This is a genomic window from Sphingobacterium chuzhouense, assembly GCF_014692525.1.
GTDB classification, from domain to species: Bacteria; Bacteroidota; Bacteroidia; order Sphingobacteriales; family Sphingobacteriaceae; genus Sphingobacterium; species Sphingobacterium chuzhouense.
The window spans coordinates 1-57,671 of sequence record NZ_JACNYL010000001.1; the positions used below are offsets into that span (position 1 = coordinate 1).

The 57,671-nt window shown below is 40.0% G+C and carries 46 protein-coding genes, 1 tRNA gene and 1 rRNA gene (1 of these 48 running past the window's edge); 29 read left to right on the forward strand and 19 right to left on the reverse strand.

Going from position 1 to position 57,671, the window contains the following annotated elements:
• From H8B21_RS00005 to ettA, 8 genes are all read right to left on the reverse strand, one after another.
• Positions 1-94, reverse strand: a 16S ribosomal RNA gene (locus H8B21_RS00005); the annotation flags it as partial.
• 607 nt (positions 95-701) lie between these two features.
• Positions 702-869: a cbb3-type cytochrome oxidase assembly protein CcoS gene (ccoS, locus tag H8B21_RS00010; RefSeq protein ID WP_190311753.1), complete on the reverse strand. Its 168-nt coding sequence runs from the start codon at positions 867-869 to the stop codon at positions 702-704.
• A gap of 85 nt (positions 870-954) precedes the next feature.
• Positions 955-3,363 (reverse strand): heavy metal translocating P-type ATPase, encoded by a 2,409-nt coding sequence (locus H8B21_RS00015; protein ID WP_190311754.1) that lies wholly within the window; start codon positions 3,361-3,363, stop codon positions 955-957.
• A gap of 27 nt (positions 3,364-3,390) precedes the next feature.
• The gene (hemN, locus tag H8B21_RS00020) at positions 3,391-4,749 is read right to left on the reverse strand and encodes an oxygen-independent coproporphyrinogen III oxidase (RefSeq protein ID WP_190311755.1); all 1,359 of its coding nucleotides are present in this window, start codon (positions 4,747-4,749) and stop codon (positions 3,391-3,393) included.
• Positions 4,733-5,176: a Rossmann-fold NAD(P)-binding domain-containing protein gene (locus H8B21_RS00025; RefSeq protein WP_190311756.1), complete on the reverse strand. Its 444-nt coding sequence runs from the start codon at positions 5,174-5,176 to the stop codon at positions 4,733-4,735. Before H8B21_RS00025 ends, hemN begins: the two co-directional genes overlap by 17 nt.
• Positions 5,177-5,275: 99 nt before the next feature.
• Positions 5,276-6,346 (reverse strand): response regulator, encoded by a 1,071-nt coding sequence (locus tag H8B21_RS00030; protein ID WP_190311757.1) that lies wholly within the window; start codon positions 6,344-6,346, stop codon positions 5,276-5,278.
• A 12-nt stretch (positions 6,347-6,358) separates the two neighbouring features.
• A complete protein-coding gene (locus tag H8B21_RS00035) occupies positions 6,359-7,543 on the reverse strand; it encodes a PAS domain-containing sensor histidine kinase (protein ID WP_190312893.1) in 1,185 nt (394 codons plus the stop codon).
• A gap of 5 nt (positions 7,544-7,548) precedes the next feature.
• Entirely contained in the window at positions 7,549-9,231 is a 1,683-nt protein-coding gene (gene ettA, locus H8B21_RS00040) for an energy-dependent translational throttle protein EttA (RefSeq protein WP_190311758.1), read from the reverse strand.
• A gap of 180 nt (positions 9,232-9,411) precedes the next feature.
• Here ettA and H8B21_RS00045 point away from each other — a divergent pair, with 180 nt between their 5' ends.
• From H8B21_RS00045 to H8B21_RS00065, 5 genes are all read left to right on the forward strand, one after another.
• Entirely contained in the window at positions 9,412-11,976 is a 2,565-nt protein-coding gene (locus tag H8B21_RS00045) for an ATP-dependent Clp protease ATP-binding subunit (RefSeq protein WP_190311759.1), read from the forward strand.
• A 120-nt stretch (positions 11,977-12,096) separates the two neighbouring features.
• Positions 12,097-12,528, forward strand: coding sequence for a hypothetical protein (locus H8B21_RS00050; protein ID WP_190311760.1), 432 nt, complete (start codon positions 12,097-12,099; stop codon positions 12,526-12,528).
• A 215-nt stretch (positions 12,529-12,743) separates the two neighbouring features.
• The gene (locus tag H8B21_RS00055; protein WP_190311761.1) at positions 12,744-13,952 is read left to right on the forward strand and encodes a phosphoadenosine phosphosulfate reductase; all 1,209 of its coding nucleotides are present in this window, start codon (positions 12,744-12,746) and stop codon (positions 13,950-13,952) included.
• Positions 13,945-14,547, forward strand: a complete 603-nt coding sequence (locus tag H8B21_RS00060) for an IbrB-like domain-containing protein (RefSeq protein ID WP_190311762.1) — start codon at positions 13,945-13,947, stop codon at positions 14,545-14,547. The genes H8B21_RS00055 and H8B21_RS00060 overlap by 8 nt, the downstream gene beginning before the upstream one ends.
• A 123-nt stretch (positions 14,548-14,670) precedes the next feature.
• Positions 14,671-14,744 (forward strand) — tRNA-Pro (locus H8B21_RS00065).
• A 190-nt stretch (positions 14,745-14,934) separates the two neighbouring features.
• Here H8B21_RS00065 and H8B21_RS00070 read toward each other — a convergent pair.
• Positions 14,935-16,578 carry a recombinase family protein gene (locus H8B21_RS00070; protein ID WP_190311763.1) on the reverse strand — a complete coding sequence of 548 codons (1,644 nt, stop codon included), beginning with the start codon at positions 16,576-16,578 and terminating at the stop codon, positions 14,935-14,937.
• Between the two features lie 367 nt (positions 16,579-16,945).
• Between H8B21_RS00070 and H8B21_RS00075 the strand changes: the two genes are divergently transcribed.
• From H8B21_RS00075 to H8B21_RS00105, 7 genes are read left to right on the forward strand one after another with little or no spacing between them, the layout of a single operon-like run.
• Positions 16,946-17,746: a type IV toxin-antitoxin system AbiEi family antitoxin domain-containing protein gene (locus tag H8B21_RS00075; protein WP_190311764.1), complete on the forward strand. Its 801-nt coding sequence runs from the start codon at positions 16,946-16,948 to the stop codon at positions 17,744-17,746.
• Entirely contained in the window at positions 17,747-18,613 is an 867-nt protein-coding gene (locus H8B21_RS00080) for a nucleotidyl transferase AbiEii/AbiGii toxin family protein (RefSeq protein ID WP_190311765.1), read from the forward strand.
• Positions 18,613-21,681 carry a type I restriction endonuclease subunit R gene (locus tag H8B21_RS00085; protein ID WP_190311766.1) on the forward strand — a complete coding sequence of 1,023 codons (3,069 nt, stop codon included), beginning with the start codon at positions 18,613-18,615 and terminating at the stop codon, positions 21,679-21,681. The genes H8B21_RS00080 and H8B21_RS00085 overlap by 1 nt, the downstream gene beginning before the upstream one ends.
• A gap of 3 nt (positions 21,682-21,684) precedes the next feature.
• Entirely contained in the window at positions 21,685-23,325 is a 1,641-nt protein-coding gene (locus tag H8B21_RS00090; protein ID WP_190311767.1) for an HsdM family class I SAM-dependent methyltransferase, read from the forward strand.
• A complete protein-coding gene (locus H8B21_RS00095) occupies positions 23,318-25,279 on the forward strand; it encodes a restriction endonuclease subunit S (protein ID WP_190311768.1) in 1,962 nt (653 codons plus the stop codon). The genes H8B21_RS00090 and H8B21_RS00095 overlap by 8 nt, the downstream gene beginning before the upstream one ends.
• On the forward strand, positions 25,276-26,778 hold the full coding sequence (locus tag H8B21_RS00100) for a hypothetical protein (RefSeq protein ID WP_190311769.1): 1,503 nt from the start codon (positions 25,276-25,278) through the stop codon (positions 26,776-26,778). The genes H8B21_RS00095 and H8B21_RS00100 overlap by 4 nt, the downstream gene beginning before the upstream one ends.
• A 45-nt stretch (positions 26,779-26,823) precedes the next feature.
• Positions 26,824-28,884: a DUF262 and DUF1524 domain-containing protein gene (locus tag H8B21_RS00105; RefSeq protein WP_190311770.1), complete on the forward strand. Its 2,061-nt coding sequence runs from the start codon at positions 26,824-26,826 to the stop codon at positions 28,882-28,884.
• An 8-nt stretch (positions 28,885-28,892) separates the two neighbouring features.
• Here the strand turns inward: H8B21_RS00105 and H8B21_RS00110 are convergent, their stop codons facing one another.
• Positions 28,893-29,684 carry a MerR family transcriptional regulator gene (locus H8B21_RS00110; protein ID WP_190311771.1) on the reverse strand — a complete coding sequence of 264 codons (792 nt, stop codon included), beginning with the start codon at positions 29,682-29,684 and terminating at the stop codon, positions 28,893-28,895.
• Positions 29,685-29,863: 179 nt separating this feature from the next.
• On the opposite strand from H8B21_RS00110, the gene H8B21_RS00115 reads away from it, so the two are divergent.
• From H8B21_RS00115 to H8B21_RS00160, 10 genes are all read left to right on the forward strand, one after another.
• Positions 29,864-30,019 (forward strand): hypothetical protein, encoded by a 156-nt coding sequence (locus H8B21_RS00115; RefSeq protein ID WP_190311772.1) that lies wholly within the window; start codon positions 29,864-29,866, stop codon positions 30,017-30,019.
• A 151-nt stretch (positions 30,020-30,170) separates the two neighbouring features.
• Complete coding sequence (locus tag H8B21_RS00120) at positions 30,171-30,473, forward strand: hypothetical protein (RefSeq protein WP_223814752.1); 303 nt, start codon at positions 30,171-30,173, stop codon at positions 30,471-30,473.
• Between the two features lie 213 nt (positions 30,474-30,686).
• Positions 30,687-31,613, forward strand: a complete 927-nt coding sequence (locus H8B21_RS00125) for a hypothetical protein (protein ID WP_190311774.1) — start codon at positions 30,687-30,689, stop codon at positions 31,611-31,613.
• A gap of 1 nt (position 31,614) precedes the next feature.
• On the forward strand, positions 31,615-33,606 hold the full coding sequence (locus H8B21_RS00130; protein ID WP_223814753.1) for a TonB-dependent receptor plug domain-containing protein: 1,992 nt from the start codon (positions 31,615-31,617) through the stop codon (positions 33,604-33,606).
• Between the two features lie 57 nt (positions 33,607-33,663).
• Positions 33,664-34,533 carry an MbnP family protein gene (locus tag H8B21_RS00135; RefSeq protein WP_190311775.1) on the forward strand — a complete coding sequence of 290 codons (870 nt, stop codon included), beginning with the start codon at positions 33,664-33,666 and terminating at the stop codon, positions 34,531-34,533.
• A gap of 10 nt (positions 34,534-34,543) precedes the next feature.
• Positions 34,544-35,566 carry a cytochrome-c peroxidase gene (locus tag H8B21_RS00140; RefSeq protein ID WP_190311776.1) on the forward strand — a complete coding sequence of 341 codons (1,023 nt, stop codon included), beginning with the start codon at positions 34,544-34,546 and terminating at the stop codon, positions 35,564-35,566.
• A gap of 102 nt (positions 35,567-35,668) precedes the next feature.
• Positions 35,669-36,658: a PLP-dependent cysteine synthase family protein gene (locus tag H8B21_RS00145; RefSeq protein ID WP_190311777.1), complete on the forward strand. Its 990-nt coding sequence runs from the start codon at positions 35,669-35,671 to the stop codon at positions 36,656-36,658.
• A gap of 2 nt (positions 36,659-36,660) precedes the next feature.
• The gene (locus tag H8B21_RS00150; protein ID WP_190311778.1) at positions 36,661-37,731 is read left to right on the forward strand and encodes a DUF6695 family protein; all 1,071 of its coding nucleotides are present in this window, start codon (positions 36,661-36,663) and stop codon (positions 37,729-37,731) included.
• On the forward strand, positions 37,731-38,099 hold the full coding sequence (panD, locus tag H8B21_RS00155; protein ID WP_190311779.1) for an aspartate 1-decarboxylase: 369 nt from the start codon (positions 37,731-37,733) through the stop codon (positions 38,097-38,099). The genes H8B21_RS00150 and panD overlap by 1 nt, the downstream gene beginning before the upstream one ends.
• A 113-nt stretch (positions 38,100-38,212) precedes the next feature.
• On the forward strand, positions 38,213-38,605 hold the full coding sequence (locus tag H8B21_RS00160; protein ID WP_190311780.1) for a group III truncated hemoglobin: 393 nt from the start codon (positions 38,213-38,215) through the stop codon (positions 38,603-38,605).
• A 15-nt stretch (positions 38,606-38,620) separates the two neighbouring features.
• Here the strand turns inward: H8B21_RS00160 and H8B21_RS00165 are convergent, their stop codons facing one another.
• Positions 38,621-40,003, reverse strand: a complete 1,383-nt coding sequence (locus H8B21_RS00165) for a M20/M25/M40 family metallo-hydrolase (protein WP_190311781.1) — start codon at positions 40,001-40,003, stop codon at positions 38,621-38,623.
• A gap of 45 nt (positions 40,004-40,048) precedes the next feature.
• On the opposite strand from H8B21_RS00165, the gene H8B21_RS00170 reads away from it, so the two are divergent.
• Positions 40,049-40,354: a Smr/MutS family protein gene (locus H8B21_RS00170; protein WP_190311782.1), complete on the forward strand. Its 306-nt coding sequence runs from the start codon at positions 40,049-40,051 to the stop codon at positions 40,352-40,354.
• On the opposite strand, the gene H8B21_RS00175 is transcribed toward H8B21_RS00170, so the two are convergent.
• Positions 40,349-41,449: an L-dopachrome tautomerase-related protein gene (locus tag H8B21_RS00175; RefSeq protein ID WP_190311783.1), complete on the reverse strand. Its 1,101-nt coding sequence runs from the start codon at positions 41,447-41,449 to the stop codon at positions 40,349-40,351. The two genes, H8B21_RS00170 and H8B21_RS00175, sit on opposite strands and share 6 nt — an antisense overlap.
• 146 nt (positions 41,450-41,595) lie before the next feature.
• Between H8B21_RS00175 and hutH the strand changes: the two genes are divergently transcribed.
• Genes hutH through hutG form a run of 4 tightly spaced genes read left to right on the forward strand, consistent with a single transcriptional unit; the run spans position 41,596 to position 47,381 of the window.
• A complete protein-coding gene (gene hutH, locus H8B21_RS00180; protein ID WP_190311784.1) occupies positions 41,596-43,164 on the forward strand; it encodes a histidine ammonia-lyase in 1,569 nt (522 codons plus the stop codon).
• Between the two features lie 2 nt (positions 43,165-43,166).
• Positions 43,167-44,420, forward strand: a complete 1,254-nt coding sequence (gene hutI / locus H8B21_RS00185) for an imidazolonepropionase (RefSeq protein ID WP_190311785.1) — start codon at positions 43,167-43,169, stop codon at positions 44,418-44,420.
• Positions 44,417-46,420 carry a urocanate hydratase gene (locus H8B21_RS00190; RefSeq protein ID WP_190311786.1) on the forward strand — a complete coding sequence of 668 codons (2,004 nt, stop codon included), beginning with the start codon at positions 44,417-44,419 and terminating at the stop codon, positions 46,418-46,420. The genes hutI and H8B21_RS00190 overlap by 4 nt, the downstream gene beginning before the upstream one ends.
• Before the next feature lie 7 nt (positions 46,421-46,427).
• Complete coding sequence (gene hutG / locus H8B21_RS00195) at positions 46,428-47,381, forward strand: formimidoylglutamase (RefSeq protein ID WP_190311787.1); 954 nt, start codon at positions 46,428-46,430, stop codon at positions 47,379-47,381.
• Between the two features lie 9 nt (positions 47,382-47,390).
• Here the strand turns inward: hutG and H8B21_RS00200 are convergent, their stop codons facing one another.
• The 6 genes from H8B21_RS00200 to H8B21_RS00225 form a co-directional block, all read right to left on the reverse strand.
• Entirely contained in the window at positions 47,391-48,332 is a 942-nt protein-coding gene (locus tag H8B21_RS00200) for a siderophore ABC transporter substrate-binding protein (protein WP_190311788.1), read from the reverse strand.
• A gap of 1 nt (position 48,333) precedes the next feature.
• A complete protein-coding gene (locus H8B21_RS00205; protein WP_190311789.1) occupies positions 48,334-49,116 on the reverse strand; it encodes an iron ABC transporter ATP-binding protein in 783 nt (260 codons plus the stop codon).
• Positions 49,089-49,967: an iron chelate uptake ABC transporter family permease subunit gene (locus H8B21_RS00210; protein WP_223814754.1), complete on the reverse strand. Its 879-nt coding sequence runs from the start codon at positions 49,965-49,967 to the stop codon at positions 49,089-49,091. Before H8B21_RS00210 ends, H8B21_RS00205 begins: the two co-directional genes overlap by 28 nt.
• Before the next feature lie 71 nt (positions 49,968-50,038).
• Positions 50,039-51,004, reverse strand: a complete 966-nt coding sequence (locus tag H8B21_RS00215; RefSeq protein ID WP_223814755.1) for an ABC transporter permease — start codon at positions 51,002-51,004, stop codon at positions 50,039-50,041.
• Between the two features lie 73 nt (positions 51,005-51,077).
• Positions 51,078-52,121, reverse strand: a complete 1,044-nt coding sequence (locus H8B21_RS00220) for a YncE family protein (protein WP_223814756.1) — start codon at positions 52,119-52,121, stop codon at positions 51,078-51,080.
• Between the two features lie 31 nt (positions 52,122-52,152).
• Positions 52,153-53,292: an alpha/beta hydrolase gene (locus tag H8B21_RS00225; protein ID WP_190311792.1), complete on the reverse strand. Its 1,140-nt coding sequence runs from the start codon at positions 53,290-53,292 to the stop codon at positions 52,153-52,155.
• Positions 53,293-53,431: 139 nt separating this feature from the next.
• On the opposite strand from H8B21_RS00225, the gene H8B21_RS00230 reads away from it, so the two are divergent.
• Both H8B21_RS00230 and H8B21_RS00235 read left to right on the forward strand, forming a co-directional pair.
• Positions 53,432-55,825 carry a TonB-dependent receptor gene (locus tag H8B21_RS00230; RefSeq protein WP_190311793.1) on the forward strand — a complete coding sequence of 798 codons (2,394 nt, stop codon included), beginning with the start codon at positions 53,432-53,434 and terminating at the stop codon, positions 55,823-55,825.
• Positions 55,822-57,129, forward strand: a complete 1,308-nt coding sequence (locus H8B21_RS00235; protein ID WP_190311794.1) for a hypothetical protein — start codon at positions 55,822-55,824, stop codon at positions 57,127-57,129. The genes H8B21_RS00230 and H8B21_RS00235 overlap by 4 nt, the downstream gene beginning before the upstream one ends.
• Positions 57,130-57,165: 36 nt before the next feature.
• On the opposite strand, the gene H8B21_RS00240 is transcribed toward H8B21_RS00235, so the two are convergent.
• Positions 57,166-57,671, reverse strand: the 3' portion of a protein-coding gene (locus H8B21_RS00240) for a 3-keto-disaccharide hydrolase (protein ID WP_190311795.1). 496 nt of this gene lie beyond the right edge of the window; the window shows 506 of its 1,002 coding nt (coding positions 497-1,002); its start codon lies off the right edge, out of view — the gene reads right to left on this strand; it ends in the stop codon at positions 57,166-57,168.

The window sequence follows — 57,671 nt, forward strand, 5'->3', positions numbered from 1 at the left end:
CGGCGTAGCAAGCTACACCGGAATCCCGTCCGACTTGCATGTATTAGGCCTGCCGCTAGCGTTCATCCTGAGCCAGGATCAAACTCTCCATTGTAAAAATGAAAAATGACCCCGGTCATCTTCTTCTGTGACCGGATCGTCAGTATAATTGTACTGTACGGCCCGGACCGGAAAAATTGTAATTCTTTACAGCTTCCCCACTAAGGGGGCATGCTGCGCTACATGATCATCTATCTTAAAGAACTTCTCTCGCCCCCGCTTCGCGCTTCGGCATCTATCTTCCTGCCGTCATAAACGGCCCGAATTTCTGTCTTGTTTTTACCCTTTCGGGATGGCAAAGGTAAGGAAGTTTTTCAGAAAACAAAAAATATTTTTTCTAAAATTTCCGCCCCGATACCGGGTTACCGTGCCCTCCCTCGCGGAGTGGTGCAAAGGTAGAAACTTTAACCTTACACTCCAACAGTTTTCTCCCTTTTTCCACCAAACAGAACGCAAAACACTGGAAACCTGAATGATATTTTTTTATTTAAAATCGAGCACCGTTGATCGGCACTATTTTGGAGCGGCTTCGGGATTGATTCGAAACTACTTCAGAACAACTTCGGCTATTGTTCGTCATGTTACCACGAAGTTAATACAAAGGATATACGGACTTTGACGGACTTAAATGGACTTCGATGGACTTTATCAGATTTTTTTAATTATGTTTTAGGTTTACTTTCCTCCTCTACTTCATCGTCGAAAAGAATCCGCACAGAAGGTGTATAGGTATCTTCATGTTGTCCGGTCTTATTTGCCCAGAAAAACGCTCCTAAGAATATTAACGCGATGAAAACACTGCAACCGATTAAAAAGAATATAATGCTCATTCTTAATAGTATTGAAAAATGGTATTTAAATAGCTATCTATATTTATATCTTTAAAGATACGAATTTAAAATCGCTTTATGTAGCTTAACTCACTTTGGACAACAATCTCCTTCGTCTAGCAAACCAACGCGTCGTCAGACTGGTAAATGAAATAATGGTTACCGTACTGATCGGCATCAAAATCGCCGCAAACAATGGAGACATCGTACCCTGTACCGCGAAGCTCAGTCCTACCACGTTATACGTCAACGATATGGCAAAACTCATGTGTATAACTTTAACGGCATCTTTCGCAAAAGCAAAAAATGATGGTAATTTGGCAAACGAATCACCATCCAAAATCGCGTCGCAACCGGGTGAAAAGTTGTTGATATCGTCAGACACCGCTATCCCCAAATCCGCTTTCCGCAAAGCTCCGGCATCGTTAAGTCCATCACCCAACATACACACCTGTTTTCCCTGGTCTTGCCAAAAATCTATCTTGTGCAGTTTATCCGATGGACTCTGATTAAATAGTAAACGAGCGTTGTTTGGGAAAATGAGCTTTAAGGCATCAGCGCGTCTTTCATTATCGCCGGAAATCAAGTGCAGGTCATACCCTCCTCTGCTTAATTTTCCTACCACCTCTGACAATCCCTGCCGCCATGATTGCTCCAATGTGAAATGTCCCTTTACCATTTCATTTATCGCCACATACACCACAGAACCATCTTGAAATTCATTTTTAATACCTAGAAAAGATGCAGAACCTATTTTTACCTCGATTGTGTCAAATAGAGCCTCCATACCTTTACCTGTTATCTCTTTAAAGACGTCCGCTGTCTGAATAACCGTATGACCAATCCATTTGACAATCTCTCTGCTTAAAGGATGATTAGAATTTCGGCATACCGAAGAAACCAAAGAACGTTCATCTTCATCCAATTCGCCTTCAAATAGCATCAAGGAAGATTTCGGAGAAGAAATTGTTCCTGTTTTATCAAACACCACGCAATCTATCGCCGATAATTGCTCAATAGCAGCTGTATTTTTTATATAGAACTTATTCCGATCGAAAATACTTAGTGCAGCGGAAAGCGTAAAAGGCGAACTTAAAGCTAGTGCACAAGGACAAGCAATAATCAACACCGCTGTAAACGCACCCCATGCTTTTGACGAATCGCCACCGATGAGCCAAAAAATACAAGCGACAACAGCTACGCTGACCAGCGCAACGGTAAAATATTTACTTATAAAATCAATAAAGGTATCAAACTTTTTCTCTTGCGTTTTAAAGCTCTCGTTGTTCCACAATTTCGTCAAGTAGCTTTGTGATACGGGTTTGACAACCTCTAATTCAATCGCCTCCCCAATTTGTCTACCTCCTGCATAAATAATCTCTCCCAATGTTTTATCAACGGCTTTCGATTCGCCTGTTACAAAACTAAAATCAACCGAAGCGCTCCCCTTGAGTAAAATGGCATCTGCTGGGATGATTTCGTTATTACGCACCAAGATGCGTTGACCTACTTTCAAATCAGCGATCTGTATAGGTTTTTCGCTTTCCTCTTCTATTACGGTTACCGCAACGGGAAAATACGAACGATAATCCCGCTCAAACGAGATATGGTAGTATGTCCGTTGTTGCACCCATTTACCAATTAAGATAAAAAACACTAAGCTGCATAAGGTGTCCATAAAGCCAGGACCTGTTTGCGTGAGGATTTCAAATGCTGAACGAAAAAACAAAACAAAAATCCCCAATGCCAAAGGCACATCCAAATTCAGTCGCTTCTGTTTTAAGCTTAACCACGCCGATTTAAAATAATCCGAGGCGCTATAAAGTAGAACTGGAATACCAAATGCTAAGTTCATATAACCGAAGAAACTAGCATATTGTTGCTCAAATGCAGCCATCCCAAAGTATTCTGGGAAACTAATCATCATGGAATTTCCAAAACAAAATCCTGCTACGGTAATTTTAGCTATCAATCCCTGTTGATTGAGTTTCTTACCTTCTTTTACCACATCCTGCAATGTGATTTTAGGTTCGTAACCAATCTGAGCCAGTAACTCCACCAATTCGCGCAAAGAAATCTCCTGATGCCTAAACGTAATACTTGCCTGCTTCTTCATAAAATCGACTTGCGAACTTTTAACGCCCGTATGCAATTTATAGAGATGCTCCAAAAGCCAAATACACGAACTACAATGAATGACCGGAACATAGAACGTAATCATGGTCATGTCTTCATCTTTGTAGTCGACAAGCTTAGCAACGATATTCGGTTCATCCAGATAGCTTAAATCGGCCTTTGGCTCTTTTTGTGATTTTCCCGGATGTTGATTGTAACGATAATAATTATGTAGATTACTTTCGTGCAATACCTGATATACGGTTTGACATCCCAGGCAACAAAAACTATGGTTATCCAACATGTAAGGCATTGTGTCCACTTTATCTCCGCAGTGGAAGCACTTTTTTTCCCTAACAATTTGTTCTGATTCCGGCATTTTTTGTTATTTGTTGTAAAGTCGTGATTAAATCGCTTGGCTAAATAACTGTTCTTGTTCTTTTGATAATTGCAATCGCTGGTCAAATACCATACATATATTCCTCAAAAATGATTTCCCAACTTCAGTCGCTATAACATCACCATCCACGTACTCCACGAGGCCATCCCTTTCTAAAGGACGTAACCGGCCGACAATAACGTCATTAAGCGAAAAGCCGGTCTTCAGTTCTACTTTACCTCTACACATCATATCCAGAATATAACGGCGCAACACCTTATCTTCTTCATGTAATAAATGTCCTTTTATTACGGGTAAACGTCCCTCATCCAACAGCTTATAATAATCTTCTACTTTCTTTACGTTTTGTGCGAAACTACTCCAAGCATCGCTAATAGATGAAACTCCCAATCCAATTAAAACAGGCGTATACCGATCCGCGTAACCCATAAAATTACGATGCAGATTTCCAGATAAAGCAGCTTTGAAAAGCTCATCTTTGGGTTTTGCGAAATGATCCATGCCTACATCCTTATAACCTTGCTCCTCGATCATTTGTTTGCCTAATATATAAAGTGCGAGCTTCTCTTCTCCCACAGGCAGATCGTGTTCTGTGAACCGCCGCTGTCCGGGCTTTATCCACGGTACATGTGCGTAGCTATAAAAAGATATACGATCAGGTGACATACGTAACGATCTTTCTATCGTATCGCGTACCGTCGTTTGTGTCTGTAACGGTAATCCGTATATCAAATCAAAGTTAATAGAGGTATATCCTATTTCACGAGCCTCATCCATAACACGTTGTACATCCTCCACCGTTTGGCGCCGATTAATGAGATATTGCACATGTGGATCAAAATCTTGGATGCCCAAGCTTAATCTTCGGAAACCTAGACTATACAGTGTTCGCAGATGTTCTTTTGTGGTGTTTGCCGGATGGGCTTCAAATGAAAAAGAGGCTCCTTCTTTCACAACGGCGCCATCTAATAAACCCAAGATCAGGCGTTGCAGATTGGTTGGTTCAAAAAAAGTAGGGGTTCCTCCGCCCAGATGTATTTCACTGATAACAATCTCGCCGTCAATAGCGGCTTTATACATTTCCCATTCCCGGAGTATATAATTAATATAAGGGGTTTCTACACCATGATTTTTGGTAATCCGGGTATTGCATCCGCAATACGTACATAAGCTTTCGCAAAACGGAAGATGGACATATAAACTTATTCCGTCATTTTTTGACTTGCTATAAGTTGCTTTTAAACGGCTCAGCCATTCTTCTGGATTAAAAATAGTATTCTCCCAGAACGGAACCGTCGGATAGCTGGTGTAGCGCGGTGCAGCTACATTGTATTTGGCAATCAGGCTATTATTTGGTTGCTTCATTTTTTATCTGGTTTGCATTCACTACATTACATTCTTTCATGCAACAACAAGCCTGACCCACACATTTTCCACTACCCCATAAGTTTAGGTTTCGGATGGTCTGTTCTGCAATTCCTTTTGGAGTACGGTCCTCATATGGGGTATTTGCGATTTGGATTCCCAGATCATATGCTCGATGCAAATCGATATGATCTGTAGTTATGGAGCGGGTAACTATTTTCTGTACGCCTGCCCGCTGTAATTCTTCCAGTAATTTACCGTCCAAAAAATCATCTTCCGAAACAATAACCACTTCCTTGCCATGTGCGTAGTGTATTGTACTAAGATTTAACGAATTGGAAATCAAGGTCAAATCATGAACTTTCCCGTTCGCAATCGCCAACGATTCCTTCTCATAGTCCTTAATATTATATGCGACAGCTTTCATGGGGTCGAATTTCTGTAAAGTAAACGATACAAAAATAATAAGACCTCTGGAAGATTAGGATGCAAAGCATCAAGTTAGAAAATGATATTGGTCACTTAATTACCTAACTGCTTTTAATTTAGCTACAGATGGGATAATAATCGCATTACCCGTTTTCGTGATCAACCTCTCATCTTTGAAATCTGCCAGCATACGACTAATAGTTTCATTTGCTGTACCTGCTAGGGCAGCGAGGTCATCTCTAGAAATACGAATCATAATTTCGCCATCCTTACTGGATAGTGCGGATTTTTCTGCCACGTTCACTAATGCATTTGCTACACGTTTACGCACCGTATCGTAAGCAAAACCCAACATTTGTTCTTCTTTTTCCCGAATATTGCCAGAAAGCAACGTGATAAACTTACTCGCGATAGCTGGTTTGTTGTAAAGCAATTCGAAAAAACGTTCTTTCGGGATCAATGCGATTTCACAGTCTTCAAGAGCTTCAGCATTATCGCTATATTGTTCATTAAGCAGCAGTGCTCCATAACCAAAAAAGCTGTCATCTACGTAAATACCCGTTGATAATTCACGCCCATCCTGGTACAATAAAAAACTACGTATTTTACCTTTAAGCAAGTAATAGATAAAAAGTGGCGTATCTCCTGCTTCATAAATATGCTGTTTCTTCTTTAAAGCCTTCACACGTGCCTCTTTTACCAAACCCTGTAACAGATAATTTTGCTCTTCCTCACTCAGCTGTAAAGTTGTTCCTTTCGACGAATCAGTAATTAATTGGTTAACGATACGCTTCTCTCGCTTACGAAAACGGCTTTCTATCGCATTGAGCAGCTCAATATCGTCAAATGGCTTTGTTAAATAGTCATCAGCCCCCATTTCCATTGCCTTGCGGATGTCTGTTCTCTCTGACTTGGCCGTTAGGAAAATAAATGGGATATCAGCAGTCGTTTCGTTTTTGCTCAACATATATAATACACCGTATCCGTCAAGTTCCGGCATCATAATATCACATAAGATAAGATCCGGGTGATGCTTAAAAGCCATATCTACACCCTCTTTTCCATCGACTGCTGTCAATACCTTATATTCGCCAGTCAATGATAGTATTTCTGCCGTTCCTTCCCGGATTTCGAAATTATCTTCAATTATCAGTATGGTTTTAGACATTTTCCAATATACTTATTGTTGAAAACTCATTTTGAACATTGCTCCTTCATTTATCGCAGAATGGTATTCCAAACTACCGTCCATCAACTCGACATAGCGCCTAACGATGTTAAGACCTAAACCTGTTCCGGGTATATTTCCGGTATTGTGCGCTCTGAAAAATGGCTCGAATAAACTTTTCTGATCTTCTATCGGAATTCCGATACCGTTATCCTTAATGCAGATGATGCAAACATCGTCTTTTATCTCTGTAGAAAACTCGATAAAGGTATTTTCTCCGGAATATTTTATAGCATTCGATATCAAATTGATAACGCTGCTTTTAATCAAATGCGCATCGAGGTAAAACATACCCACTGCACCAGTATGTTGATAAACGATGTGCTGATTCTTTTTACAGATCATCTGCATCTCTTCCGTTATCTCTTCGGCCAACTGCACTAGATTAATATCTGCTTTATTGACCACTACCCTACCCGCTTCTAATTTTTCCAAGGACAGAAAATCATTCAGAATATTATTTAGTAATTGAACAGCACCACGAATACGGTTTGTATGTTTCATGATATTAGGAAGATCAGGGCGCTCAGCATATTTTTCTATTAACGAGGCGGACAATTGCACAGAGCTCAACGGAGTACGAAACTCATGTGATGCCATCGAGACAAAACGGGATTTCATTTGGTTAAGCTCTTTCTCTTTTTCCAATGACAGACTAACATCTGATTTTGCTTTCTCCAATTCTGAAACTAGCTTGATCAAATCTTTTGTCCGTTCTCTCACCTTTTCCTCCAACTCATCGGCATGTTTCCTCAGCTCATCTTCAGCAGCGCGTTCTTTGGTTAGATCATGGATAAAACCAGTAAAGATATTTTTGTCTTTGTAATGCACTTCGCTGACCGCCAATCGAAACGGGAAGGTAGTGCCATCTTTCTTTAACCCACGAACTTCTCGACCAATTCCAATTATTTTTTTTATCCCTGTTTTCTGATAACGCTCAATATATTCGTCATGCCGGCTGTGATCGGGTTCAGGCATTAGCATGGAAATATTATTCCCAATTACCTCTTCAGGACTGTAACCGAAAAGCATGGACGCCGCTGGATTAATAGATTCCACAATACCACGATCATCAATGGTGATAATCCCATCAATCGCATTTTCAATAATAGCTTCAAGAAGTCTAGCAGAATCAATCATTTTTATTTCACCAACTTTTTATACTTGATGCGTTTCGGTCCCGTGTCGCCCAAACGTTTCTTACGATTTTCTTCATATTCGCTATAGTTCCCTTCGAAGAAATAAACCTGAGAATCACCTTCAAATGCCAGAATATGGGTACAGATACGATCTAAAAACCAACGGTCGTGAGAAATGATAACAGCACATCCACCAAAATTCTCCAATCCTTCTTCTAGCGCACGCAGGGTATTAACATCAATATCATTTGTAGGTTCATCGAGTAACAACACATTGGATGCTTTTTTTAATGTAATGGCTAGGTGGACGCGATTTCGCTCTCCTCCAGACAATACACCAACTTTCTTCTGTTGGTCAGCTCCATTAAAATTAAACTTTGACACATATGCCCGCGAGTTTATTGATCTATTCCCGAGCATAATATTATCATTACCTTCGGTGATATTTTCCCATACCGTTTTATTCGGATCAAGGTCGTCATGGTTTTGATCTACATAACCTAATACCACCGTTTCCCCTACCTTAAAAGTTCCGGCATCGGGTTGCTCCTGTCCTGTAATCAACCTGAACAAGGTTGTTTTACCGGCACCATTTGGACCAATAATACCCACAATACCTGCTGGCGGCAAGGAAAAGCTGAGGTTTTCAAACAAAAGTCTGTCATCATACGCCTTTGAAATATTATTAACTTCGATAACCGTATTTCCCAACCGTGGTCCCGGTGGAATAAACAGTTCTAGCTTTTCTTCCCGATCTTTTGTCTCTTCCGAGGCTAGTTTTTCGTAGTTATGCAAACGAGCCTTAGATTTTGCATGCCTTGCTTTCGGTGCCATACGCACCCATTCTAGCTCGCGTTCAAGTGTTTTCTGACGTTTAGTCTCTTGTTTCTCTTCTTGTGCTAAACGTTTTGCTTTTTGGTCTAACCAAGACGAATAATTTCCTTTCCAGGGGATTCCCTCTCCTCTATCCAACTCTAGAATCCATCCAGCAACATTATCTAAGAAATATCGGTCGTGGGTAACGGCGATAACCGTGCCTTTATATTGTTGTAGGTGCTGTTCCAACCAATCAATGGATTCCGCGTCCAAGTGATTGGTCGGCTCATCCAAGAGTAAAACATCCGGTTCTTGAAGCAACAACCGACAAAGTGCCACCCTTCTTCGCTCTCCACCCGACAAATTGGCAATTTTGGCATCTGGTTCCGGACAACGTAAGGCATCCATTGCACGTTCCAATTTTGTATCCAATTCCCAGGCATTCGTAGCGTCAATCTTATCTTGCAGTTCGCCTTGGCGCGTAAGTAACTTATCCATTTCATCTGGATTTTCGTATACCTCGGGCAAGCCAAATTTCTCGTTTATTTCTTCATATTCTTTTAGGATTGCCGTCGTCTCAGCCACTCCCTCTTCCACAATTTCTTTTACAGTTTTTTCATCGTCCAGCTGGGGTTCCTGCGCCAGATAACCCACGGTATAACCTGGCGAAAAAACTACTTCTCCCTGATAAGATTTATCTAGACCGGCAATAATTTTCAGTAAGGAGGATTTACCGGATCCATTTAAACCAATGACACCAATTTTCGCTCCGTAGAAAAAAGATAAATAAATGTTTTTAAGAACTTGTTTTTGCGGCGGGTATATCTTGTTTACACCGGCCATTGAAAAAATAATTTTCTCGTCAGACATAAGATTTGTATTCCTATTTTTGTACAAATATAGTCATTTTTAGTTCGGGAGGACTGCCATTTTGATAGTTTCGGGGCTATGGCGTAATTATTGATAAATCTGATAGAACATAGCATAGGATTTATAATTTATTTTTATACATTTATATCATCCTATCATTAAAATAAGGAAAGGTAAATAATGGAAGCAAAATTTTCACCACGCGTAAAAGATGTTATTTCTTACAGTCGAGAAGAAGCGCTACGACTTCGCCATGATTATATTGGCACAGAACATCTTTTGCTCGGCTTGATTCGTGAAGGCGATGGAGTGGCGATAAAGATTTTGAAAAATATTGGAGTCGATATAGGATCAATCCGTCAGTCTACCGAAGATGCCGTAAAAGGGTCGTCCATGTCCCGGGCACCTATCGGAAATATGCCATTGACTAAACAGGCTGAAAAAGTACTAAAAATAACATATTTGGAGGCTAAGATTTTCAAAAGTGATGTAATTGGTACAGAACACTTATTGTTGGCGATTTTACGGGACGAGGAGAATATCGCGTCTCAGGTCTTACAGCAATACAGCATTACGTATGATTTATTTAAGAGCGAAGTTGAGCAAAATAAAACAACCATTACCGACGAGGCGTCGAGTTCGCCTACCGGAGATGATGATTTTGCAGACGACGATCAACAATTTACAGCACCAAAGAAAGTTTCGGACATTAAGTCAAAAACCCCTGTACTAGACAATTTCGGACGGGATTTAACCAAAGCGGCAGAAGAAGGCCGATTGGATCCTATTGTAGGACGTGAGAAAGAAATTGAACGTGTTTCACAGATTCTTTCTCGTCGTAAGAAAAACAACCCGATTCTAATTGGGGAACCTGGCGTTGGTAAGTCGGCTATTGCCGAAGGCTTAGCTTTACGCATTGTGCAACGCAAGGTATCTCGGGTATTATTCAACAAACGGGTTGTCACGCTTGATTTAGCTTCTTTAGTAGCTGGAACAAAATATCGTGGTCAGTTTGAAGAGCGTATGAAAGCCGTGATGAACGAGTTGGAAAAATCGCCCGATGTGATTTTATTTATTGATGAGATCCATACCATTGTGGGAGCAGGCGGTGCTTCGGGTTCGTTGGACGCTTCGAATATGTTCAAACCTGCTTTGGCTCGAGGCGAAATCCAATGTATCGGTGCTACCACATTAGATGAATACCGTCAGTATATCGAAAAAGATGGTGCATTGGATCGTCGTTTTCAGAAAGTCGTTGTCGAGCCCGCTTCGCATGACGAAACGATAGAGATTTTGAATCGTATCAAAGATAAATACGAAGAGCATCACAACGTTACGTATACACCGGATGCAGTAGAAGCTTGTGTATCATTGACAACGCGGTATATCACCGATCGTTTCTTACCTGACAAGGCTATTGATGCTTTGGATGAAGCAGGATCGCGTGTACACTTGAACAATATCCATGTTCCACAATCTATTTTAGATATCGAAGAAAAAATCGAAGAGGTTAAGGTAGAAAAAAATAAAGTCGTTCGCAGCCAGAAATACGAGGAAGCAGCAAAGCTCCGGGATACGGAGAAGAAACTACTTGATCAACTCGAAAAGGAAAAAGCGGCTTGGGAAGCGGAAACGAAATCCAAACGCTATACGGTATCCGAAGATAATGTAGCGGAAGTAGTGTCCATGATGACGGGTATTCCGGTACAACGCGTAAGCCAATCAGATAGCCAGAAACTATTGAATATGGGGGAAGCGGTTAAGGGTCGTATTATCGGTCAAGATGACGCTGTACAAAAATTAGTGAAAGCTATACAACGGACTCGCGCCGGATTGAAAGATCCGAAGAAACCTATCGGTTCCTTTATTTTCTTGGGTCCTACGGGTGTAGGTAAAACTGAATTAGCGAAAGAGTTGGCTCGTTTCATGTTTGATTCGGAAGATGCACTGATCCAAATTGACATGAGTGAATATATGGAAAAATTCGCGGTGTCACGCTTGGTCGGAGCGCCTCCGGGATATGTAGGCTATGAAGAAGGTGGCCAGTTGACCGAAAAAGTACGTCGCAAACCGTATGCGGTCGTTTTACTGGATGAAATCGAGAAAGCGCACCCGGATGTATTCAACTTATTGCTACAGGTATTGGATGAAGGTCAATTAACGGATAGCTTGGGTCGGAAAGTGGATTTCCGCAATACGATTATCATCATGACCTCGAATATCGGTGCACGTCAGCTGAAAGAGTTCGGACAAGGTGTAGGGTTTACCACAGCTGCAAAAGCAACACAAGCGGATTCACATTCCAGAGGAGTTATTGAAACAGCGCTCAAACGTGCTTTTGCACCGGAGTTCTTGAACCGTATCGATGATGTTATTGTATTCAACTCGTTAAGTAAAGAGCATATCTTTAAGATTATCGACATCGAATTGAAATCATTATTTTATCGTATTGAGGGACTGGGCTACCATATTACGCTCACAGATCAAGCAAAAGATTATATCGCGGAGAAAGGATACGACAGTAATTTTGGTGCACGTCCGTTGAAACGGGCTATCCAAAAATATCTCGAGGATCCGATCGCTGAAGAAATATTGAAAGGCGAAGTAAAAAATGGTTCTCAATTGAATATTGACTATGACGATGATAAAAAAGAAATCACCGTTAATAGTGTCAATCCGAAAGAAGTACCCGGTGATTCCATTGAATCGGATGTTTCGGAATCTAACGATAAAGAAAAGGAATAGTTTTTCAATCAAAATAAAAAAAGCGCTATGCCAAAAGACATAGCGCTTTTTATTTGGCTTATTTTTTGCTTTATTTAAACTATTAACGTTTTTTAACGTCTTATTGAATATAAACAAAATTTGACAACCCTTAATACGATACACATGAAAAAATTTCTATTAGCCTTTTTAGTCGGCACCGCCACCTTGGCTGTGACGAGTAGTTGTACAAAAGAATATATAACAAACTATTTGCCGGGGATTTCTTACTCTCCTACAGTTCAATCAAGTAGTTGGGAAGAAATAGGTGTGGGAGTTTATCAAGCAGATTTAGACTTTCCCGAATTGGACGAAACCTATTACCAAAGTGGCACTGTACAGGTTGCTATTCGCCTTCCTGGTTCAGATTCTTATGATATTATTCCTGCGACGATTAATGGAGTACATTATTCGGTTAATTATACTGTTGGATGGGTGACTCTTTTTGCTGAAGACAGAAACGATGACTACCATGCTCCTCCAACAATGTCGGTAAAGATTACCTTAACAGACGCTGACGCTGGAGGCAATTAATACCTCCTTATTAGCCCTTTAATATAAAACACAGCCATGTCTTTGTACATGGCTGTGTTTGTTTTTACACTGGTGGTTGCTTTATAGAGGCCGGGGATTGTTGTTAAGAATCAATCAATTAAAATTGTTTTTTGAAGAAAAATTCGTAAATTGTTTCCTTCATTAAGGAAATATTTTTCTCTTTTTAAGAGGCTAGACAATATAAAACCTCGACCATGTATAAAAAGTACAATGATGTATCGGTTTACGATGCGGCAGAAAAGCGTTTTGATTTTATATATGAGAACTTCGACAAAGTTTACATCTCTTTCAGTGGAGGTAAAGACAGTGGGGTTATGCTAAACATGGCCATTGAAGCTGCTCGACGCCATAATAAGTTACCCATAGATGTCCTGATTGTCGACTTAGAAGCACAATATAACCATACCGTTGAATACATCACTCGCACTGTCTCCCGTGAAGAAGTAAAAGCTTATTGGGTCTGTCTACCCATCCATCTACGAAATGCTGTCAGCCAGTACCAGACACATTGGGTTTGTTGGGATGAAGAAAAACGCGATGCTTGGGTACGGGAGTATCCAGATCATCCATCTGTTATCAAAGACATCAATTATTTCCCTTTCTTCCGAAAAGGAATGGAGTTTGAAGAGTTCGTAAGAGCATTTGGAGAATGGTTCTCACAAGGGGTAGAAACGGCATGCCTGGTAGGCATCCGAACGGACGAAAGCTTTAACCGGTATCTTACAATTGCCAACCTCACCAAGGGGCGCTATAAACGTCGGCAATGGAGCACACTTATGGCGCCTCAGCTATACAGTTTTTATCCATTATACGACTGGAAAGCAAGGGATATATGGATAGCCAATGGTAAATATGGATACGATTATAACAAAGCATACGATTTGATGCATCTCGCCGGCGTTTCTTTGTCTCAAATGAGATTATGCCAACCTTTCGGCGACGATCAACGGAAAGGCTTGTATCTATATAAAATACTAGAACCGGAGACCTGGGCAAAGGTAGTCAATCGTGTAGAGGGGGCCAATTTCGGTAATCGGTACTCGGTAAACAATCGAACAGCTTTCGGCAACTTTCGCATGAACCTTCCAGAAAACCACACGTATAAAAGCTACGCGAAGTTCTTACTCGATACCATGCCTCCTTATCTCCAAGCACACTATCAAAGAAAAATTGATAAGTTTCTCGCATATTGGAAAAAAAACGGTTTTGAAGAAGACATCCCCGAAATCGCTGACCCAAAGCTGGAGTCACAACGAAAAGCTCCTTCTTGGAGAAGAATCTGTAAGGTTTTGTTAAAAAACGATTACTGGTGTAGAGGATTGTCTTTCTCGCAAACAAAAGGAGAAATGCAAAAGCAATTAAACATATTTTTAAAAATACCACACTACCATCAAGATGATTAGCCAGCTATTAGAAAAACACAAAACAGCGCCGTTTGAAAAAAAAGTAGAGTTATATAATCAAATTTCACAACAGCTTTATGAATTCATCGGTATCGAGCATCCGTCATTGAACGTGCAGCTTGTACCTATTGACCGGGTGGAAGGAAATGATTATAATCCAAACAAAGTTGCGCCACCTGAAATGAAATTGTTGGCACTGTCCATTAAGAAAGATGGGCTGACCATGCCGGTGGTTGTTGCAAGTGAGAAAAAAGGGAACAACTGGGTGGTTGTTGACGGCTTTCACCGGACGGCCGTATGCAAAGAGGTACAAGAGATTAGGGATGACTTAAAAGGTTATCTTCCCGTTACACGCCTAGATAAGACACTGGAAAACCGGGTAGCTTCTACGGTTAGGCATAATATGGCCCGCGGTACTCATCAAGTGGAATTATCGGCGAAGCTTGTCGCTTTCCTAAAACGGAACGATTGGACAAACAAACGCATTGGTGATGAATTAGGAATGGATCCCGATGAGGTATTAAGACTAAAGCAAATAACAGGACTTGCGGAAGCTTTTCAAGACAAGGAATTTTCCAAGTCTTGGGGGATATAGGAAATTACATATGTAAGAATATCGCCCATATTATCAATTATTTAAGTCTGAAGAAGAAAAAATATCTTGACAACAATCAAATTTGCCGTATATTTGTGCCACACAAAAAAGGTGATACCTTTTCGGGGTGTAGCGTAGCCCGGTATCGCGCCACATTTGGGATGTGGAGGTCGTAGGTTCGAATCCTGCCACCCCGACTAAAACGACAAATGGTGCCATTGGAAGACAAATGGTGCCATTTTTCATTTTAATCCCTTTTTTATTGCTATAGCAAGGCTCTTCCGGTAAAAATTCTAACTAATTAAAGAAGCACTAGATCCATATCTTTAGTTTTTTTGAGCTAAAAGATGAAAATTTGGAAATATTGTTAACAGGTTTCGAACCGCTTCAATCCAATTTCATTTTCGTAGAAATGCAAATTTCCGTCAGTCTTGTTAGGAAAGATGAAATTTTGATAGCTTTTCGAATCGATATTTTATTTCCTTTATCAAGTTCAATTTTAATAATGCTTGTGATTAATTCTTGTTGTTCTTTGCTAAAATTACACGTTGTTGTTTCTTCAAAACTCTCTTCACTATTTAGATATTGGAATCCATAGACTATCTTAACCTCATCTTTGAGATAATTTATAATATCATTATCATTATAGACTAAATTCTCGTTTAGAAAAAGAGAAGCCACTTTTAATATGATAGAATTGTCGATATCTTGAAAAAGACAGGCAGGTTTTAAAAAGCATGATGTGAGCTTTTCTAAACCCTGCTTCTGTTGTACATCAAGTTTATAAGCATCATTGATTTGTGCACCTAAAATGTCAATTCTATTCTCACAATCTGATTTTATTGTAAGATAGTCTTCTTCGTCAATAGTACCTTTAACTAAAAGCTCCCTTGCATTAGCAACTCGTTCTATCATTTTATGTAGAGATCTGTTGATATTGGTTTTGTCAATAGATTTTTGTTCGTACAATTTGTCGTAAATCTTTCTGATAAGATCTTCGAAAATTGGAGTATATTCCACATTTGGTTTTAGCAGACTAATCCCTGATAATAAGTTTTCATTTACTTTATCGGCTCTTATACGGTAGCCGCAAGAAGAAGAGCAGTGATAATAAAAGTACTTTTTAGACCTTCCCTTTGAGCCACTGCCCGACATTTTTTTTAAACAAAGTGGGCAATTGAGCATTCCTTTAAACATAAGCTCACTATTGGCGCTTTGTTTAACGTATTTTTTGTCGCGTCGTTTAATTCTTGATTGTACTTCATCAAAAAGTTCTATCGAAATTAAAGGATTATGGATTCTGTGAACCTCTACTATATTTTTTCCATCTAAAGATGGAACTCTTATTTTACCACAATAGACCGGATTTTGAAGTATATTGAAGAAAGCATTTAAACTACATTTTAACCCTGTTTTGAGAACTCTTTTATAGTAAGAGCGAACAGACACATTTTCATCGAATCCTTCGAACATTTTTTTGATTAATGTTGCTTCTGGCTCACGGGGAACGATTGTTTTTGTGCCGTCTGGTAACGATATATTGAGATAACCTATAGGTGCTCGACCCATATACCGCCCTTCTTTTTTTGCTTTGTGTATACCTTGTTTGATATTTAAAGATCTTCGGTCGTTCTCTACTTCCGCTGTGACGATGTACATCGCCAATAATACTTTGTTTTCAGGTATCGACATATCCAAAGGTTGATCTATAGCCTGAGGTTCAATGCCCAGCTTTTGGAGTTGGTTGATTGTATAATATGCATTTGCTGTATTCCGACTAAATCGATCCCAACGTGTAAATAGAATAAGGTTTGGTCTTGCAGTTCTGTTAATATTTAATTGTTTCATCATGGTAATCCAAGCCGGCCGTTCGAAGTTTTTTGCTGAATGGTCTTCAAATATGGTCAGGACAATTTCAATATGATTATCTTTACAATATTTATTTAATTTTTCTTCCTGGCTACGCTGTGAGTATCCTTTCTGTGCTTGTTCGTCTGTGCTGACTCTGATGTAAATGATTGCTGTTTGCATGATTCTAAAGTTGTTTTGTGTTAATGTGCAAAAGATAACAGCTTGCAGAAGATTTATTGATTTCTTGCTTTGTCTTATCAGGAGTGTCCTTTTGAATTTATTCGGTTTCTTTAATATGAATGTCATTAAAAGCTTTTTACATACTTAGATACACAGCTTTAACCTGCAGTACATACATTCATTTAGCTAGTAGATTTGATCCATCAACCTACGCCTCTCGTAGTCGTATATTAGGAAAAATAGTGCTGATAAGCATTACGGAGGCTGTCGTGGAAAAATTGAATCTGTATTGATTATTTTTATATCTTTACCAATCGTCTTATGATAAGACCCAATTTTTAGGTCTTATCGTAAAACAAAAGGTAATATGGCAGACAGCGTTTATATATCAGAACATCTTACGAAGCCCCAACTTGAGTTCTTAAAGTTGCTGGATGACTATGAAATACAGCTGTTCAAATTCTCCGAAATCGAACAATTATTGGAACAAAAGTTTGACAACTTAAGTGAAATTCTAGAGAATCTGGTTAATAAAGAACTCCTTGTACGGATCGAGAAAGGTAAATTTTGCAGGCAAAGTTTTAGAGATGAATATGTAATAGGAACTTTCATCGTAGAGAATAGTGCCGTGGCTTATTGGTCAGCGCTAAATTTACACGGGTTGACAGAACAGTTCTCCAATACCGTCTTTATTCAGACGACTCATCAAAAAAACGATAAGTCAATCTTAGGCACTTCTTATAAATTCGTTAGGATAGCACCTAATAAAAAAACAGGAGTCATACACAATGGTTACGGTAACCTTCAGTACCCGATAACCGATGTAGAGAAAACAATAGTCGATTGCTTTGACCTACCTCAACATTCTGGTGGTTATGCGGAATTGATCAGAGCCGTTGGCCAAGCGCAATTGCAACCCAATAAATTAATCGAGTACTGCCAGGCAGTGAATAATATAGCTGTCACCAAACGTATTGGCTATTTGGTTGAACTTCTCCAGATTATAGACATGGATCCTTTTATAGATTTTGCCAAGAAACAGGTAAATAATAGATATAACTTGTTTGATCCCCAGGGATTGGAAGAAGGTGAATTTGTAGCTGAATGGCGATTGAGGTTAAATATCAGCCGGGAAGAATTGTTAGACATATCCAATAAGCAATACTAAATGATACTGAAAAAGGAAATAGAGAAGAACGCGTTGGAACACGAAGTGTCCAGAAGTACCATTGACAAGGATTGGGTATTGGGTCATTTTGTCGATGCTATATTTTCGATAGATTCTTGCAGAGAAGCACTAATCTTCAAAGGAGGAACATGTTTACGGAAATGTTATATCCCAGATTATCGTTTTTCAGAAGATTTAGATTTTACATCCATCGATCCGGATTTTCAATTGGATGAAGATCTATTGAGGCAAATCATGTTGTTAGTACAAGATCGTACGGGTATGCCACTACATTTGGAAAAGCTTACGCCCCTTCGTCATAATGATATGCCTATGGGGTTCGCTGCCATTGTTAAATTTTGGGGAGCCGATCATTCCAGGGACCAAATTCCGCCAGATCCTTCCAGGTGGACCACTTCGATTAAGATTGAAATTATTCTGCACGAGAAGATGCTGTTCGAACCAACTTTGAAAACGGTGTATCACGATTATTCTGATCAGCTAACCTATGCAGTAAATGAAATTGCCTGTTACGATGTAAGAGAAGTGTTGTCTGAAAAGTTAAGAGCCTTAATACAACGCTCCTATACAGCACCACGCGACTATTATGATATATGGTATTTATCCAAGCATGTCAGCGATCTCGATTGGACGGAGATCAAGCAGGCATTTTTAGCAAAAATGGCATTTAAAGGACTTGAATTTACAGGAGTAGAACAGCTTCTGAATGCTAAAAGTGAAAACACGGTGAAACGAGCATGGAAAAATAGTTTAGGGCATCAGATCGCGACTAGAAAGCTACCTGCTTTTGATGAAGTTAAAAAGGACTTGGAACTATTGTTTAATAAAATCTTCGAAAAGATATAATGGCATTCAATGAAAACTCACGAGTAAAGATTCCTGCCCTTCTCAATTTAATGAAGTTGGGCTATACCTATATTCCATTAAGAGAACATATTCGAAGAGAAGATACCAATATTTTCGATTCGATATTTTTAGAAAGCTTACAAAAAATCAATCCGAGCGCTCAACTGGAAGAGTTAAAAAGAGTATTGGATGAAGTTAGTTTGGAGCTTGATTACGAAGATATTGGTGAAAAATTCTACCAGCGCTTAACAGCGACTTCGGGCATTAAGCTGATTGACTTTAAAAATTTCAATAACAATAGTTTTCATGTTACCACTGAATTGATCTGCAAGAATGGAGACGAAGAATTTCGACCAGACATCACCCTGCTCATCAACGGAATGCCACTCGCATTCGTAGAGGTAAAGAAACCGCACAACAAGGAAGGTGTTTTGGCAGAACGACGCCGTATCAACACACGTTTCAAACAGAAGCACTTTAGGAAATTTGCCAATGCGACACAGTTGATGGTGTTTTCCAATAATATGGAATATGAAGATGGTATTGTAGAACCTGTATTTGGGGCTTTTTATGCTACTTCGGCCTATTCCGATTTGCATTTCAATTATTTTCGTGAAGATGCAGACTATCCGGTAAAGCAGGAATTACTTGCGCTATCTGACGAACAAGAAAATTTTGTTTTGAAAGATAACAATCTGCTAGTTATCAAACATAGCCCAGAGTTTAAAACCAACAAGGAGCCGTATACTCCTACGCACCGTATGCTTATATCTTTGTTCAGCAGAGAGCGATTGGCATTCCTCTTACGTTATTCCATCGCTTATGTTCGTGAAGAAAACGGATTGCAAAAACATATTATGCGGTACCCTCAGGTATTTGCAACCATGGCGATAGCTGCAAAATTGGAAGAAGGAAAGACGAAGGGGATCATATGGCATACGCAAGGTTCTGGAAAAACTGCTTTGGCGTTTTACAATGTAAAGCATCTTACCGACTATTATCAGAAAAAGCAAATTATCCCTAAGTTCTATTTTATTGTTGACCGATTGGATTTATTAATTCAAGCCTCCAATGAATTTGCCAAACGTGGGTTGAAAGTCAATAAGGTTAATTCCCGCCAAGAGTTTATTGCAGATTTAAAGGTGGTTGGTGCCATTCATAACGATAGCGGACAGGCTGAAATCACGGTTGTTAATATTCAAAAATTCAGCGAAGACTCCACTGTTCCCGAAGATATCGGGTACGATATCAATACGCAGCGTATTTTCTTTTTGGACGAGGCGCACAGAAGCTACAATCCAAAGGGTAACTATTTAGCCAATCTGATTAATTCCGATAAAAATGCGGTAAAAATTGCGCTTACCGGCACACCGCTATTAAAGGAAGTAGCTAAGGAATATGACTCTAAATTACTCTTTGGTAACTATATTCATAAATACTATTACAATCGTTCTATCGCCGACGGATATACCCTAAGACTGATCCGTGAAGAAATTGAAGGCAGCTTCAAAATGGAGATGAAGGAAGTCATAGAGCAAATTAAAGTGCTCAGAGGTGATATCAAGGCGTCTGATGTCTATGCTGACCGGAGGTTTGCGCAAGGATTGTTGGATTATATTGCTAAAGACATTGAGGATTTCAGGGATTATTGGAGGGATGAAACACTTGGCGGAATGGTGGTTTGTGATTCGTCCAAGCAGGCTAAAATGCTCTTCCAGTTATTTGAAGAAAGGTATGGGCAACAAGAGATACATGTACAGAATTTGTCCATAGCTGCTGATCCCGGAGTTCCCTATGGCGATAGGCGAAAAGAAAAGCTGACTGCAGCTTTGATATTACATGACGAGAATGATAAACAAATCCGCAAAGATTTGATCGAGGCTTTCAAAAGCGGAAAGATTGACATTCTATTCGTTTACAATATGCTATTGACTGGGTTTGACGCCAAACGATTGAAAAAGTTGTATTTGGCCCGGGTTATCCAGGATCATAATTTATTGCAGACGTTGACGCGTGTGAATCGTCCTTATAAAAATTATCAATATGGCTACGTCGTGGATTTTGCAGATATTTCAAAGGCCTTCGACCGCACCAACCAATTGTATTTTCAGGAGTTGCAGGAACAATTGGGCGATGAGATGGAAATGTATTCACATTTATTCAAATCCGAGGCCGAGATTCGCACCGAAATAAATGAAATTCAAGGAACATTATTTCATTACGACACGCAAAATCGGGAAATTTTCTCCCAACAAATTGCAGCGATACACGATAAGCATGAGTTGATACGATTGGTCAAAGCATTACGTACGGCCAAGGAGCTGAAAAACATTATTTCGATTAATGGCTACGAAGGTCTAGGAGAATTAGTGGACTTTGCCGTGCTGAACCGCTTACTCTTGGAAGCGCAATGCCGATTGGATAATCTAAACTTTGTAGAAAGCCTAGAGAACAGTGATGAAACCCGTAACCTGTTAGACGCCGCACTGGAAGATATCGTTTTCCAATTTATTAAAGTAGGTGAAGAAGAATTGCGCTTAGCAGATGAGTACAAAGACCAACTTCGTAAAACAAGGGAAGCTCTACAGCAGAATTTTGACACCGGTGACCCCGCTTTTATCAGTTTAAAAGAAGAGCTGGAAAGAATCTTTCGAAAGAAAAACCTGTCGGAAACCAATCAGGAGGATATGGTGGAAAACATGCAATTGCTTCGCCAGATCTACGATCAAGCCAAAGAGCTCAACCGTAAAAATGCTTTGTTACGAGCAAAGTACAATCATGATGAAAAATATGCACGTATCCACAAACGTTTGACCGAAAAAGGAAGTTTATCGGCTAAAGAAATGCAGTTGCACCGTGCGCTGATGCAAGTGAAGCTCGAAGTGGATGAAAAACTGGAAGGACAAGAGGACATCTTAGAGAACCAAGCATGGTTCGACCGTTATGTCGTAAAATTAGTCGCCCAACAGTTTGTAGTGAAAGAAAAAATGGAACTGGACGCTACCACGCGTCAAAACATAAGTAATTTGATTGGGAAAGAATATTACCAATTACGCGGAAATATATAAAACATGACACACGATATTACCTATACCACAAAAACCAAACAGCTCATTGACAGCCTAAAAAGCGTATGTGCCAATTATGGTTTGGGCAACGATGGTAACGAATTTAAAATTATAACACAAGTTTTCCTGTATAAGTTCTTAAACGATAAATTCCGGTTCGAAGTCAAAAGACTGAGACCCGAATTGGCGGATAACAAAGAGTTCTATCAGAGTCTAAAAAATCTATACGATACACAAAGTGATCAGTACGAGCTATTGATGGACTTACTGGATGAAAATGTACCTCGTCTGAAACCTCACCAACTGATCTCACACTTGTACAATATCCAAAACTCCGAAGACTTCGCCAAAACATTTGATGATACGTTACGGGATATCAGTATCGAGAATGCCGATGTATTTTCTATCAAATCGTTTTCTGGAGCAAAAGATAAATTGTTCGATGAGTTGAGCAATTACATCACGGATTCTTCGCAGCGGGATGACTTCTGTAAGGCACTAATCAACAAATTGTTTGAGTTTAGTTTTGAGGAGAGTTTTGAAGACTATTTTACAGAGAAATACGACTTCTTTAAGGATATTTTTGAGTATCTTATTAAGGACTACAACTCCGACTCCGGTGGCAAATATGCTGAATATTATACACCCAATGCCGTGGCCCGTATCATTGCCAATATCTTGGTAGAAGGTGATGTTAAGAAAGCCCGGTGTTATGACCCTAGTGTGGGATCAGGTTCCCTATTGATGTCCTTGGCACACAATATTGGCGAAGACAGATGCACCATTTATTCGGAAGATATTTCGCAGAAGTCAAGTACCATGTTGCGATTGAATTTGATCTTAAACAATTTGACACACAGCATTCCGAATGTTATCAAGACCAATACTATTGCGCAGCCGTACTATTTGGGAAAGCAAAAGTTTGATTATATCGTCTCTAACCCACCATTTAATTTGGACTTTTCCGACTTTAGAGAAGATTTAGATACGGATCGATTTAAGGAGCGTTTTTTTGCAGGCATACCAAATGTGCCTAAATCCAAAAAAGAATCGATGGCGATTTACTTGCTCTTTATACAACATATTATGTATAGTCTGAGTGATACTGGAAAAGCAGCGATTGTCGTCCCGACAGGATTTATCACCGCACAAAGTGGGATTGGAAAGAAAATTCGCGAAAAACTCGTTGACAAAGGATGGTTACGTGGTGTCGTCAGCATGCCTAGCAATATTTTTGCTAGTACGGGTACCAATGTTTCTGTGATTTTTATAGATAAACAAGCGGGCAAAGAACAGATCGTGTTGATGGATGCGAGTAAATTGGGCGAAACGGTCAAGGAAGGCAAAAATCAACGTACGGTACTCACCCGGGGAGAAGAAGCAAAGATTGTTAACACGTTCCATAGAAAAGAAGTAGTAGAAGACCTGAGTGTGGTAGTGAATGCTGACGAGGTAAAAGCGAAAAACTATAGCTTCTCTGCAGGTCAATATTTTGAGGTGAAGATAGAGTACGTGGACATCACGTCCGAAGAATTTGCTAACAAAATCAATGGTTTTGAAAACCGTTTGGCGAATCTTTTTAAAAAAGGAAATGAGTTGGATGCTAAAATTCAGAAACAATTAAAAGGATTGAAGTATGAATAAAGTCAAGTTAAAGGATATTGCCATTTCTCAAACAGGACCTTTTGGAAGTCAGCTACACGAAAGTGATTATGTTGAAGAAGGAACACCAATTGTAACTGTTGAACATCTAGGAGAAACAAGCTTCACACATCAAAATCTCCCTTATGTTTCCGAAAAAGATCGAGATAGACTTTCAAAGTATATTTTAAGAGAGGGCGATATTGTTTTCAGCCGGGTAGGATCTGTAGATAGGAATACTTACGTGAGTTTAGAAGAAGATGGTTGGTTGTTTTCAGGTCGATGCATTAGAGTTAGAGTCGATAAAAGCAAGGCTGTTCCGAAGTATATTAGTTTTTACTTTAGACAAAAGGTATTTAAAGAAATGATGCTCAATATTTCTGTGGGTGCAACAATGCCCTCTTTAAATACTAAGCTCATGGATGATATACCGTTAACTTTACCTAATCTTCTTATTCAGGAAAAAGTAGCATCTGTTCTTTCCGCATTAGACGATAAGATTGAACTAAACAATAGAATCAATGCGGAACTGGAGCAAATGAGTAAAACTCTGTATGACTACTGGTTTGTACAGTTTGATTTTCCGAATGAGACCGGTAAACCTTATAAATCTTCCGGTGGTAAGATGGTGTATAATCAAGTGGTGAAAAGAGAGATACCGGAGGGATGGGAAGTTCAAGTGTTTAGTGATTGGATCAAGGAGACCAAGGCTGGAGATTGGGGAAAAGGCATAGAAGAAGGAAACTATACCGAAAGAGTCTATTGTGTTAGAGGAGCGGATATCAATGGGCTTAATGGAAAAGGAGAAGTAAAAGCGCCACAACGCTTTATCTTGAAAAATAATTTGTCAAAAGCGCTAAAACCAAATGATTTCATTATAGAGATATCAGGAGGTAGTCCGACACAATCTACAGGAAGAATTGCTTTATTGACAAATAAGACCTTCGAAAGATTTGATACGGATGTTATTTGTTCAAATTTTTGTAAAGCGATATCACTAAAAGACGAAAAATATATCTTCAATTTTCAGCAAGAATGGCAACGCCTATATAATGCTGGTGTTTTCTTTGGATATGAAGGTAAAACAAGCGGTATTAAAAATTTCTTATTTGATTCGTTCGTAAATTCCTGTAAAGTAGTTTTACCTCCAAAGGATATCGTTGAGCAATACTATAACATTGCTCAGCATTTGGATGAAAAGAAGCAAATCAATCTCCAACAAAATCAAGAACTTGCTCAACTTCGTGATTGGCTATTACCTATGTTAATGAATGGGCAGGTAAAAGTTAGTGACAATTACAATATAGAAAGTGATGATATTTTAATTGCTGCAGAACCGGACGTATGCTATGGTGACACAGAACATTTAGATATTCCGTCCAACAGAAAAGGTTTTGCCCGGCAAGTTTTGGCTGGAAAAGTCGTGTCAGTATTTAAGGACGATCCGAACTTTTCCAATATCAAATTTCAAAAAATACAATTCTTGGCCGAGCATATCATCGAGGCAGATTTGAACCAAAATTATTACTACCAAGCCGCTGGTCCATATGATAACGCTTTTATGAAATCGATATATGGTCATTTCAAAACACAGAAATGGTTTGACTCGCAAAATCAACGCTTCGTACCTTTAACAAAAGAGGAAAAAATCGAGGGATATTATCAAGGTTATTTTGCCCCGGCACAGGTGCGATTGGATAGATTATTTAATTTGCTTTATCAAACAACTGAAGCAGAAGCAGAGATAATTGCAACTATCTACGCCGTATGGAACAACAGAATTATTCAAGGAAAGTCGATATCAGACAATGAGCTGATTGAGGACTTTTATAAGTGGAGTGATCGGAAACAGCAATATACTAGGGATCAAATATTGGTTGGATTAAAGTGGTTAAGAGATAATAACTTGGAGCCAAAAGGGTTTGGAAAATTAATTAAGAAAGCGAAGGGGAAATGAGTCGTATAGAAATCGTACCTTATTCGACAATCGAAGATCATAGCTATGTACCCGATACTGTTATATCAATTAGTGCTGGCCCGTTCGCAGGAGTTCCATTTGAGGATGGGAAAATCACTTTCAATTTTATTGGTTGTAGATTCCGAAAAGTTTTTATTGAAAATTCAGAGGATATAAATTTCGAAAATATTAGTATCCAATTTGTAGCTTGTTATTTAGAAGATTTGCAGGTTGAGAATATTTTATCTCAAAATATCTCCATCCATTTTTTCAACTCTATTTTGACTGGGCGAATAAGTAGCCCTAACCTCAAATCAGTAAGTATAAATAATTGCGTTGGCCGCGGTGTATTCTTCTTAGATCAGAATAGAGTAGATGTCTCATACACAGAAGAAAATGTATTTCCAAAATATTGGCGTAAATTACTGAGAGATATCAATACCGATTTTTTTACAGTTATTAACGAAAAGCAGTCTTTTTATATATACGACACAAAAATTGTTTCTTTTAAAACTAACGAAGCAAACGAAATAAGAAAGGAATTATACAAAAGAAGTTATGAGTCTTATCCGCCTTATAAAGTAGGTTACTACTTCACTGAAGAAGAGAAAGCTCTTTTGAACATCAATCTATTGATACAATATTCGAAGCCGGTTGAGGAACAAACTACAATAATTTCTGGATCCAATTTAAATTCGCTTTCGCTATCGGGAATGACAGAAGGTCCGCTATTGATTGAAAGCACAAAAATCAACAGTTGGTATATTTCTGATTTTCTCCCAAAAGGAGAAGTTAGCTTACATAACATCTATCCAATAGATGATCAAGCTGATAGTAAAATAGGAATACACAAGAGTAATCTTGATGGCGTTTGGTTTGATAACATAGATTTCGATAAATATAAGCGAATTTCTCTTTATAGATCCAAAGTTGCCAAAGCAACATTTACTTCCTGCAATTTTCCCGATCAATATTCGAGTTTTGAGAAATTTATGCCTATTGAGAACGTACATTATCCGGAACGGAAAACGCAAAATCATCACAAAGATCAATATGAGATATTTTTACAATTGAAAAGATCGTTGGAAAATACCGGAAATTACTATGAGGCGCAAAAGTTACAATCAATTGCCCATGATGCTTTGCACAAAATCAATTCGATTTCTTGCGGAGACCGTATCATTCTTAAAGTAAATAGCTTGTCAAATAAACATGGACTTTCGATTATTAGACCTTTTTTATGGTTCATAGGAGTTTCAGTACTTTTATACATACTCTATTTATTAAGTCTTGGGAGAATATTCAATTCTAACCAATTTGACCACAAACTAATCGGTTATTACTTTTCATTTATTGATCTCACGCATCGAAATGACTTTTTAGTTAATAAAGAAGAGTTTACGAACTGGTCATTAGCGATAGATTATATCAGCAAGGTAATTTTTGGATTTATTATTTACCAATTTATTGCTGCGTTTAGAAAATATGGAAAAAAGTAGACTAAGTTTATCTGTAAATCGATAATCTAATTAACTCTTAATATCATGAAAGCAACCTCTACAAACCTTTTAACTGTTCTCAAAGGACCAAAGCAATTTGTAATCCCGATTTATCAGCGAACGTATAGCTGGCAATTATCACAATGTAAACAATTATTATATGATATCTTAAGAGCAGGAAACGACAAAAGCATTTCGGGCCACTTTGTAGGATCTGTTGTTTATTTCCAAGAAAGCATTTATAATACCACGGATGTGCCACAGTTGCTTATTATTGATGGACAACAGCGAGTAACCACCGTTAGTTTAATTATTTTAGGATTATCGGAGTTCCTAAAGAATAATGAAATAGAGATAGAAACCAATGCTTCAAAGCTAAAAAACTATTACCTTTTGAATGCGGACGAAGATAATGAGTTAAGATATAAGCTTTTATTGACTAGAAAGGATAAAGAGACTTATTTAAGTCTTCTGAACGATCTTCCATTGCCGGAGAAATATTCTCAACGGGTTTTTGAAAACTATCAATTTTTTAGGGAAAACATTAACAGAGAAAACGTCAATGCATTATATAATGGCATCATGAAGTTGTTTGCTGTAGATGTTACGCTCGAAAAGGGTAAAGATAACCCGCAACTTATCTTCGAGAGTATGAATTCCACCGGTTTAGATTTGTCTCAAGCTGACCTTATTCGTAATTATATCTTAATGGGACAAGAGATCCAGACCCAAACAAGATTGTATGAAAAGTATTGGTACCCGATGGAACAAAACTATGGAAACGATTATGTAGCATTTTTCGATCGATTTATGCGTGATTACCTTTCTACGAAGACGGGAGTCATACCAAATATTAATCTTGTTTACAATGCGTTCAAATCCTATGCTAACGGATTGCTGATAGAAGATATTGTAGCTGATATTACGGAGTATGCCTCTTATTATGCCAACATGGTATTGCTGAAGGAAAAGGATCCGGACTTATTGAAAGCATTTAAAAACTTGAAAGAACTACGCGTAGATGTGTCTTATCCCTTCTTGCTGGCTGTATATAATGATTACAGCAAACAAATGATCGACAAAGGGAAGTTTTTAGAAGTATTGCAATTAGTGGAAAATTATGTTTTTCGAAGAGCGATTTGTGGAATTGCTACTAACAGTCTGAACAAAACTTTTCTCACACTATATAAATCCGTCAATAAGTTGGATTATTTGGGTAGCCTTTCTGCTACGATGCAACTCTTTAACGGTTACAAGAGGTTTCCGAACGACGGTGAATTTATCCGTGAAATTAAAGTGAAAGATCTATATAATTTCCGATCAAAAACTTACTTCCTCAGCAGATTGGAAAATTACCGACGCAAAGAATGGGTATCTATCATTGATTATACCATAGAACATATACTTCCGCAGAACGAAAACCTCAATATAGAATGGCAGCAGATGCTGGGTGAGAACTGGAAAGAAATACAAAATACTTGGTTGCATACATTGGGCAATCTGACATTGACAGGCTACAATTCGGAACTAAGTGATCGTCCATTTCAAAAAAAGAAAACTATTGAAGGCGGATTTAATCAGTCGCCACTTAACTTGAATAATTACCTACGAACAGTGGAAGAATGGAATGAAATCCATATTCAGGAAAGAGCTGGTCAATTAGCTGAAATCGCAGCTAACGTTTGGAAATACCCTAACCTGTCAGAAGATATGTTAACAAGATATGTTGAACAAGAAAGGCGAATTGCTAATGAATATACTACAAGTGATTACGAGTACCTGTCTGGGGAAATGCTTGTCGTCTTTTACGAGTTGAGAAAGCGGATTCTGGAATTGGATGATTCCGTTAAAGAAGAATTCAAAAAGCTTTATATCGCTTATAAAACATCTACAAATTTTGTTGACATTGTTCCGCAAAAATCTCGTCTTCGATTATCCTTAAATATGCCTTTCAGTGAATTGATAGATCCTGAAAATATATGTAAGGATGTTACAGATCTTGGACGTTGGGGTAATGGAGACGTTGAATTAGGAGTAGCCTCAATTGAAGAAATATCTAAAGCTATGGGATTCATCCAGCAGGCTTTAGATTATCAGGACCAATAATATCTATCTCAAACATCCGGAAGATCTTGGTGTCTCCGGATGTTTCGAAAGGAATCCGCCATCCATCCCATGGCAGTCTTCATCTGTATAAAATCAACGAATACTTCACTTGAATTTATATCTCCGCCATAACGGAAAGTTGTACCATAGGGATCAAACGTATCGAAAGTTAAAATAATATTTGTAAACCAATCGGGACAGTCCTGATCGTATTTTTCTTTGATACTTTTCTTAAATTTTTCGAAGAGTGTTTTTAGATTATGAGTTTGCTTAGCCGAGCCAAACACAGACTTTAAATATAACTCTGTTGCATGTCGGTAATTGTATACAGCTGGACAAAACAGATCCCATGGCGCTTCATTCTTAAGTGCAATATCTATTAATTGATCTCCTGCAAGTTTATAAGAGTTTGCAAGGTAAAATGTATCACTAAATTCGGACAATCCGCTAAATAATACACCGTGCTTCCATGATTCGTCAACTTTATCGTGGTAATAGAATATAAATGGACTTATTTTTAAAATTAGGTCATCTATCAACTCATGATCATAATGGCTATTAGAATTTAATCCTATTTTGATATGTTCTAAATCAGGTTGGTCTTCCCAATAGTAATAAATGTATGCCATTACTCTAACATCATCTAAATTAAAGTAACGTTGATTACCTTTTACTGGATTTGCACCATTACTCAGGTATTCTGCGAAAGTCTTAGCCCACGTTTTGACTGTAGAAGTATCTACCTTAAAAAGCTTGGCAACATAGCAGACCGAAAAGTTATTACTGTATCTATTACTCATTTCTAAAATAAAACGACGTTAAAAGTAATGAATGAAGTAGAGCTCGCAAAATGAGCAAAAATTCGAACCACTATTAACTTTTTTATAATGCTATATTACTATTTTTTTCAATAAATGATTGGATATTAGATTGTTAAATGACTATCTTCCTGTGTTAATTTTATCAAATCCTCCAAAAAATGATTCGAAAATTGTCCCGACAGGACGACAAAAAGCTCGATGAAAGTCGGGCTTTTTTCGTTATGCGCTGGTGGGAACCACGGCTCAATCCAGTGGAGGTTCCAGTTAGTTCCCGGACTACGGGTTTAGCCGATTCAGCCATAATTATGATCTAAATAATTGGCAAAAATGATATTGGTCATTTCCAGGAGAAATTCTTTCCGTATATTTGACGAGGATCGATTAAGATAAGAAACAGGTTTGATACGTTTTTGCACATATATTCTATTAATTGCTTTGACGCTGCAGTCATTCTATCGCAGTATTATGGCCGTAGAGTATCAGATACACCTCCCCGATTATCTAGCAAAATGTATAAACAAAGATCGACCTCAACTCCACTGTGATGGACAGTGTGTACTGATGCAGAAAATAAAGGAAAAAGAGAAAGAGGAAACAAAAAAGAATTTAGTGGTATATGAATACAATTCTCTTTATGTCCATAAAGAGCACATTCCTTATATCGTATACCAGCCGAAAGAAGGAATTAATCCATACCATTTTTCACCTTATCGGATTGACTATATATTTAACTACAATACCGATATATTTCACCCCCCAATTAGCTAATTCACATCAGTTGAGCTTAGCTTGTCCCCTATTTGATGCTACCTATCATTTGGATACGACTCATTTTTTAGCATAGCATATCTTTTCTGAAGTTCCTTGCTATAAATGCGTAGCTAACCCTATATAACGGCGTCAGCAACAATTCTTGGTATGTTAGTCTGTTAACAGGCTGCGTGCGGGACTTAATCATTTTCACAATATTCATCAATAATAATGAACAAAATAATATTTCTTCTCACCGCAATTTGTTTTGTGGTGTTATCCTGTACGAAAGAAAAAACGGATTACGAAGCAGAAATAAACACAGTAGTTCCTGAGCATCTTGATTTCGAAGAAGTTGCTAATATCCATAGCGATGGTTATGATATCCGCATTGAAGCATTGAATGGAACTTTCTATAAAGGCTACAACGAAGTCCGATTGAAGATAATGGATAGCCAAACCCATAAAGAAATAAATGCAACGGACGTAACATTTCTACCCATCATGAGTGAAGCGGATGGCAACAAGAACTCCTGTCCTCATCGGTACAATCTGGTATACAAAACGGATAGTGACTATCTTTCGGGATACGCTGTATTTACAAGAGAAAGCAATACGGATCGAAGTTGGGAAATCTACATAAACTTCACTGTTGACAATAAAGCTTATATAGCGAAGCAAGCCATCCCTGTTCACGAGCAGATTAACAAAAACTTGAATATGACAGCATTTACGGGGAAGGACGATGAGCAGTATTTTATCGCTTTAGTGTCACCACAAAAACCAAAGGTCGGTGAAAATGATCTGGTTGCCGGAATTTACAAATTCAATAAACCCACCAATTCACCTGCTGGAGATTTCCCGGATCCTTCACAATTTTCATACACCGAGGTAAGTGGTTATACCTTACAGCTGGATCCACGGATGCCCGAACCCTCCATGGGAAATCATTCTTCGCCTAACAACGAGGATTTAACACAGCAAAGTGGTGGTCTGTATAGCGGCGTGGTCAATTACACCATGACAGGAAACTGGACACTGAATTTCATCATGCTAGACCAAAATGGAAAAATCCTCAAAGGAACGGAAGTACCTACTGATTTTACACCGGGAGTCGAAGGTGTGAAAAGTGAATTACATATTGATATTTTATTCTAAGATGATGATGAAGCTACATATTATTTTGGGGATTCTTTTTCTTGGAGTAAATGCAAAGGCCCAAAATGCGCCGATCCTAAATGACAGTACACGTCGAATCGAGGAGGTCAAGGTCATCGCTAAAGCAAAGAAAAAAATAGAGACGGAAATGAAAATGGCTGTTTCAGTAGATGAATTTTTAGCTTCTTCCGATAACATCAGCTTTATAAAGCGAGGTGCTTATGCATGGGAACCGTTACTTAATAATATGAGTACAGAGCGCTCTACCATTACCATCGACGGCATGCATGTCTTTGGTGCTTGTACAGATAAGATGGATCCGGTCACGTCATATGTAGAAAGCAATAACCTTTCAACTATTGATATCACATCGGGTCAAGAAGGAAGTATGCACGGTGCAACGGTTGCAGGCAGCATCGACCTAAAAAGGAAAAGTACACCGTTCGGTTTGGAAAAGACGTGGAGCGGTGGCTACCAGACAGGTTTTGAAACCAATAACAAACAGTTTTTCAACCTCGGAAATCTGTCTTATTCAAACGATAAGCTTGCAGCAGACGGAAGTATCGCTCTTCGGAAAGCTGGCAATTATTATGATGGAAATAACGATGAAGTAAACCATTCGCAATACAACAAATTTAACGCGTCCTTAGGTCTGGCATACAAAACAAGTCCGCTTTCCTCCATACGGGTGGATGCTATCTATGATAAGGCAAAAGATGTCGGTTTTCCTGCACTTCCAATGGATTTATGGCTTTCCCGTGCGATTATTACTTCAGCTGCATACAAACAACTGTTTGAAAAGGGGATGTTACGCGTTTGGGATACTAAACTGTATTTCAATGCAGTAGAACATTATATGGATGACACCAAACGCCCTGAAAATTTAGTGCATATGGATATGCCGGGTTGGAGTACTACGTATGGGTTGGTTTCGCGTGCAAATTTGAAACGTGGTCATTACAGTTCCGAGATCCAGTTAAATGTATACGATAATCTATCCATTGCGGAAATGACAATGTATCCACAAGACCGGAGTAATAAAACGATGTTTGCATATACTTGGCCTTGGGTGACAACGCGTTTTGCAGGACTTTCCGTAAACAACTCTTGGGACTTTTCGGAAATGAGTCGACTGAATTTTGGTGGCTCTCTCGGCTGGAATTACAATCGTTCCAAATACGTGGAATTCAACTGGATTTTCTATCCCGGTACACCACAAGAAAAAAACAGGATATTACCAGCTTTACAAGCCAGTTATCAGCTACATATCAATCAGTTTGACTTTTCTGTCGGGACTGGGTATGGTCATAGAGCTCCTTCCGTTTCGGAGGGGTATGGATATTATATTTATAACAGCTTTGACCGATACGATTATATCGGAAACCCCGACCTGAAAAACGAAATTTCTTATGAGGCTAATGCAAGTGCAGGGTTTAAAAATGAAAAGATGGGGATAGAAGCTAAGGTAAACTATTTCCATCTCCAAAATTATATTGTTGGAAGAATTTTGAGTTTGGGAAGCCCAATGAATTATCAATCGGTTGGTGTAAAAGGCTACACTTCATTAGACTATTCCAAACTTTTCAATACGGCGATAAATGCTAACTACGATATTTTGCAACATTTGCATTGGAAAGGAACGGTTACCTATGCACGGGCGGTAGACGATAAAAATGGGAATCTACCATTCATCCGCCCTTTAACTTATCAGACGTCTCTTCATTTTATGCACAAGAAATTCGGTATTCAGACGTCTTTGCACGGCGATCTCGCACAAGAGAACTACAGTCCGGAATATGGTGAAGATTATACACCCGCATATAAAATTTGGAATATCTCCGCAGACTATACCTTCAACTTCAAAAATTATAGAACGATGTTGCAGGTTGGTGCGGAAAATCTATTCAATGAATATTACCGTACATATGCCGATTGGGGAAATATTCCACGAATGGGACGCAATATTTTCACTTCATTAAAATTCAATTTCTGACACACAACGAAGGTTTAAAAACAACTATAATTTTAAATACAAATCAAATATCAAAAAATGAAAACAATTAAAAATTATCTTTTGGCATCAGTATGTTCGCTGGCACTGATCTCCTGTAGCGATAACGATGACAATCCTGTTGCAAACAATATTACGTTACATTTTAATAACACATTCAAAGACAAAACGATTGCGCTTGGAAACGCCGCATCCAATACAGCTACCGTAAACACATCTGCCAAAGGACAGATACACCGCTTTTCTGAATTAAAATACGTCATCAGCAATATCCGTTTGATAAAAGCGGACGGCGGTGAATTCCCTTACAATATCAATGATCTAGATAAGGGGGCAACAGTGGTCAACCAAGCGAAACCTCAGACACTAGATTATGTGTTGAGCAATGTTCCTGCGGGTGAATATAAGCAGATCAAATTTGGATTGGGGGTTAAACATGAATTAAATAACCTCGATCAGGCAAGATTCCCGAAGTTTTATGACGAAGCGGGTGCCAACGACACCGAAATGCATTGGCAATGGGCAACCGGATATCGATTTGCTAAACTTGAAGGTTTCTATGATACAGACAATAAAGAGTTTTCCATTCATACAGGAAGCACTTTAAACGGCGACCCAGATGATTCCTCGTCTTGGGTACAAGGCGTTGATGCTTATCGGGATATTACGTTAACACTTCCGAACAATGCTATCGTCGGGAGCAAAGCTTCTAAAGTCACAATCGAAGCAGACTTCGATAAATTACTAAGCGGAAACACTGAAATAACATTGGAACCAGGGAACGCTACCACACCAAATGTTCACAGCGGCAATAAAATGGAAAATATGGTATTATTTGTTGATAATTTAGGTGGCAATGGCTCAAGCGATCTTCAAGGTATGTTTTCAGTTGAAAGGGTAGAGAATTGACGTGAAGTATATGAAAAACGTATTTGTTTTATTGTCCACTTTACTGCTGTTGCTATCCTGTAACCGGGATGATGTCATCGAACCAATGCCACATGACAACCCCGAGATTCCGCTGGAAATCCCACAAGGATTTCCGGCGTTGAATAACGCAATAACCAAGAATAAGCCCACAAAATACGGAGTGGAGTTAGGCGAAAAATTATTCCACGAGAAAAAGTTCAGTGGGAATAATACCATTTCATGTGCAAGTTGTCACAATCAGTCGAGTGCTTTTGCCGATAATAACGTTCAGGCAATAGGGATTTACGATAGAGTAGGTCTTCGCAATACACCGCCCATTCAAAATCTAGCGTTTATGAAGTTTTATAATTGGGATGGTAACAAGCTCACGTTGGAAAGCCAGCCATTAGTCCCTATCATTACACATGAAGAAATGAATTCTTCTATTTTAGAAGTGATTGAAAAAATAAAGGATGATCATGATTATAAGGATATGTTTCTAAAAGCATTCGGTGATGAAGGTATCACCCCGGATCGGATTTACCAAAGTATCGCACAATATGAATATACGTTAATCTCCGCCAATAGTAAGTACGACAAAGTAAAACGAAACGGCGGAGAGACGTTTACGGAAAGTGAAGCAAGGGGGTATCAAGCGTTTAAAATTAAATGTGCGAGTTGCCACAGTACAGAACTATTTACAGATCAAAGTTTCAGAAATGTTGGCTTTCCCTTAAACCCCAACCCAGAGGAGGGAGGACGTGGTAGAGTAACCGGCATTCCGGCAGATTATATGCGTTTTCGGGTTCCGTCTTTAAGAAATGCCGAATACACCGCACCTTATGGTAGTTTTGGGCAGTTTCCAACTTTAGAGGCTGTTTTGGATTATTTTGATAGCGGCGTTTTAGATGCAGACAACCTCGATCCTATTTTAAAAGAAAATGGCAATAGGATACCACTAAGCGACCAAGAAAAGAACGATATTATCTCCTTTATTAAAACGTTAAGCGATCCTACGTTTGTTGGAAAATAAATTCCCAATTCTTTCCCAAATTAAGGTTAATATTTGTTTTAAGATATGCTATAACACTAAATTCTTCGTTATAGATATGGCATAATTAAAAACGACGATATTTTGATTCGCGAATTTATAGGCAATACCCCACTTCGGCACTGTGATGCTCTCTCCACTCGATATCACACCAACATTTTTATTAAAGAGGAATTTCATAATCCTGGAATGTCGGCAAAAGATCGACCCGCCTTATTTATGATTGAGGATGCTATAGCTAAAAAGAAAATTAAACCGGGAGGAATTTTTGTCGAAGCTAGCAGCGGTAATACAGGGCTCGGAATTACGTTAATAGCCAAAAAATTAGGGTATCGTGCTAAGATATTCGTATCGCAAAGCTGTTCAACAGAAAAAATAGATCTTCTGATAAAAGCTGGTGCAGACATAGAAATCTGTGAGAACTCCAACGGTTTGCATGACTTCAATTCCACACAATTTCGGGCACAGTCCTTTGCATCCACTCATCCTAATGCCTACTTTACCAATCAATACTATAATACACAAAACATTAGAGCCCATTATAAAACAACAGGTCCCGAAATTTGGAAACAAACGGAAGGTAGTATCACTCATTTTATAGCGGGCGTAGGCACAGGTGGAACGATATCGGGGGCCGGACGTTTTCTAAAAGAGCAACGTCCCAATATTAAAATATGGGGAATAGAACCAAATGGATCTATTCTCGGTCATTTTCTCAAACAGCGCACCCTACCTAATGACACGACTGCTTTTGATCCAATTGAAGGAATCGGAAGAAACTTCATTCCCGGATCATTTGATGCAGCTTATGTAGATCATATCTTTCAAGTGAACTGTCATGAAACAAAACGTATGGCAAACGAATATTATTCCCAAACTGGCATTATGACCGGATTTTCCAGTGCGGCCGTGATCGCGGCTTTAGATAGATATGCCGATAAGATGGGCTTTTCTAAGACAGATATCGTTGTCCTATTTTTTCCAGATCATGGTGACCGATATATAAGCAAACTTTATAACGAGCATATCCACCGGCCAACACCTTTACAAACATCACGTCACTTTAACTTTTGAATATGTATACTTTCAACGATATAGCTATTCCTATTTCTTGGCCGGACAAAACCGCCCTGGGGGATGAAAAATGGATGGCATTTTTAAAACAAATAGGCATCGTAAAAAATCTCCATTTTAAAGTGGGCCATGCAGCAATATTACTTATTGAAAGAAATAGTGGAAGAGTACTTTATTTTGATTTCGGCCGTTATCTATCACCACGCGGTTACGGACGGGCAAGATCTGCTCTCTTTGATCCACGTTTAGAAATTTCCACAAAAGCCCAAATTACACCACAGGGCGAAATACAGAATGTTATAGAAATATTGGAAGAGCTTTGTGAAAAAGAAGAGGCTACACATGGAGGCGGACGGACATTTTTTTCGATTTGCAAACAAGTTTCTTTTTCAAAATGCGTCGCGTATGCCGAAAAATTGGTAGCAGAAGGACCTATTTTATATGGTGCTCTTGCTAAAGGCAACAACAGTTGCTCCCGTTTTGTGGCACAGATACTAGCGGAAGGCATGGACTTAGATGATAAAAGACGTCGCAAAATACTGTATCCAGAATGTCTCAAGGCAAGCCCAACGAGTAATGTTGTTAATGCAGCCCCTAACGAAGAAGTTTTTTGTTATGAACAAGGATTACTCAAACCGTGGAAGATGGGACGCAAAGATTCGCTATTATTCCAATTCGGCTTATTAAAAGATAATTTCACTAAAAAGGGTTCACAAGATTTAGCTTGTGACCAAACACCCGGAATGATAGACGCCCCGTTACGTCCATCCAACGTTCCGGAGCATGCCCAATGGATAGGCGGTATTGGAGAAGGTGCTTGGCTACAATTGAAACAACAGCAAGATGAAAACATATTTGTCATTTGTAAATATGCAGCCTCGGGAAAATTGGAATACGAGATACAAACAACCTGTATCCAAAATTTTGATATAAAGCGACCTTATACTTTTACACCCAACTTCCTGTATCACAGTTATTCGATCGTCCAGGACGATAATTTATACCTATTTTTGGCAACGACAACAATTGACAACGTAGACAATAATCAAGAAAACATAAAAGCTATTTTATAATGACTTTAACAATTTTAAAAGCAAAAATTCACACAGTTAAGGTGACAGAGGCAAATGTAGAATATAATGGTTCTATCACGATAGATGCCGATTTACTTGACGCAGCTGGCATCAAGAAATATGAACAAGTCTATATTAACAACGCCATTAGTGGCAGCCGTATCATGACCTATGTATTGCCAGGAAAACGAGGTAGCGGCGAAGTCTGCATGAACGGGGGCGCAGCACTTCATGCCAAAGTTGGCGATACAGTTCATATTCTTTCCTTTATCCAACTATCCCCAGATGAGGCGGATACGTACCAACCAACGCTTGTTTTTACAGCGGGGGAAAACAAAATAAAATCAATCGAAAAATACGATTATTAGCGATAAGATCCGAAAAAAGGTTGCACTATACAGACAAATAGTGTAACCTTTTATGCGTTTCATCATGTTTTTTCCGTTATTTCTTGTTTAACTTTGCATTTCGGAGACAAGTCATGGCAAAAGCAGATATAAAAACGTTGGACGATATTAAGTTGATGGTCAATACCTTTTACGGTCGTGTACAAGAAGATGATCTTATTGGCCCTATCTTCAACGCCAAATTAGAGGGACAGTGGCCGGTACATTTAGAAAAGATGTATACGTTCTGGCAAACCATCTTATTGGATGAATATACCTACCAAGGCCGCCCCTTTCCTCCCCACGCACAATTGCCGATAGAAGCAGAACACTTCGAACGCTGGTTACAGCTTTTCGATAAGACTGTAAATGATCTATTCGAAGGCCCTGTCGCTGATGAAGCTAAAAGCCGAGGACGCAAAATGGCAGCATTGTTTCAGGTAAAACTGGAACATATCCGCCAATCGCCTTTTAAACCGTTGCTTTAGATTATCTCCTATCCCTTACGGTAACTGGTCTATTTGCTGATCGACAAGATATAACAAAGAAGCAATCGCAGCAACTCCTGATTGTAATTCACGACGGTCTACCGCTTCAAAAACATCTTTAGCGGTGTGATGTATATCGAAATAACGATGCGGATCTGGACGAAAATTGAACATGATCGTATTCGGGAAGTGTCGTCCCCATACACCGGAATCTACGCCAGGACTTCCTTGTAAAAACCGCGACACCCAAAATTTTTGCTCAAAAAGAGGTTTCCAATGTTGTTGGATCCAATCGACCCGCTCAGCAGATGATTTGATGTCAAACCCACGCGGCGCAAATCCTCCCGCATCACTTTCAATGGCGGCGATTATCTTTTCAGCTTTTGCTTTAGCTGTTTCACCATATTGTAAAGCGCCATGCACACCATTTTCCTCATTCATATAAAATACCAGTCGGATGGTATGTCGCGGCCTATAACCCAATTCCATTAAGATACGGATCGCGTCTAACGTTCCCATTGTACCCGTCCCGTTATCATGCGCACCCTCACCTACATCCCAAGAATCAATATGACCACCTATCGTTATAATTTCATCCGGCTTCTCCAAGCCCCTCCACTCGGCGATTACATTATGAGTAATTACATTTCCTTTCCAAGCAGAATGGTTTGTAATTTGAATACGTGTTGTAGGTTTTTTCTTTAATGCTTCTGAAAGTTTATTCGCACCGACAGGCGATATGGCCAAAGCTGGGATACTATCAATCCCTTCTACGTACTTTGTACCTCCTGTATGTGGATAATCGTCATCCGGAGACGATGATAAAGACCGAAAAAGATAGGCTACAGCACCAAGTTTGGCGGCTTCTGCCGGTCCTCGACTGCGTTGGCTACTGTTCAAGCCATACGCTACTCCGGTTTCCACAATAGATTCGTCCCAAGGCTTATTGACAAATACAATTTTCCCCCTTACTTTATCTCCTTGTGCACGCAATTCGCTCAGTAGCTCCACTTCTATAACTTCTGCTTCCAAACCACCCGGCGGTGTCGCTACCGAACCTCCCAACGACAATACATGGAGTGGTTCTTTGGTAGATATAATATAGGCTTCTTCTTTCTCCCCCCTATCCCAATAAGGCATCTGTACTTCCTGCAGATAAACGCGATCAAATGCTAACTCTTCCATAAGTGATTTAGACCATGTTACGGCTTCCTCCGCGTTAGCTGAACCCGCTATACGATGACCAATGTTCTTGGTTAGGTAGCGCAGATTCTCGTAGGCTTTCCCTTTCTCGAAAGATGTTGTATATATGCGCTCCATCATTAGTGAATCTTGTTGGGCAACCACTTCTCCCAAACTACAGACACCAAGAAGTAAAACCTTAAAAATTGCTTTCATGAACATTTACTATTTATAATTCTAAAATAACATTATTTTTGACATATGGCAAGGACATTACCCAAACCTCCAAAAACGGTGGATTTACATACAGAAGCTTTCTTGGGAAATCTCGACATTTACGAGACCAATGAACTATTGGCTGAATCGTTAGAATTGATGCGGGAAATGCTCGACGCGGCAATCTATTGGGATTATACAGAAATCCGCTTTATCCACGGAAAAGGTAAGGGCATATTGCGCCAAGCCGTTTATGAAGAATTAGCTCATTATAAACAGGGAGGCGCAATTGCCAGCTATCATCCCTCCTATCATAACGACGATATAGTCGTGGTTAATATCGGTTTATAACACTTTCACACGATAAACCTCATAGGGATAAGAAACCTTATCTTTGCCATCATTCCATTGTGGCAAACGGTTCATTTGTGCACACGAAAAATACAAGTACCCGTCGCTTCCCACACCCAAAGAATCCGGCCAGATCAACCGGCTATCTTGCACGACCATCTCCACTTTACCTTCGGGGGTGTACCGTTTAATACTATAATCCAAGGAAGAAGTCAAATAGATATTCCCCTTTACATCGGCGACTAAACCATGTGTAATCGTCGTTTCTCCAAGGTCTTCAACCTTTGCTTTCAATTCATCTGCCGTTAGCGAGGCATCTGCAAGATAAACTGTTTCTATCCGATAAAGCTTAGTTGTATTGATCGGCTTAAAATAAAAATATCTATTGTCCTTTGTCAGCGCAATACCATTCACGTTGGAACGGAATGGATTACCTTTGCTATCACGCATATCGCTTCCTTCGTAGCTTAACACTACTCTAGGATCAGCTTTTGTAAAGGATGATTCTGCTAACAGCAATCTCGTTGTTCCCGTCTCTAAATCCAATACGACAATATCCGCCTGTCCGGGATCTGAAAGGTAAGCCAGTTTTTTGTCGGTATCCACGCGTACATCGTTTAAACCCGATTTCGCTTTGTCCAAATCGTCGAAACTATATTGTCGAACCACTTTGTCGTTTGCTAAGTCTATCTGTACCAATTTGAATTGTCCTTGCTGCCCCTCTGCTGAACCATCTTTTCCGAACACAGAACCTGCCGAAGAAGGTTTAGAATCCAACACCCATAATTGATCGTCCGTATCCACATAAATATCCTGTACATTTACGAAATGGCTATCCGGCAGTCCCTCTTTCGCATTCCATTTCATATCCGGATAAGGTTTACGCTCCCCATCGATAATTTCAGACAGGCCCATCGTATAAGGCTCCTTTCGCGGAAAAGACACGAATACACGATTATCACTTGATACACTCACCCCTATCGGTTGCGACTTTCCGAAGGAAGCGACGACCTCTAAACGAGGGTCTTTTATCTCTTGGGCAAACACACTTAAGCTCATGATTGTTAAATAGATAAAAATTAAATTTTTCAGCATAATATTTCGTTTTTTCATATCGATATGTCTATAATTTTAAACAAGATAATACGTATTTGGTTTGTTTTTTATGATTTGATAATGGTAAGAAGCCGCACGTTACCCCCTATGTTGCCAAATGTAGATCAAATCCGTTAAATTTGATTATGAACAACTTTAAATATGGCATCGATGACCTCAACAGCTCCACGGCGTTACGTTTAGCGCGAGGAGAACAAAAAGGCATTTTATCGGAAGAAACAAAAGAAGTGGTGCAACGAAGTGCACGATACGTTCAAGATATAGTGGCTTCCGGCAATACGGTATACGGTGTAAATACCGGTTTTGGTCCGTTGTGTACAACAATTATCAATGCCAGTGACACGCAAAAACTACAAGAGAATATTTTGAAAAGCCATGCCGTGGGTGTCGGTAAGCCTGTTTCCCCATTGCTTGCTAAACTCATGCTCGTTCTAAAGATCCATGCGCTAGCGAAGGGCTTTTCTGGTGTTCAGTGGCAAACCATAGAGCGCTTACTATGGCACATTGATCACGATATCATACCTATAGTCCCTGAACAAGGTTCGGTAGGTGCTTCGGGTGATCTCGCTCCGCTAGCCCATCTGTTCCTGCCCCTTATCGGATTGGGAAAGGTTTGCATAGATGGAGAAGTTAGAGACACGGCATCCGTTCTGGCGGAATACCAACTTGCTCCCATTACGTTAGGTGCCAAAGAGGGTTTAGCACTTATTAACGGCACCCAATTTATGGCTGCGCACGCGGTCATGGCGGTAGCAGAAATGCATAATGCATTAACAAATGCTGACCTTATAGCTACATTGATGCTCGAAGGATTAAACGCTTCCGTTAAACCATTTTTCACCGAATTGCATGATCTTCGCCCGCATCCGGGGAATCAATTTGTTGCCAGCACGATTTATAATTTACTCAGGGGCTCCGAAATCGTGGAATCTCATAAAAACTGTTCCCGGGTTCAAGATCCCTATTCGCTACGCTGTATTCCCCAAATCCACGGTGCATCGCGACAATCCTGGCTGCATCTAAAGGGTATTGTTAAAACAGAAATTAATGCCGTTACGGACAATCCGGTTATCATCAACGAAAACTTCACTATCAGCGGCGGCAATTTTCATGGGCAAACTATTGCGTTACCCATGGATTACGCCACGTTGGCTGTCTCTGAGATAGGGAACGTATCCGATAGACGCATTTATCTTTCGCTGGAGGGAGACACCGCTGGTGTCCCTAAATTGCTACTCCAAGCTACCGGATTAAACTCTGGTTTTATGATCCTGCAATATACAACGGCTGCTTTGGCAAGCGAGAATAAAGGGTTGTGCTTCCCTGCTAGTGCCGATAGTATTCCTACCTCTCTCGGACAGGAAGACCATGTGAGCATGGGGTCCATCAGTGGACGTAAGCTTCGTCAAGTCATCCAAAACGTCAGCCGAATCCTCAGCATCGAATTGATTTGTGCGGGCCAGGCATTTGATTTCCATAGGCCTTTACAATCGACTCCTATCATAGAAGCTGTCCATCAACGAATTAGGCAACATATTCCGCATATCGAAGCCGACCAACCGATGGAAGACATCTTATCCAAAGCGCAAGAATTGGTCAGTTCCGGTGAGCTTGTTAGATTAGCATTACAGGTGGCTGAAGAACAAGGTATACCCTATTATGGTCAACATGCAGAACAATTCAATACATTTTAATCATGGCAAAAAAACTAATAGGCCCGTTCACCCAATTATTGCCTTTAGCGAACATGCCCCTACATGGCGCATTGGCCGATAATACATTGGAGATTATCGAAAAGGGCGGTATTATCATAGAACATAACCGCATTGTTGATATGGGGCCATATTCTATTTTACGGGAAAAATATGGTTCTACAGTAGCGTTCGCCGACATCGATACGCCAGCCGTATGTGTGCCGGGTTATATCGACTGCCATACCCACATTGCTTTTAGCGGAAACCGGGCAAATGATTTTGCCCTGCGCAATGCCGGTGCTACCTATTTGGAAATAGCAGAAGCAGGCGGCGGTATTTGGAGCACCGTACAACATACACGGGAAACTTCTGAGGAAAAACTTGCTGCCCATATTATAGAGCGGGTCGATACATTGATTAAACAAGGTATTACGACCGTAGAAATAAAAAGTGGTTATGGGCTTTCAATAGAACAAGAAGTCAAAACCTTACATGCCATACAGTTGGCTCAAAAGGAAGTTCTTGTCGATTTGGTGCCTACCTGCCTTGCGGCGCACATGAAACCTCGGGATTTTGATGGAGACGCTACGACATATTTGGAAAAAATGGTGGCTGAATTATTTCCTATCCTACGACAGGAGAACTTAACGAATAGAATCGATGCATTCGTCGAAAAAAGTGCATTTAACGCTATCGAAATAAGGCCTTATCTCCGTAGCGCTAAAGAACAAGGTTTTGATATTACGGTACATGCCGATCAGTTTACACCGTCAGGGTCTGTTATTGCCATTGAATTTGGAGCCATCAGCGCCGACCATCTGGAAGCCTCTACAGAAGACGAAATCCACTTGCTCGCGAAGTCGGATACTGTTGCCGTGGCATTGCCCGGCGCATCTCTCGGACTAGGCTGCTCCTATACTCCTGCACGCCGCCTGCTGGACGAAGGGGCAATCCTAGCCATTGCAACCGATTGGAACCCCGGCTCTGCACCTATGGGACAGCTTATGGTACAGGCATCTATTTTAGCGACCGCCGAAAAACTCAGCAATGCAGAAGTCTTTTCCGCTATTACCTTTAGGGCGGCGAGAGCGTTGAATTTATCAGATAGAGGTCAGTTAAAACGTGGACAGCTTGCCGACTTCAATATCTATACGACCTCTAACTATCAAAACATCACCTATATGCAAGGGACACTCCTACCCCAACAAGTTTGGAAAAGTGGTAAGCTGATTTATACGAAAGGAGAGCAACTATGACCTTTCAAGAACAGATAAAACAAGGTATCCCGACAACATTACCAACTAAAGCCATATACGATAACTCAGTCAGCCATGCACCGAAACGTAAAGACATATTGCAACCCGATGAGAAGAAACTTGCCGTTCGAAACGCGCTCCGTTATTTCCCGGCGGCATGGCACGAAGAACTGGCTTCAGAGTTTCTGGAAGAACTCAACACTTACGGTCGTATCTATATGTACAGATTTCGTCCTACATACTCCATGCATGCACGTCCGATTTCGGAATATCCTGCCAAAAGCAAGCAAGCCGCGGCTATTATGCTTATGATACAGAATAACCTTGACCCCGCCATAGCGCAACATCCGCACGAGTTGATTACGTACGGTGGAAATGGAGCCGTTTTTCAGAATTGGGCGCAGTACCTGCTAACGATGCAATATTTATCTGATATGACAGACGAACAAACACTCCACATTTACAGTGGGCATCCGATGGGTTTATTCCCATCTTCTGAAGAAGCACCACGGGTGGTTGTAACGAATGGTATGATGATTCCTAATTACTCCAAACCAGACGACTGGGAGCGATACAATGCACTTGGTGTGACACAATACGGGCAGATGACCGCCGGATCGTATATGTATATCGGTCCACAAGGTATCGTCCATGGCACGACGATCACGGTGATGAATGCCTTTCGAAAACAACTGCCCGAAAACGAAAGCCCACGCGGCAATATCTTCCTTACTTCGGGACTCGGTGGTATGAGTGGTGCACAACCCAAAGCCGGAAATATCGCGGAATGTATCACTGTATGTGCAGAAGTGAACCCTGCTGCTGCACATAAACGTCACGAACAAGGCTGGGTAGATTTATTAATTGAGGATATGGTTTCGCTTATTACACGCGTGAGACAAGCCGTTGAGCAGCAAGAGGTCATTTCGATCGCCTACATCGGGAATGTGGTTGATGTATGGGAAGCCTTTTGGGATGCCAACATAAAGGTATCAGTGGGTTCAGACCAAACATCTTTACATAATCCCTGGGCAGGTGGTTATTATCCTGTAGGGTTTTCGTTTGAAGAATCCAATAAACTGATGGTTGAACAACCAGAGGCTTTTAAAGAAGTGGTGCAACGTTCATTGATACGGCAAGTGGACGCCATCAACAAGCATGCGTCTCGCGGAACCTATTTCTTCGACTATGGCAATGCCTTTCTTTTGGAGAGTAGTCGGGCAGGCGCTGACGTGATGGCAGCAGATGGCATCAACTTCCGCTATCCTTCTTATGTACAAGATATTTTGGGTCCCCTGTGCTTTGATTATGGGTTTGGGCCTTTCCGATGGGTGTGTACGTCTGGGTTAGTCGAAGACCTTCACAAAACTGATAACATGGCTATCGAGGTATTGGAAGAGTTGTTGGCATCCACTTACCCGGAAATTGAACAACAACTACAAGATAATATCCAATGGATCCGGCAGGCTGAAGCTAATCAGCTTGTAGTCGGTTCGCAAGCGCGAATACTCTACGCCGATGCTCTCGGACGCATACGGATTGCCAAAGCATTCAATAAAGCCATTCGGGACGGAAAAATTACTGCGCCTATTGTTTTAGGACGCGATCACCATGATGTCAGTGGCACGGATTCCCCATATCGCGAGACGAGTAACATTTACGATGGCAGTAAATTCACGGCAGATATGGCGATCCATAACGTTATCGGTGACAGTTTCCGCGGCGCTACATGGGTTTCTATCCATAATGGGGGCGGTGTCGGTTGGGGTGAGGTCATCAATGGTGGCTTCGGCATGGTTTTGGACGGTTCTGCGGAAGCAGATCGAAAACTAGAAAGTATGTTATTTTACGATGTTAACAATGGTATAGCGCGTCGTGCATGGGCGCGTAATAAAGAAGCTCGTCAAGCCATCGAGACAGAATTGAACCGAACAAGTTCACTGAAAGTGACACTGGCAAATGAAGTCGATGACGACGTATTGAATAATATTTTCCAATAATCGGTCGATGGCATACCAAAACTATTATACAGCTCCTTCGTCGATAAATTGGACAGGAAGAGTGGATGGTCCTGACCAAGCGCATCTTCGTTGGCACCAAGTTGCAGCATGTATACACCTCGATGAAATTGACGATTTAAGTAATTGTTTTGTATTACTCGGTTACGCATGTGATGAAGGTGTGAAACGAAATCTAGGACGCGTAGGGGCAGCAAAAGCACCAGCGTTTTTAAGAAAAAGCTTATCGAATTTGCCCGTCTTCCAAGAACAACAAGTTCGTATTATAGATGTGGGTGACATCCATTGTTATAATAACGATTTGGAAGCATCGCAAGAAGCGTTGGGTGAAGCGATAGCGCACATTTTAAAGAAGGGCGGTTTTCCTATTGTGCTTGGTGGCGGACATGAGGTTACGTTTGGGCATTATCTCGGACTTCGGAAGGCCAGCGACAAAAAAATCGGTATCATCAACTTCGATGCTCACTTTGATATCCGGGAACCGAAAGATAATCGGGCTACTTCGGGTACAGGGTTTTATCAAATAGCACAACGAGAAGAAAGTTTCCATTATCTGCCTATTGGCATACAGCAAATAAGCAATACACAAGCACTATTCCATACCGCACATACCCATGGTGTAAATTGGATAGAAGCACAGGATTTTGATGTTTCCAATATAGAAATAATACAGGAACAGCTATCTTCATTTATAAAGGAAATAGATCAGCTGTACGTCACGGTCGATATGGATGTATTCGCTGCACCTTATGCCCCGGGTGTGAGTGCGCCTGCCTATAACGGGATAGTGCCTAACGCTTTCTTTATGTGGGTCTTTGAACGTATAATCAATTCCCCCAAATTTGTCAGTATAGATTTTGCCGAACTAAATCCCGATTATGATATCGATAACCGCACCGCAAAATTAGTCGCGGATTTGGTATTCAGGGTGGTCAAAAAATAGCGTCTTTAGTTATTTGAACCTTTCTACAATGTCATCTACCATTAGGTCAACAGAAGTCAACCCACCACCGGAAATAAACCACAAATCAGGGTCTAGATAAAATATCTTACCATTTTTGAACGCGTTTGTTTGTTTTACAAGCAGATTTTCCACTTCACTTAAATTTGCTTTTTTTCCAACAACAGCCGCATTCCTATCCACGATAAAAAGGTAATCTGGATTAGCGTTAGCGATAAGTTCGTTAGACACCCGTTGCCCGTGTACCGACTCGTCTTTTAATTCCATAACGGGTTTAATATGCAATACATCATGTATAAAGCCGAAACGACTTCCTTTACCGAAAGCACTGAATTTACCATTGTTATAAATTAGGAAAAGCGCCTTACCAGGATCTCCTTCAAATTCCTTCTGCGCAACCTTAATTTTTTCCTCCAATTTATGAAGCTTTTCCTCCGCCACGTGCTCCTTATCGACAATTTTCGCCAAAAGCATAACATTATGTTTGAATGAAGGTAAATAATCTTTATTATCTGTCCCGATAAAGATAGCAGGTGCAATATCATTCAGCTCGTCATAGAAACGTTCCTGACGGGTAGACATCAAAATCAAATCAGGAGACAATGCATTTATCCCCTCAAAATTGGGTTCGATTACAGATCCTACATCTGCAATATCCGGGTTGTTTTTAAGATCGTCTAAATATTCCGGCATATATTTCTTGGGAATCCCGATAGGCGTTACACCCAACTCTTTTAAAGTCTCCAATGCCCCTATATCCAGCACTACGATACGCGACGGATTTTTGGGGACCATGGTCGGCCCCAGTTTATGTTCTATTTCAAGTTGCTCTTCAGAAACCTGTTCCTGCTTCGGATTAGAATTACAACCTGTTTGAATAAGGGCGAATAAAAGGCATGTCAGAACGAGTGTTGATTTAAATATTTTATTCATTTCAAATATTAAAATAATTACAAATTTTCTTGTTGTTCTTTTCGATAATGTCAAATTCAATACCGAAAATCTCCTGCAGAATTTCGGGTCTGATAATATGATTGACTTCATCATTATAACGTATTTTACCATCTTTCATGGCAATGATATAGTCTGAATATTGTGCTGCAAAATTAATTTCATGAATAACAATCACCACGGTTTTCCCCAACTCGTCTACCAACCTCCGCAAAGTTTTCATCACATGTACAGAATGCTTCATATCGAGGTTATTTAATGGCTCATCCAACAATATATATTCGGTATCCTGTGCGATAATCATCGAAATAAACGCGCGCTGACGCTGTCCTCCACTTAGCTCATCAATATAGGCATCTGCCAAGTCCTCAAGATCAGAAAAAGCAATCGCTTCCTGCACTTTTTGCCAATCTGTTTCGGTCATTCTCCCCTTGCAATAAGGGAAACGCCCAAATGCGACCAAATCCCTGATTGTAATCTTCACATCCGTTTGGTTAGATTGCTTTAGAATAGAAAGCTTTGTCGCGAGATCATTGCTTTTATAATCACGGAGCGACTTATCCATAAAAGAAACTTCTCCCCCATCTTGTTTAAGCAATCGGCTGAGGATAGAAAGCAACGTACTTTTACCCGCACCATTTGGTCCAATAAGCGATGTAATATGGTTATCCGCTATCCCTCCTTCCAAGCCATCGATTACGCGTTTCTTTCCATAGTCTTTCACCAGACCTTGGAAAATCAACTTATTTTCTTTCTTGTGCTCCATATCAAATACATAAAGTAGACGCCACCCACAAAATTAATAACAATGCTCACCGTAGTCGAAAAGCTTAAAATATGTTCAACAAAAAATTGTCCTGCAATCAAACATATACAGGATACCGCACTGCAAAGCCATACGGTTTGTACATGTTTGTTCGTCTTGAACAACTCGTATGTTAAGTTCGTAACCAAAATACCCAAAAACGTAATAGGCCCCACCAAAGCTGTTGAGACGGACACTAACAGCGCGATGATAAGCATAAATGTACGTATCAACTTATTATAGTCCAAACCTAAGTTAATGGCGTGGTCTTTCCCCAGCGCAATTACATCTAAATATTTTAAATAGCGAATTGTCAAGATAAGTGTTCCTACCAAAGTTATCGTCGCTATTCCCAATAATTTAACGTTCATCTTGGCAAATGAAACGAACATAAAATTTTGTACAATCGAAAATTCGTTCGGATCGATGACGACATGGAGAAACTGACTCAACGTATTGAACAACGTCCCCATGACCATGCCCATTAATAATAAATAGAAGATATTTTTTCGTTGCCTTCCAAAAATCAGCAAATACATAAATACGGAAAAACCGAGCATCAGCAATACGGCATAGAAAAAGTTTTCTTGTTGTGAAATGACCTTAAACGCCTTATCCCCATAAAAGAAAACGATCAACGTCTGAAAGAGAATGAAGATCGACTCATATCCCATGATGGAAGGAGTCAATATCCTATTATTGGTAATCGTTTGAAAAACTACAGACGAAAAAGCTACACTGATACCCACAATGATCATAGTTGCTAACCGGATACCCCGACGGCTTAATACGTAATCAAGGTTATTACCCATATTGTATGTCATAAACATTACAATGGATATAACCAGCAACACAACCGACAATATAACCTTATACCCCAGCTTCATTTACTCTTTTTTAATATCAGCAAAAAGAAAGCAACGCCTCCAACAATACCTACGGTCATCCCAATGGGTATTTCATAAGGGAAGACCAGCAGTCGACCAATGATATCACATACTAACAACAGCACCGCCCCTAAAAAGGCAGTCAGAGGCAAGGCGCGCCGAAGATTGTCACCGATGAGCATACTTACTACATTGGGTACGATAAGCCCAACAAACGGAATTGCTCCGACGGTTACAACCGATGCACTGACGACGAGTGACACGGCCACAAGACCTATATTAACAACCGTATGATAGGATAATCCCAAGTTGGTAGCAAAACTTTTTCCCATGCCGGCAATGGTAAACCGCTCTGCATACAGATAACTAATTACTACGATGGGCAAAATGATATAAATGGCTTCATATTGTCCCTGCATAACAGATGAGAAATCCCCTAATAACCATTCTTGTGTATTCTGAACGATATTATTTTTGTAAGCAAAAAATGTGGAAATAGATGCTAAAATACTTCCAAACATAATACCTACCAAGGGGATGAAAACGGTATTTTTATCTTTGACCTGTTCTACGAACCAAATAAAAAGAAGCGAAGACAAAAATGTAAAAACCAAGGCAGAAAGCATCCGAACCATCAAAGAGGCTTCTGGTGAAAATACGAGCGCAAACAGTATTCCCATTTTTGCGGCTTCCAATGCACCAGAGGTCGTCGGCGAAACAAACCTGTTTTGCGATAGCTGTTGCATAATGAAGCCTGAAATACTCAGTCCTGCACCAACCAGAATTAACGCCAATGTGCGCGGAATACGACTGATTAAAAAAACCATAAGTTTATCGTCATCACCTAGCAAATCCATGATGCGAATATCCTTAACCCCCGTAAACAAAGAAATCCATGCCAACAGCAGGATACAGCATACAGAGATAGTATAATAGATTACACTCCGGTTCTTTGTTCTCAAATTAATGTGTTTACAAATGTAGAGACGCAACATGTTGCGTCTCTACAGAAAATCCTATTTATATACAAAGGTATTAATTTATTTTTGTCACAGTATCACCGTTGGTATCTACCGGAGGAGCTGGTTGACCTTCTACCGGTCTTCCGCCCTTAGTCTTGTTGATAACATAGGCTGTTCCCTGAGCGTCAACTTTTACGTGGTTAGGATGAGAGCCTGTCTGTAAGTCAGCTAGTACTTCGTATGATTTTGCGTCAATAACTGTCGTCGTCCCGGTCTGGCGGTTTGCAGAGTATATTCTGTTTTTAACCGGATCGTAGGCTACGCCGATGGCACCCGCACCTGTTTCAATAGTTTTTAATAGCTTTCCATCTGTATCTAAAACAGTCAGTGTACCCGATTTCTGGTTGGTCACAAACAAGCGTTTGCCATCACTAATAATATTTACGGGTGACTCCCCACCAGAAGGGAATGTTTTCTCTATACTTTTTGTCTTTGTATTGATTATGGCAACACTATTTGTACCCATGATGGTTGCGTATATTTTGTCCTTACTTCCTGCAAAAGCCATTCCCGTTAGGGTTTTCCCTAGATTCTCAATCAGATGTGAGAACTTATTTGTCTTGCCGTCGATCACCCAAATACTGCTTGGATCACCCACATCACTTACATATACGATGTTATTATCTTCGTCCACAAGCACTTCTCGGGTATGGGATTTTTCACCTCCGTGATTAAATGTTGCGATCAGTTTACCCGATTTCAAATCAACTGCACTAACGGAATTCGTTCTTGTATTCGTCGTATAAACCGTCTGTGTTTTGTTGTTGATACCAATTCCAAAAGGTGGATTTTCTGCCAAGCTGATGCTGTCTACTATTGAAAGATCTGCGCGATCGATCTTATATAACGCGCCCCCCGGGCTAGTTCGGGATCCTGCTCCGGTAACATACAAAAAACCATCCTGTTGGTTAATAACTGCTTCATATACACCGCGACCGGCTGGCGCAGATTTTTCTACTTGCTGAGCGGACACCTGTAAAGCCGGTAACGCGGCTAGTCCTGCAAGCAACAAGAGACTCGTTCTGTTGCTTTTTTTAAAGGATTTATTCGTAACCATAAAATTATTGTAATTAAGTAATCTATATATGTTAATTGTCTGAAATTTCCTGTTGCCAGCGTTCATAAAAACGGGTAAAAGCTTTCTGCCAGTACAACGCACCGTGTTTTCCCTCTTCATCTATATCAATCATAATTTTCACACACATCGCTTTTTTATGCTCATCAATAAAATCGAGCATATCCGCGCGCATATCGCCTTGCCCTTCCGGCGCATTTTTGCGTTTTTCCTTCCCCCCAACATAAAAATAATAGCGTTGTCCACAGAGCAGACATGGATTGCTCTTCAATTTTGACGAAAAGAGATCAGCCAACTGCTGTTTCCCTGTCCAAATCGATGGCGAAAAAACACCTAACGTACCAAATACATCGGCATGGAGCGCGCCAGCATAAAGTGTGAGTAAACCGCCGAATGAACTGCCGACCATGCCTGTATATCTTTTGTCTGCCAAGGTTCTGTAATGCTTGTCTACATAAGGCTTCAGTACCTCCACGATATCCCGCAGGTATAAGTGTCCTAGGGGTTCTTTCAACTCTTCAAATGGAAAGAGCAGAAACTCCCGGGCCCTATCGGTTGTTTGAGCTGGATGCTCGATTCCAATAACAATCGCCTGACGACCTGCGGCATCGATGGTCTCGTCTACCATCCATTCTACCGGGCCGGACCGACCTACGGATGTCGCCTCATCAAAAAGATGTTGTCCATCATGCATATATAGCACGGGATATTGTTTATCTGAATACGGATAATCTTTCGGCAGATAAATCCATACTTTTCTATACGTATCCAAATAAGGGAAATAGAAGTTATCCGCCAATACGTGCACCTGTGGGCTAGCTGTAGACGGCGGAAATTTATCACGCCAGCCATCAATGGTAACCTGCACTTCACTATCACGGCTGGCATCCACCTGATAGGGTGCAAGAAGCTCGCCGTTCGCTGTACTATTCAAGGTATCCCAAGCGCCTCTTGTGATTTTAAACTCCAACTCACTTTCCTCTAATCCCTCAAGTAATACGCTTGTTTTTTCGCCCAGCGGCGGTATAACGCCGACAGGATGAGCATCCACCTGCCAGTTACTTACGTTGCTTGTCAAATAACATGGCTCACCAACAAAACTATTGCTGTTGTTCAAGATGTGGACGATGACCGTAAACGTTTTTTTTGACATGCCTAGATAACTAAACCCTGCGCTAAGCCGGACTATAAATTGGCGCTAATTTAGATAGATTCTAAACAAATAACAAGCATTATCTGAATTTAATCTAAATTACCTTATATTTGCACCTAATTATTATAGAGAATAATCCATGCGCTATAAAATATGTATACTATCGGTACTGCTTTTGATATCCAGACTCGTACTTGCACAGACGACCGATTTTGCAACAGGTTATGTATACAATGAAGATGGAATTCCTCTTGGGGACGTCACTGTACAGTTGGGGAATAACGGTACAACGACGTTGTCCAACGGTCATTTTAGTCTCGAAAGCATACCGGCAGGCAAGCATCTATTAACTGTTTCCGTTGTTGGATATTCGACTTTTCAAGATACCGTCGTCAAATTAGTGCAGGAAAATTTGGCATTACAGATTCGTTTGTCTAAAGATGATAAGGTCTTGCAAGAGGTTATGGTTGTAGGTAAATCGGAAACACAGCAGGTAAGGGAGCAAGCCATTCGAGCGATTGTAGTCGATACTCGAGCTGTCGCGGAGCAGCCAGTCACATTATCTGAATTGATGAACCGTTCACCTGGCATACGGATTAGGCAAAGCGGGGGATTGGGCAATGCGGTGGATGTATCCATCAACGGTTTTCAAGGTAACTCTGTTCAATATTTCCGTGACGGTATTCCTTTAGAATATCTAGGAGGCGGTTATGGTATTAATAACGTCCCTGTTAACCAATTAGAACGAGTAGAAGTTTACAAAGGTGTAGTTCCTATGTCTCTGGGAGGAGATGCTCTTGGAGGCGCGGTTAATCTCGTGAGGCCAAAACATAAGGGCTCTTCCATCCTAACTTCTTACGAAATAGCATCTTTTAACACACATATTATCAATCTGTCGGCATATCAAAGTCCTTCATCGAAAAAATACTTTGTTGGATTGGATGCTTTTCTAAACTATTCAGACAACGATTACAAAGCAGATGTAGAAATTGTAGACGCAAATAGCAATCCGCAAACAGTTACGTTGCCATTATTTCACAATGGATATAAGCACTATTTTGCTGAAGCGTATGGAGGCATCCGAGATGTTTCCTGGGCAGACGAACTTCAATTTGGACTTGCCGCTTACAATATCGACAGAGAATCCCAACATCCAGCAAGAATGACTACACCTTATGGCGCATTGAAGGTGTACAACAAAGGGATTATACCGAGCTTACGGTACCAGAAAGCGTTTGGCAATATAAATATTGACCAATTCATATCCTATAGTCATATCAACAGATCCCGTGTGGATACCATCAAAGGCTCCTTTGACTGGTATGGGAATTTTAGGGAAAGAATCGGAGGTACACCGGGAGAAAGTCCAAGGCCTTCTCATTCAGATATAAACTTCAGCAATATTATCAATAGAACTAATCTCTCCTATTTCATCAATAAGAAACATCGTATCGAGGCCAATTTAGTATACAATTACATAAGCAGACTTGGAGAAGACCCTTTGGGATTTCGATTCGAGGGAACGGATATTGATGTATTAACTAAAGAAGCTACATATAGCAAAACCATTGGGGGATTAATGTGGGAATCTAAATGGCTAAACAATAAATTGACCAATCAATTGATGGGGAAATTTTTTGGTTTCAACACAAAAGGCATAAATGCTTTTATGGCCAACGATGTCGACCTTGATAAATACAAAACATATTCGAACAATAATTGGGGCATAGGCCATGCTTTAAAATATCAACTGTCAGACCACGACTTCATTCGTGCTTCTTGGGAACTAACAAATCGATTACCGCGTGAAAACGAACTTTTTGGTGATAACGATACGCGAGCACCAAATTTCGAGTTGGAACCTGAACGCAGTTTTAACGTCAATATCGGATATCGCTTCCAAAAACATAAACTGACCGCCGAAGTAAGTGGTTTTTATCGTAAAACAGACGGGATGATCCTCTTGGTTCCCATACAACCTCCCTTTGCGCAATATCGTAATTTAGATAGCATTCGTGGTTATGGCTTTGACGTTGACCTTAGTTATCTGCTGACCAAAAATTTACAAGTGACAGCGAATGCGACATGGCAAGACAATCGTATGGTTGACATTCCTGACGGTGTCAATGCATGGATGAATGGCACACGTGTTCGTAACACACCATATTTCTTTGCAAACGCGGGTATTACAGGTTCTTTTGGAGAGTTGTTGACGCATGGTGATCGGATAAAAACATACTTACATTGGAATTTTATTCGAGAATTTTACCTCAATCATATTCCGAGAGAAAATGAACCTAAAGGTTTTTTGGGTCTATTCGGACAAGCAAGTGTCCCTGTTACGAATATTGTGCCTAATCAGCATTTGATAACCGCAGGATTTAATTATTTTCTTCCAAAGCAGCCCATATCTTTTGGGATTGAGGTTAAAAATTTAGCGAATGCTAAGCTATACGATTATTATAAAATACAACGACCTGGAAGAAGTTTTCATTTCAAAATAAATTATCAATTGACAAAAAACAGCATATGAAAAAGTACATCAATCTCTCCCTTCTTGCTTTAGTAGCAGGAAGTTTAACATTTAGCTCCTGTAAAAGTGATGATCCCGATCCAGAACAGGAAGGTTCCGAGAAATATGTTATAATGACGTTAAGTGATCGAACAACAGGTCAAAAAGCAGGCTATACCAGTGCTTTTGACGAGTTTCCAACCGGAACAATTTCCAATGTGGGTGCAACTTCATTAGAAGGCGAGGGTATGGGCGGATGGAGAACACATGGTAACAATATCTACAAAATGTTCCGAACTGCGGATTATGCTACAGGCATAGAGAAACTCAATATCTCAGCAAACGGTATTGTCACCGCCGGTGCTTTTATCGCTTCTAAAAATCAAGCCGAGGCCGCTAAATACTTCGGAACAGGAAACTTCGTTATCAAAGATGACAATTTAGGATATTATTGGGATGCCGCTGAGCCTATGAAAATCCAGAAATTCAACCCAAGTACTATGCAGAACACCGGGTCACTTGATTTGACGGCGGCCGTAAATGAACATGGTGAAAGTGAAACAGGCATTAATTTCAGAGCAGTTGGACAAAAATTTTTGGCTATCAAAGGAAACAAGCTATATGCCAATATCACCTATGCAAAAAATACGAGTACTCAAGGTCAAGTAGGCTTTTTCGATGATTTCTTTCCTAATGTATACATTGCAGTCATTGACCTCAACAACGAATCATACGAAAACATAATCGAAATCGAAGATACCGGAAGCATTGCTTATATTAACGAAAATCACATGTACGACTTTGACACCAATGGTGATTTATATATTGTTACTCAAGGACGTTCCGCTATCGGAGGAAAATCAAAAATCGTTCGTATTAAAGCAAATGAATCAGACATAGACCAAGCTTGGGAACTGAAGTTTTCTGACTTCCGGGCAGCTGATAACGGAAAGTTTGTAGGTGTTTTTGCCAATAATGGAAAGCTGATCGTCACCTTAAACACAGAAACCCTTACGGGAGGTGGAACAGGTAACATCAACCGTGGTAACATATGGAAGTTTTATTCGGTAGATGTAGCAAATCCGGAATTCAAAGAAATAACAGGTATTCCTGCAGGAACCAATCCTGGGGCGGCGATGGCTGCTACTGAGGTAGATGGTAAAATTTATTTGAGATGTGCACAGCTCAACACTAACGATGGTGAGGATGAATATAAGAACGGCTACTATGAGTATAACCCTTCATCCAATTCAGCAAGTTTGGCTTTCGAAGTAAATGTAGGCGGAGCTGTATCGGGCTTCACCAAAGTAAACATTGGAAATTAGCAAAAAAAAGGACTCGAATCGAGTCCTTTTTTGATATTATTTACCCGGAATAACCGTAATCTTCCTAAATTCTACTCCGGTATGATCCCCTTGTAGATAAATCGGTCCCGGTTCGCCTTCACGACTATCCAAAGCTCCTCCGGTAATACCTGGAATCTCTTGATTGCTGATGATGGTTTTGCCATTCGCTACAATCGTTACCATGCGCCCGCGTAGGGTTATTTCGTACTTATTCCACTCATTCGGACCCAAAGTTGCCATTTCGCTTGGTGAAAGGAAGCCATATACACCACCAAAATACAGTGAACCGGGGTGTTTATCTTTTGGAGAATCTTCAATCTGCACTTCGTAACGACCTCTCAAATAGATTCCCGAATTTGCTCCTTCTTTATAACGAAATTCTGCGATAAGTTTAAAATCATCAAATTTTTGTTCACTGATCAGATTAGCTCCCGTTTCTTTATTGATTAGGACACCATCTTCTACAACCCACTGGCTGTTATTTCCTGATGTCGTCCACCCAGTAAGATCTTTTCCGTTGA

Coding starts and splice junctions, on each gene's coding strand:
- H8B21_RS00080 (WP_190311765.1), top strand. CDS start 17,747: ATGATACTGAAAAAGGAAATAGAGAAGAACGCGTTGGAACACGAAGTG.
- H8B21_RS00025 (WP_190311756.1), bottom strand. CDS start 5,176: ATGAAAGCTGTCGCATATAATATTAAGGACTATGAGAAGGAATCGTTG.
- H8B21_RS00235 (WP_190311794.1), top strand. CDS start 55,822: ATGAAAAAGTACATCAATCTCTCCCTTCTTGCTTTAGTAGCAGGAAGT.
- H8B21_RS00110 (WP_190311771.1), bottom strand. CDS start 29,684: ATGAGTAATAGATACAGTAATAACTTTTCGGTCTGCTATGTTGCCAAG.
- hutI (WP_190311785.1), top strand. CDS start 43,167: ATGGCAAAAAAACTAATAGGCCCGTTCACCCAATTATTGCCTTTAGCG.
- H8B21_RS00085 (WP_190311766.1), top strand. CDS start 18,613: ATGGCATTCAATGAAAACTCACGAGTAAAGATTCCTGCCCTTCTCAAT.
- H8B21_RS00045 (WP_190311759.1), top strand. CDS start 9,412: ATGGAAGCAAAATTTTCACCACGCGTAAAAGATGTTATTTCTTACAGT.
- H8B21_RS00165 (WP_190311781.1), bottom strand. CDS start 40,003: ATGAAAGCAATTTTTAAGGTTTTACTTCTTGGTGTCTGTAGTTTGGGA.
- H8B21_RS00095 (WP_190311768.1), top strand. CDS start 23,318: ATGAATAAAGTCAAGTTAAAGGATATTGCCATTTCTCAAACAGGACCT.
- H8B21_RS00075 (WP_190311764.1), top strand. CDS start 16,946: ATGGCAGACAGCGTTTATATATCAGAACATCTTACGAAGCCCCAACTT.
- H8B21_RS00100 (WP_190311769.1), top strand. CDS start 25,276: ATGAGTCGTATAGAAATCGTACCTTATTCGACAATCGAAGATCATAGC.
- H8B21_RS00230 (WP_190311793.1), top strand. CDS start 53,432: ATGCGCTATAAAATATGTATACTATCGGTACTGCTTTTGATATCCAGA.
- H8B21_RS00115 (WP_190311772.1), top strand. CDS start 29,864: ATGATTCGAAAATTGTCCCGACAGGACGACAAAAAGCTCGATGAAAGT.
- H8B21_RS00220 (WP_223814756.1), bottom strand. CDS start 52,121: ATGGTTACGAATAAATCCTTTAAAAAAAGCAACAGAACGAGTCTCTTG.
- H8B21_RS00055 (WP_190311761.1), top strand. CDS start 12,744: ATGTATAAAAAGTACAATGATGTATCGGTTTACGATGCGGCAGAAAAG.
- H8B21_RS00170 (WP_190311782.1), top strand. CDS start 40,049: ATGGCAAGGACATTACCCAAACCTCCAAAAACGGTGGATTTACATACA.
- ccoS (WP_190311753.1), bottom strand. CDS start 869: ATGAGCATTATATTCTTTTTAATCGGTTGCAGTGTTTTCATCGCGTTA.
- H8B21_RS00225 (WP_190311792.1), bottom strand. CDS start 53,292: ATGTCAAAAAAAACGTTTACGGTCATCGTCCACATCTTGAACAACAGC.
- H8B21_RS00130 (WP_223814753.1), top strand. CDS start 31,615: ATGATGATGAAGCTACATATTATTTTGGGGATTCTTTTTCTTGGAGTA.
- hutH (WP_190311784.1), top strand. CDS start 41,596: ATGAACAACTTTAAATATGGCATCGATGACCTCAACAGCTCCACGGCG.
- H8B21_RS00125 (WP_190311774.1), top strand. CDS start 30,687: ATGAACAAAATAATATTTCTTCTCACCGCAATTTGTTTTGTGGTGTTA.
- H8B21_RS00120 (WP_223814752.1), top strand. CDS start 30,171: ATGGCCGTAGAGTATCAGATACACCTCCCCGATTATCTAGCAAAATGT.
- ettA (WP_190311758.1), bottom strand. CDS start 9,231: ATGTCTGACGAGAAAATTATTTTTTCAATGGCCGGTGTAAACAAGATA.
- H8B21_RS00205 (WP_190311789.1), bottom strand. CDS start 49,116: ATGGAGCACAAGAAAGAAAATAAGTTGATTTTCCAAGGTCTGGTGAAA.
- H8B21_RS00140 (WP_190311776.1), top strand. CDS start 34,544: ATGAAAAACGTATTTGTTTTATTGTCCACTTTACTGCTGTTGCTATCC.
- H8B21_RS00135 (WP_190311775.1), top strand. CDS start 33,664: ATGAAAACAATTAAAAATTATCTTTTGGCATCAGTATGTTCGCTGGCA.
- H8B21_RS00090 (WP_190311767.1), top strand. CDS start 21,685: ATGACACACGATATTACCTATACCACAAAAACCAAACAGCTCATTGAC.
- H8B21_RS00200 (WP_190311788.1), bottom strand. CDS start 48,332: ATGAATAAAATATTTAAATCAACACTCGTTCTGACATGCCTTTTATTC.
- H8B21_RS00060 (WP_190311762.1), top strand. CDS start 13,945: ATGATTAGCCAGCTATTAGAAAAACACAAAACAGCGCCGTTTGAAAAA.
- hemN (WP_190311755.1), bottom strand. CDS start 4,749: ATGAAGCAACCAAATAATAGCCTGATTGCCAAATACAATGTAGCTGCA.
- H8B21_RS00070 (WP_190311763.1), bottom strand. CDS start 16,578: ATGCAAACAGCAATCATTTACATCAGAGTCAGCACAGACGAACAAGCA.
- H8B21_RS00105 (WP_190311770.1), top strand. CDS start 26,824: ATGAAAGCAACCTCTACAAACCTTTTAACTGTTCTCAAAGGACCAAAG.
- H8B21_RS00175 (WP_190311783.1), bottom strand. CDS start 41,449: ATGCTGAAAAATTTAATTTTTATCTATTTAACAATCATGAGCTTAAGT.
- H8B21_RS00150 (WP_190311778.1), top strand. CDS start 36,661: ATGTATACTTTCAACGATATAGCTATTCCTATTTCTTGGCCGGACAAA.
- H8B21_RS00210 (WP_223814754.1), bottom strand. CDS start 49,967: ATGGGTAATAACCTTGATTACGTATTAAGCCGTCGGGGTATCCGGTTA.
- H8B21_RS00015 (WP_190311754.1), bottom strand. CDS start 3,363: ATGCCGGAATCAGAACAAATTGTTAGGGAAAAAAAGTGCTTCCACTGC.
- H8B21_RS00030 (WP_190311757.1), bottom strand. CDS start 6,346: ATGTCTAAAACCATACTGATAATTGAAGATAATTTCGAAATCCGGGAA.
- panD (WP_190311779.1), top strand. CDS start 37,731: ATGACTTTAACAATTTTAAAAGCAAAAATTCACACAGTTAAGGTGACA.
- H8B21_RS00190 (WP_190311786.1), top strand. CDS start 44,417: ATGACCTTTCAAGAACAGATAAAACAAGGTATCCCGACAACATTACCA.
- hutG (WP_190311787.1), top strand. CDS start 46,428: ATGGCATACCAAAACTATTATACAGCTCCTTCGTCGATAAATTGGACA.
- H8B21_RS00160 (WP_190311780.1), top strand. CDS start 38,213: ATGGCAAAAGCAGATATAAAAACGTTGGACGATATTAAGTTGATGGTC.